The 56,720-nt window shown below is 65.6% G+C and carries 50 protein-coding genes, 1 tRNA gene, 2 pseudogenes and 1 CRISPR repeat array (2 of these 54 only partly in view); of the genes and pseudogenes, 14 read left to right on the forward strand and 39 right to left on the reverse strand.

The genetic code is table 11. The annotated features are described in order from the left end of the window. Both ACTPOE_RS07690 and ACTPOE_RS07695 read left to right on the forward strand, forming a co-directional pair. On the forward strand, nt 1–880 hold the 3' end of the coding sequence (locus ACTPOE_RS07690) for a TonB-dependent receptor (RefSeq protein WP_458871630.1). The gene continues 1,403 nt to the left of window position 1, outside the view; 880 of the gene's 2,283 nt are visible here — the last part of the coding sequence; the start codon falls outside the window, past its left edge; its stop codon occupies nt 878–880. Nucleotides 881–910: 30 nt separating this feature from the next. Continuing rightward, nucleotides 911–1,591, forward strand: coding sequence for a Fe2+-dependent dioxygenase (locus ACTPOE_RS07695; protein WP_458871631.1), 681 nt, complete (start codon nt 911–913; stop codon nt 1,589–1,591). Here the strand turns inward: ACTPOE_RS07695 and serB are convergent. Next, nucleotides 1,558–2,436: a phosphoserine phosphatase SerB gene (serB, locus tag ACTPOE_RS07700; RefSeq protein ID WP_458871632.1), complete on the reverse strand. Its 879-nt coding sequence runs from the start codon at nt 2,434–2,436 to the stop codon at nt 1,558–1,560. The genes ACTPOE_RS07695 and serB overlap by 34 nt on opposite strands. Before the next feature lie 190 nt (nt 2,437–2,626). Here serB and ACTPOE_RS07705 point away from each other — a divergent pair, with 190 nt between their 5' ends. Further along, nucleotides 2,627–3,802, forward strand: coding sequence for an alpha-hydroxy acid oxidase (locus ACTPOE_RS07705; protein ID WP_458871633.1), 1,176 nt, complete (start codon nt 2,627–2,629; stop codon nt 3,800–3,802). A gap of 163 nt (nt 3,803–3,965) precedes the next feature. Here the strand turns inward: ACTPOE_RS07705 and ACTPOE_RS07710 are convergent, their stop codons facing one another. From ACTPOE_RS07710 to ACTPOE_RS07785, 16 genes are all read right to left on the reverse strand, one after another. Beyond that, nucleotides 3,966–4,520 (reverse strand): DUF2818 family protein, encoded by a 555-nt coding sequence (locus ACTPOE_RS07710; RefSeq protein ID WP_458871634.1) that lies wholly within the window; start codon nt 4,518–4,520, stop codon nt 3,966–3,968. A 16-nt stretch (nt 4,521–4,536) separates the two neighbouring features. Next, nucleotides 4,537–6,021 (reverse strand): NADH-quinone oxidoreductase subunit NuoN, encoded by a 1,485-nt coding sequence (gene nuoN, locus ACTPOE_RS07715; RefSeq protein WP_458871635.1) that lies wholly within the window; start codon nt 6,019–6,021, stop codon nt 4,537–4,539. Between the two features lie 12 nt (nt 6,022–6,033). After that, nucleotides 6,034–7,521 (reverse strand): NADH-quinone oxidoreductase subunit M, encoded by a 1,488-nt coding sequence (locus ACTPOE_RS07720; RefSeq protein ID WP_458871636.1) that lies wholly within the window; start codon nt 7,519–7,521, stop codon nt 6,034–6,036. 11 nt (nt 7,522–7,532) lie between these two features. Further along, nucleotides 7,533–9,602: an NADH-quinone oxidoreductase subunit L gene (gene nuoL, locus ACTPOE_RS07725; RefSeq protein WP_458871637.1), complete on the reverse strand. Its 2,070-nt coding sequence runs from the start codon at nt 9,600–9,602 to the stop codon at nt 7,533–7,535. A 7-nt stretch (nt 9,603–9,609) separates the two neighbouring features. Beyond that, complete coding sequence (gene nuoK, locus ACTPOE_RS07730; protein ID WP_043680720.1) at nt 9,610–9,918, reverse strand: NADH-quinone oxidoreductase subunit NuoK; 309 nt, start codon at nt 9,916–9,918, stop codon at nt 9,610–9,612. Beyond that, nucleotides 9,915–10,541, reverse strand: coding sequence for an NADH-quinone oxidoreductase subunit J (locus ACTPOE_RS07735; RefSeq protein WP_458871638.1), 627 nt, complete (start codon nt 10,539–10,541; stop codon nt 9,915–9,917). The genes nuoK and ACTPOE_RS07735 overlap by 4 nt, the downstream gene beginning before the upstream one ends. 17 nt (nt 10,542–10,558) lie before the next feature. Then, nucleotides 10,559–11,047: an NADH-quinone oxidoreductase subunit NuoI gene (gene nuoI, locus ACTPOE_RS07740; protein ID WP_458871639.1), complete on the reverse strand. Its 489-nt coding sequence runs from the start codon at nt 11,045–11,047 to the stop codon at nt 10,559–10,561. A 10-nt stretch (nt 11,048–11,057) separates the two neighbouring features. Continuing rightward, nucleotides 11,058–12,131 (reverse strand): NADH-quinone oxidoreductase subunit NuoH, encoded by a 1,074-nt coding sequence (nuoH, locus tag ACTPOE_RS07745; protein ID WP_458871640.1) that lies wholly within the window; start codon nt 12,129–12,131, stop codon nt 11,058–11,060. Next, nucleotides 12,131–14,461, reverse strand: coding sequence for an NADH-quinone oxidoreductase subunit NuoG (gene nuoG, locus ACTPOE_RS07750; protein ID WP_458871641.1), 2,331 nt, complete (start codon nt 14,459–14,461; stop codon nt 12,131–12,133). The genes nuoH and nuoG overlap by 1 nt, the downstream gene beginning before the upstream one ends. 14 nt (nt 14,462–14,475) lie before the next feature. Then, complete coding sequence (gene nuoF / locus ACTPOE_RS07755) at nt 14,476–15,765, reverse strand: NADH-quinone oxidoreductase subunit NuoF (RefSeq protein WP_458872782.1); 1,290 nt, start codon at nt 15,763–15,765, stop codon at nt 14,476–14,478. 74 nt (nt 15,766–15,839) lie between these two features. Further along, nucleotides 15,840–16,322, reverse strand: a complete 483-nt coding sequence (gene nuoE, locus ACTPOE_RS07760) for an NADH-quinone oxidoreductase subunit NuoE (RefSeq protein WP_458872783.1) — start codon at nt 16,320–16,322, stop codon at nt 15,840–15,842. 31 nt (nt 16,323–16,353) lie between these two features. Further along, nucleotides 16,354–17,607 (reverse strand): NADH-quinone oxidoreductase subunit D, encoded by a 1,254-nt coding sequence (locus tag ACTPOE_RS07765; RefSeq protein ID WP_458871642.1) that lies wholly within the window; start codon nt 17,605–17,607, stop codon nt 16,354–16,356. 1 nt (nt 17,608) lies between these two features. Then, nucleotides 17,609–18,223 carry an NADH-quinone oxidoreductase subunit C gene (locus ACTPOE_RS07770; protein WP_458871643.1) on the reverse strand — a complete coding sequence of 205 codons (615 nt, stop codon included), beginning with the start codon at nt 18,221–18,223 and terminating at the stop codon, nt 17,609–17,611. 40 nt (nt 18,224–18,263) lie between these two features. Then, nucleotides 18,264–18,740, reverse strand: coding sequence for a NuoB/complex I 20 kDa subunit family protein (locus tag ACTPOE_RS07775; RefSeq protein WP_043680684.1), 477 nt, complete (start codon nt 18,738–18,740; stop codon nt 18,264–18,266). Between the two features lie 13 nt (nt 18,741–18,753). Next, nucleotides 18,754–19,113: an NADH-quinone oxidoreductase subunit A gene (locus tag ACTPOE_RS07780; RefSeq protein WP_458871644.1), complete on the reverse strand. Its 360-nt coding sequence runs from the start codon at nt 19,111–19,113 to the stop codon at nt 18,754–18,756. Between the two features lie 432 nt (nt 19,114–19,545). Further along, the gene (locus ACTPOE_RS07785) at nt 19,546–20,694 is read right to left on the reverse strand and encodes a porin (protein ID WP_458871645.1); all 1,149 of its coding nucleotides are present in this window, start codon (nt 20,692–20,694) and stop codon (nt 19,546–19,548) included. 506 nt (nt 20,695–21,200) lie between these two features. On the opposite strand from ACTPOE_RS07785, the gene ACTPOE_RS07790 reads away from it, so the two are divergent. Further along, nucleotides 21,201–22,361 carry an alpha-hydroxy acid oxidase gene (locus ACTPOE_RS07790; RefSeq protein ID WP_458872784.1) on the forward strand — a complete coding sequence of 387 codons (1,161 nt, stop codon included), beginning with the start codon at nt 21,201–21,203 and terminating at the stop codon, nt 22,359–22,361. Next, nucleotides 22,355–23,584, forward strand: a complete 1,230-nt coding sequence (locus ACTPOE_RS07795; protein WP_458871646.1) for a nucleoside recognition domain-containing protein — start codon at nt 22,355–22,357, stop codon at nt 23,582–23,584. Before ACTPOE_RS07790 ends, ACTPOE_RS07795 begins: the two co-directional genes overlap by 7 nt. 13 nt (nt 23,585–23,597) lie before the next feature. On the opposite strand, the gene ACTPOE_RS07800 is transcribed toward ACTPOE_RS07795, so the two are convergent. Further along, nucleotides 23,598–24,518 carry an ATP adenylyltransferase family protein gene (locus ACTPOE_RS07800; protein WP_458871647.1) on the reverse strand — a complete coding sequence of 307 codons (921 nt, stop codon included), beginning with the start codon at nt 24,516–24,518 and terminating at the stop codon, nt 23,598–23,600. Nucleotides 24,519–24,660: 142 nt separating this feature from the next. Here ACTPOE_RS07800 and ACTPOE_RS07805 point away from each other — a divergent pair, with 142 nt between their 5' ends. Then, on the forward strand, nt 24,661–25,191 hold the full coding sequence (locus tag ACTPOE_RS07805) for a hypothetical protein (protein WP_458871649.1): 531 nt from the start codon (nt 24,661–24,663) through the stop codon (nt 25,189–25,191). Nucleotides 25,192–25,820: 629 nt separating this feature from the next. Here the strand turns inward: ACTPOE_RS07805 and ACTPOE_RS07810 are convergent. From ACTPOE_RS07810 to cysS, 7 genes are all read right to left on the reverse strand, one after another. Next, nucleotides 25,821–26,930, reverse strand: a complete 1,110-nt coding sequence (locus ACTPOE_RS07810; protein WP_458871650.1) for an IS110 family RNA-guided transposase — start codon at nt 26,928–26,930, stop codon at nt 25,821–25,823. 193 nt (nt 26,931–27,123) lie between these two features. Then, nucleotides 27,124–27,216, reverse strand: a tRNA-Ser gene (locus ACTPOE_RS07815). A gap of 70 nt (nt 27,217–27,286) precedes the next feature. Further along, on the reverse strand, nt 27,287–28,555 hold the full coding sequence (locus ACTPOE_RS07820; RefSeq protein ID WP_458872785.1) for an aspartate kinase: 1,269 nt from the start codon (nt 28,553–28,555) through the stop codon (nt 27,287–27,289). Nucleotides 28,556–28,596: 41 nt separating this feature from the next. Further along, nucleotides 28,597–29,733: a tRNA lysidine(34) synthetase TilS gene (tilS, locus tag ACTPOE_RS07825; protein WP_458871651.1), complete on the reverse strand. Its 1,137-nt coding sequence runs from the start codon at nt 29,731–29,733 to the stop codon at nt 28,597–28,599. After that, a complete protein-coding gene (locus ACTPOE_RS07830) occupies nt 29,708–30,670 on the reverse strand; it encodes an acetyl-CoA carboxylase carboxyltransferase subunit alpha (RefSeq protein WP_458871652.1) in 963 nt (320 codons plus the stop codon). The genes tilS and ACTPOE_RS07830 overlap by 26 nt, the downstream gene beginning before the upstream one ends. A gap of 37 nt (nt 30,671–30,707) precedes the next feature. Then, on the reverse strand, nt 30,708–31,355 hold the full coding sequence (locus tag ACTPOE_RS07835; RefSeq protein WP_458872786.1) for a DNA-3-methyladenine glycosylase family protein: 648 nt from the start codon (nt 31,353–31,355) through the stop codon (nt 30,708–30,710). A gap of 8 nt (nt 31,356–31,363) precedes the next feature. Further along, nucleotides 31,364–32,806: a cysteine--tRNA ligase gene (gene cysS / locus ACTPOE_RS07840; protein WP_458871653.1), complete on the reverse strand. Its 1,443-nt coding sequence runs from the start codon at nt 32,804–32,806 to the stop codon at nt 31,364–31,366. Between the two features lie 241 nt (nt 32,807–33,047). Between cysS and ACTPOE_RS07845 the strand changes: the two genes are divergently transcribed. The 3 genes from ACTPOE_RS07845 (at nt 33,048) to ACTPOE_RS07855 (ending at nt 35,267) form a co-directional block, all read left to right on the forward strand. Further along, nucleotides 33,048–33,752, forward strand: a complete 705-nt coding sequence (locus tag ACTPOE_RS07845) for a tetratricopeptide repeat protein (RefSeq protein ID WP_458871654.1) — start codon at nt 33,048–33,050, stop codon at nt 33,750–33,752. Nucleotides 33,753–33,905: 153 nt separating this feature from the next. Continuing rightward, complete coding sequence (locus ACTPOE_RS07850; RefSeq protein WP_458872787.1) at nt 33,906–34,418, forward strand: peptidylprolyl isomerase; 513 nt, start codon at nt 33,906–33,908, stop codon at nt 34,416–34,418. A gap of 84 nt (nt 34,419–34,502) precedes the next feature. After that, entirely contained in the window at nt 34,503–35,267 is a 765-nt protein-coding gene (locus ACTPOE_RS07855; RefSeq protein ID WP_458871655.1) for a UDP-2,3-diacylglucosamine diphosphatase, read from the forward strand. A gap of 70 nt (nt 35,268–35,337) precedes the next feature. Here the strand turns inward: ACTPOE_RS07855 and ACTPOE_RS07860 are convergent, their stop codons facing one another. Beyond that, entirely contained in the window at nt 35,338–36,915 is a 1,578-nt protein-coding gene (locus tag ACTPOE_RS07860; RefSeq protein WP_458871656.1) for a TerC family protein, read from the reverse strand. A gap of 12 nt (nt 36,916–36,927) precedes the next feature. After that, nucleotides 36,928–37,710 carry an inositol monophosphatase family protein gene (locus ACTPOE_RS07865; RefSeq protein ID WP_458871657.1) on the reverse strand — a complete coding sequence of 261 codons (783 nt, stop codon included), beginning with the start codon at nt 37,708–37,710 and terminating at the stop codon, nt 36,928–36,930. Nucleotides 37,711–37,749: 39 nt separating this feature from the next. Here ACTPOE_RS07865 and ACTPOE_RS07870 point away from each other — a divergent pair, with 39 nt between their 5' ends. Continuing rightward, nucleotides 37,750–38,631 carry an RNA methyltransferase gene (locus ACTPOE_RS07870; RefSeq protein ID WP_458871658.1) on the forward strand — a complete coding sequence of 294 codons (882 nt, stop codon included), beginning with the start codon at nt 37,750–37,752 and terminating at the stop codon, nt 38,629–38,631. Further along, nucleotides 38,624–39,583 carry a serine O-acetyltransferase gene (gene cysE, locus ACTPOE_RS07875; RefSeq protein ID WP_458871660.1) on the forward strand — a complete coding sequence of 320 codons (960 nt, stop codon included), beginning with the start codon at nt 38,624–38,626 and terminating at the stop codon, nt 39,581–39,583. Before ACTPOE_RS07870 ends, cysE begins: the two co-directional genes overlap by 8 nt. Nucleotides 39,584–39,746: 163 nt before the next feature. Here the strand turns inward: cysE and ACTPOE_RS07880 are convergent, their stop codons facing one another. Next, nucleotides 39,747–40,595 (reverse strand): mechanosensitive ion channel family protein, encoded by an 849-nt coding sequence (locus ACTPOE_RS07880; RefSeq protein WP_458871661.1) that lies wholly within the window; start codon nt 40,593–40,595, stop codon nt 39,747–39,749. A 422-nt stretch (nt 40,596–41,017) separates the two neighbouring features. Here ACTPOE_RS07880 and ACTPOE_RS07885 point away from each other — a divergent pair, with 422 nt between their 5' ends. Next, the gene (locus ACTPOE_RS07885; protein ID WP_458872841.1) at nt 41,018–41,158 is read left to right on the forward strand and encodes a hypothetical protein; all 141 of its coding nucleotides are present in this window, start codon (nt 41,018–41,020) and stop codon (nt 41,156–41,158) included. A 152-nt stretch (nt 41,159–41,310) separates the two neighbouring features. On the opposite strand, the gene gnd is transcribed toward ACTPOE_RS07885, so the two are convergent. The 5 genes from gnd to csy1 all read right to left on the reverse strand — a co-directional run bounded on the left by gnd (nt 41,311) and on the right by csy1 (nt 49,256). Next, nucleotides 41,311–42,342 (reverse strand): phosphogluconate dehydrogenase (NAD(+)-dependent, decarboxylating), encoded by a 1,032-nt coding sequence (gene gnd / locus ACTPOE_RS07890; protein WP_458871663.1) that lies wholly within the window; start codon nt 42,340–42,342, stop codon nt 41,311–41,313. Nucleotides 42,343–42,469: 127 nt separating this feature from the next. Continuing rightward, nucleotides 42,470–45,077: a CRISPR direct-repeat array (repeat unit 28 nt; unit sequence TTTCTCAGCTGCCTGTGCGGCAGCGAAC). Nucleotides 45,078–45,207: 130 nt separating this feature from the next. Continuing rightward, nucleotides 45,208–45,774: a type I-F CRISPR-associated endoribonuclease Cas6/Csy4 gene (gene cas6f, locus ACTPOE_RS07895; protein ID WP_458871664.1), complete on the reverse strand. Its 567-nt coding sequence runs from the start codon at nt 45,772–45,774 to the stop codon at nt 45,208–45,210. A 5-nt stretch (nt 45,775–45,779) separates the two neighbouring features. Further along, nucleotides 45,780–46,805, reverse strand: coding sequence for a type I-F CRISPR-associated protein Csy3 (csy3, locus tag ACTPOE_RS07900; protein WP_458871665.1), 1,026 nt, complete (start codon nt 46,803–46,805; stop codon nt 45,780–45,782). Between the two features lie 34 nt (nt 46,806–46,839). Next, nucleotides 46,840–47,883 carry a type I-F CRISPR-associated protein Csy2 gene (csy2, locus tag ACTPOE_RS07905; protein WP_458871666.1) on the reverse strand — a complete coding sequence of 348 codons (1,044 nt, stop codon included), beginning with the start codon at nt 47,881–47,883 and terminating at the stop codon, nt 46,840–46,842. After that, nucleotides 47,880–49,256 carry a type I-F CRISPR-associated protein Csy1 gene (gene csy1 / locus ACTPOE_RS07910; RefSeq protein WP_458871667.1) on the reverse strand — a complete coding sequence of 459 codons (1,377 nt, stop codon included), beginning with the start codon at nt 49,254–49,256 and terminating at the stop codon, nt 47,880–47,882. The genes csy2 and csy1 overlap by 4 nt, the downstream gene beginning before the upstream one ends. A 173-nt stretch (nt 49,257–49,429) precedes the next feature. Between csy1 and ACTPOE_RS07915 the strand changes: the two genes are divergently transcribed. Together ACTPOE_RS07915 and ACTPOE_RS07920 are read left to right on the forward strand one after the other, a co-directional pair. Beyond that, entirely contained in the window at nt 49,430–49,711 is a 282-nt protein-coding gene (locus ACTPOE_RS07915) for a type II toxin-antitoxin system RelE/ParE family toxin (RefSeq protein ID WP_458871668.1), read from the forward strand. Between the two features lie 44 nt (nt 49,712–49,755). Next, complete coding sequence (locus ACTPOE_RS07920) at nt 49,756–50,067, forward strand: HigA family addiction module antitoxin (protein ID WP_458871669.1); 312 nt, start codon at nt 49,756–49,758, stop codon at nt 50,065–50,067. 33 nt (nt 50,068–50,100) lie between these two features. On the opposite strand, the gene cas3f is transcribed toward ACTPOE_RS07920, so the two are convergent. The 6 genes and pseudogenes from cas3f to ACTPOE_RS07950 form a co-directional block, all read right to left on the reverse strand. After that, nucleotides 50,101–53,493 carry a type I-F CRISPR-associated helicase Cas3f gene (gene cas3f, locus ACTPOE_RS07925; protein ID WP_458871670.1) on the reverse strand — a complete coding sequence of 1,131 codons (3,393 nt, stop codon included), beginning with the start codon at nt 53,491–53,493 and terminating at the stop codon, nt 50,101–50,103. After that, entirely contained in the window at nt 53,490–54,140 is a 651-nt protein-coding gene (cas1f, locus tag ACTPOE_RS07930) for a type I-F CRISPR-associated endonuclease Cas1f (protein WP_458871671.1), read from the reverse strand. Before cas1f (ACTPOE_RS07930) ends, cas3f begins: the two co-directional genes overlap by 4 nt. Nucleotides 54,141–54,199: 59 nt before the next feature. Then, a complete protein-coding gene (locus ACTPOE_RS07935; protein WP_458871423.1) occupies nt 54,200–54,370 on the reverse strand; it encodes a hypothetical protein in 171 nt (56 codons plus the stop codon). Next, nucleotides 54,363–55,574 carry an IS4 family transposase gene (locus ACTPOE_RS07940; protein WP_458870980.1) on the reverse strand — a complete coding sequence of 404 codons (1,212 nt, stop codon included), beginning with the start codon at nt 55,572–55,574 and terminating at the stop codon, nt 54,363–54,365. Before ACTPOE_RS07940 ends, ACTPOE_RS07935 begins: the two co-directional genes overlap by 8 nt. A 63-nt stretch (nt 55,575–55,637) precedes the next feature. After that, nucleotides 55,638–55,967, reverse strand: a pseudogene (gene cas1f, locus ACTPOE_RS07945) (type I-F CRISPR-associated endonuclease Cas1f); the annotation flags it as partial. 133 nt (nt 55,968–56,100) lie between these two features. Further along, nucleotides 56,101–56,720 (reverse strand): annotated as a pseudogene (locus ACTPOE_RS07950) (OPT family oligopeptide transporter); it runs 1,417 nt beyond the window's last position.

Raw genomic sequence — 56,720 nt, forward strand, 5'->3', positions numbered from 1 at the left:
CATCGACTTGAACGAACAGTTCTCGGTCAATGCCGGAGTGCGTTTCGACCGTTATCGGATTTCGGGCGAATCGATCCCGCGCGGCGCCACGGCACCGGTGCATGACGAAGGCTCCTGGAACATGTTCAACTACCAGTTGGGTCTGGTCTACAAGCCGGCGCCCAACGGCAGCATCTACGTCAGCTATGCCACGGCATCCACCCCCCCTAGCATGTCGGGTGGCGACCAGGACAGCCTGGGCGCGACCGGCGCCAATAGCCTGAGCGACCTGAAGCCCGAAAAGAGCCGCACCGTCGAACTGGGCACCAAATGGAATTTCCTGAACGACCGTCTGGGTCTGACCGCCGCCATTTTCGAGAATGAACGGCGCGATGCGCAGATCGAGGTCGATCCGGGCGTCTACGCCCAGGCCGGAAAGACCCGCGTGCGCGGCCTGGAACTGGGCATCAACGGCAAGATCACCCCGGAATGGGCGGTCTACGGAGGCTATGCCTACCTGGACAGCAAGCTGGTGGAAGGCGCCTACAGCAACGTCAACGAGGGCGATCCCCTGACCAACACGCCCAAGCACAGCTTCAGCCTGTGGACCACCTACAAGGTCCTGCCACCGCTGACCGTGGGCGCGGGCGCCTACTACGTCGGCAAGACCTTCGGCGGCTCGGGTCAGGGCACGGCCGGCGGTGGCGCCAATGGCACCTACATGCCCGCCTACTGGCGCTTCGACGCCATGGCGTCCTACCAGGTCAACAAAAACCTCGGCTTCCAGCTGAACGCCCTGAACCTGACCGACAAGGTGTACTACGCCCACAACAACGGCAACCACCACGCCGACTTCGGTCCCGGCCGCCAGATCATCCTGACCGCCAACCTGAAGTATTGATCATCGCTCAGGCGATCCCACGCTTCCGACATGCTCATCACCCTTCCTGACCTGCTGCCGCCCGACGTGGTCCGGCAATGCCGCGCCGACCTCGAAACCGCTCGCTGGACGGACGGCGGCCTGACCGCCGGCCACGTCGCCGCCCACGTCAAGGCCAACCGCCAGCTGGCGTTGGACGACCCGGCGGGCGCGCGGATCGGCGCCCTGATCCTCGAAGCCCTGAGCCGCGATCCCCTGTTCATGTCCGCCGCCCTGCCCGCGCGCATCCTGCCGCCAAGATTCAACCGCTACGAAGGCGGCGAGCACTACGGTTTCCACATCGACAACGCCATCTTCCAGGTGCCCGGGGAATCCGGGCGCATCCGCACCGATGTGTCCACCACGGTGTTCTTCAGCGATCCGGACGAATACGAAGGCGGGGAACTGGTCATCCAGGACACCTATGGCGAACAGCGCGTCAAACTGCCCGCCGGCCACGCCGTGGTCTACCCCGGCACCAGCCTGCACCGCGTCATCCCCGTCACCCGGGGCGTGCGCTACGGCTCGTTCTTCTGGACCCAGAGCCTGGTGCGCGACGATGGCCGCCGCGCCCTGCTGCTGGACCAGGATGTCGCCATCCAGCGCCTGATCCAGGCCGGCGCCGACCCCGAAACCATCGCCCGGCTCACCGGGGTCTATCACAACCTGCTGCGGATGTGGTCGGAGTTGTAGGTCAACCTGAACCAGTTCAGCACCGCATCCAGCGGGCTGTGGTCCAGAGCGAAACGCGCCTGGGCGCGCACCACGGGCTTGGCCCGATAGGCCACTGAATAGAACGCCTGCGCCATCATCGGCAGGTCGTTGGACCCATCCCCCAGCACGATGATCTGTTCCGGCGCCGCGCCCGTGGATTCCGCCAAGGCGCGCACGTGGCGCGCCTTGGCCGCGCCGTCGACGATATCGCCCAGAACCCGACCCGTCAGCACGCCGCCCGCGACCTCCAGGGTGTTCGCATGGGCTTCGTCCAGCGCCAACCCCCGGCGCAGTCGCTCGGTGAAGAAGGTGAAGCCCCCGGACACCAGGATCGTCTTCAGGCCATGGGCGCGCGCGACCTCGATCAGGCGCTCGGCTCCCGGGTTCAGCCGCAGGCGTCCGGTGAAGACCTGCTCCAGCGCGGTTTCCGGCACGCCGCGCAGCAGGGCCACGCGACGGCGCAGGCTTTCGGCGAAATCCTTGATCTCGCCGCGCATGGCCGCCTCGGTGATGGCTGCGACCTCGGCCTTGCGGCCCACCGCATCGGCGATCTCGTCGATGCACTCAATGTTGACCAGGGTGGAATCCATGTCCATGGCCAGCACCCGGCAGTCCGCCAGGCGATGCACCGTGTCCAGCCAGGCCGCATCCATGCGGGCGGCCTCGGCCTGCGCCAGGGCCTCGCCCCTGCAGTCCGGATCCACGTCCAGCAGGCGCACGGCGGTGGGGCCCAGTTCCTGAACGCCGCCCGCGCAGGCCACGGCCGCGAGCCGCTCGATATCCGCCGCCATCAGGCGCGGAGCCTGCAGGATGATGTGTGCCATGTGGAAAGTCCTCGGGATTCAGCGCGGCCATTTTACCGTCTGTCCGTACCCCGCCACCGCACCCGGGCCGCCTCGATCGCGGGTGGCCACAATGCACGGGACGCATCCCGGGACGGATCCCCTCCGCAGCCCATTCGCGGCGACTCTGTGGCATCCTTCATTCTTCACCCCACGAGCCCGATACACCGCCATGACCGCCCCCCTCTGCGCCCAGGATTACGCCGAACTGGCCAGCGCCCGCCTGGACCCCGCCACCTGGGCCTGGCTGGAATCCGGTGGCGCGGACGAACACACGGCTCGGGCCAATCTCGACGCCTGGCCGGCCCTGCGGCTGCGCGGCCGCGTGCTGCGACCGCTGGCCGGCGCCCATACCCGTCTGGAACTGGGCGGCCAGGCCCTGGCGCACCCGATCCTGATCGCTCCCACCGCCTGGCACGGCCTGGTCCACCCTGACGGCGAGACCGCCACCGCGCTGGCCGCCGCCGCCACCGGCACGCCCTACGTGCTGAGCGCCCAGTCGGGCACGGCCATCGAAGCCCTGGCCGCCCTGCACGAGCCGCCCTCGCTGTGGTTCCAGCTCTATGCCCAGACCCGCCGCGAGGACACGCTGGCCCTGGCCAACCGTGCCCTGCGGGCTGGCGCCCGCGCCCTGGTGCTGACCGTGGACGCGCCCGTGAACGGCGTGCGCAATGTCGAACAGCGCGGCGGGTTCCACCTGCCGGACACGATCCGCTCCGTCCACCTGGACGGCTTGTCGCCGCCCGCCGCACGGCCGGCGCCCCCCGGCGGCAACCCTCTGTTCGGCGGCGGCCTGCTGGACGCCGCCCCGACATGGGATGACGTGGCCTGGCTGCGGGCCAGGTTGCCCGCCGGCACGCTCCTGTGGCTCAAGGGCATCCTGGACCCGGAGGACGCGCGCCTGGCCCTGGCGCACGGCATCGACGGCCTGATCGTCTCCAATCATGGGGGCCGCTGCCTGGACACCCTGCCCTCCACCTGCGAGGCCCTGCCGAACGTGGCGCGGGCCGTGGCGGGCCGCATCCCCATCCTGGTGGACGGCGGCATCCGGCGCGGCACCGACATCCTCAAGGCGCTGGCGCTGGGCGCCCGGGGCGTGCTGATCGGACGGCCCGCCCTGCACGCCCTGGCGGCGGGTGGCGCGCCCGCCCTGGCGCACCTGATCCAGGTACTGCGCGGGGAACTGGAAGTGGCGATGGCCCTGACGGGCTGCCGCACGCTGGCGGACGTGGACCAGGACGTGCTGTGGGCACTCGCACCGCCGTGTGCCGCCATTGATTCGCGGCCCGACTGCCAGCTTGCACAGGACAAGTCTTTTCAAAAGCATGGACACGGGAACCATATATAGCGCTTTAGATGAGTAAAAGCGCGTATAAGACCTTTCTGACCATGTTCTGCGGGCGACCCACATCAAGCTGCCAGGAAGCCTTGCATCCGGAAGGCGGCAATACCCGTCCGGGCCGCTCGAGTCGAAATCGGACCGCGAACGGCCTGGGACGGTCAAATCCGCGTCAGCGCGGATGGCGGCGCAGCATGTAGCGCCAGACGAACCCCGGATAACCCAGCACCAGGAACAGGGCCAGGGTCACGGCATAGAATTCCCAGCGCTGGGGAAAGGCGTTGCCCAGGTTCAACTCCAGGGCGAAACCCAGCGTGCCGACCAGCACGTAGCCCACCAGCACTTCAAGCAGCCGGTCGAAGAAGGACTTGACGCGCGCGCCGCGGGCGGTCCGGTCCGCCCGCGCCCCGGCCCGCGGCCGGTCCCAGCCCGGCAGGGCCAGCAGCAGCCATGCCGCCAGCAGGCTCAGCAGCAGCTTCGACAGGAACAGCACGGTCGTCGCGCCCCCGCCGGCGAAGGCTCCACCCACCAGCTTCAGCGTGCCCCAGGACCACAGGGCCAGCCCCGCCAGAAAGGCCAGTCCAAGGCCCCAGCGCGCCAGACCGGACAGCGCGCCGCCCGCTGCGCCCCAGGGCCAGGGCGCCAGCCGCCGTTCCAGCAGGAACGGCAGGTTGGCCATGACCAGGGCGCAGAGTATGACGATCCAGACCGCCGCCGTCAGGGACATGAAACGCTCGACCCGATCAGAAGTTGAGCGACTGGCGGATGACGTCCACGCACAGGGACATCAGGCCGCCCGGCAGAATCCCCAGACCGATCACCAGCAGGCCGTTCAGGGACATCACGCCGCGCGTGGCCAGCGTGCCAGCGCCCAGCGTGACATTGTCCTCGGGCTCGTCGAAATAGGCCGTCTTCACCACACGCAGGTAGTAGAAGGCGCCGATCAGCGAACACATCACCGCGAACACCGCCAGCCAGACGTGACCGGCGCCGACCACGGCCTGCAGCACGACCAGCTTGGCGTAGAAGCCCGACAGCGGCGGAATGCCCGCCAGCGAGAACATGGACAGCAGCAGCACGCCGGCCAGCAACGGGTTGCGGCGATTCAGGCCCTTGAGATCCGAGATTTCCTCGCACTCGAAGCCCTGGCGCGACAGCAGCAGGATCAGGCCAAAAGTGGACAGTGTGGTCAGCACGTAGATGACCACGTAGAACAGCGAGGCGCCGTAGGCGGCGGCGCTGGCGCCGGCCTGGCCTTCGTACACGCCCGACAACAGGCCCAGGAACACGAAGCCCATCTGGCCGATGGTCGAGTAGGCCAGCATGCGCTTGAAATTGGTCTGGGCGATGGCGACGATGTTGCCGACGGCCAGAGAAAGCACGGCCAGGATCAGCAGCATCGGCTGCCAGTCCACCGCGATGTCGTGCAGGGCCTCGATCAGCAGGCGCAGCGTGATGACGAAAGCGGCGAACTTCGGAGCCGTACCCACCAGCAGCGTGACCGTGGTCGGCGCACCCTGGTAGACGTCGGGCGTCCACATGTGAAAGGGCGCGGCCGTCATCTTGAAGGCCAGACCCGAGACGATGAACACCACGCCGAACACCAGCGGCATACGGTCGGCGCCGCCATCGCGGATCACCTGGGCGATCTCGGCCAGGCCCAACTGGCCGGTGGCGCCGTAGATCATGGACATGCCGTACAGCAGGATGCCGGACGCCAGGCAGCCCAGCACGTAGTACTTCATCGCGGCCTCGGTGGAGGCCAGGTGATCGCGGCGCAGGGCCACCAGGCCATACAGGGCGAAGGACATCAGTTCCACGCCCAGGTACACCGTCAGCATGCTGCCGGCCGAGATCATGACGAATTCGCCCAGCAGGGTCAGCAGCGCCAGAGAATACATTTCCCCGCCGCGCGCCACCATGTCGCGCTTTTCAGCATAGGCACGACCGTAGATCAGCGTCACGCCGACGGCGATGGCCGACAGGATCTTCAGGAAGTGGCCCAGCGAATCGGCCACGTACAGGCTGCTGAAGGTGCGGCCCCGCGTATCCTCGCCCCACTGCCCCCAGGACACCAGGACGACGACCAGCAGCGTGCCCATGGTCAGCATGAACGTCATGCGCCGCGTGGGCTCGTTGCCGAAGGCGTCGATCAGCAGCACGGCCCCGGTCAGCACCAGCAGAACGATCTCGGGAGTCGCCAGCGCGAAGTCGAAAAGATTTTGCATAGTGTTTCCGGCCTACAGTTTCGAGATGGACACGTGCTGCAGCAAGGCTTGCACCGAGGGATGCATCAAGTCCGTGAAGGGCTTGGGATAGATGCCCATGAACAGCGTCAGGATGGCCAGCAGGCCCAGGATCAGGAACTCGCGGCTGCACAGGTCGGACATGCCGTCCACCTGTTCGTTGGCCACCGGGCCGAAGGCCACGCGCTTGACCATCCACAGCGAATAGCCCGCGCCCCAGATCAGCGCCGAGGCGGCCAGCAGGCCGATCCAGAAGTTGTACTGCACCGCGCCCAGGATCACCGTGAATTCGCCGATGAAGCCGCTGGTGCCCGGCAGGCCCGCGTTGGCCATGGAAAACAGCACGAAATACGTGACGAAGCGCGGCATGCGGTGCACCACCCCGCCGTAGGCGTCGATGCGGCGCGTGTGCAGGCGATCGTACATGACGCCGATGCACATGAACATGGCGCCCGACACGAAGCCGTGCGAGATCATCTGGATGATGGCGCCTTCCAGGCCGGTGACGTTGAACAGGAAGAAGCCCAGGGTCACGAAGCCCATATGCGCCACGGACGAATACGCCACGAGCTTCTTCATGTCGTCCTGGACGATGGCGACCAGGCCGATGTAGATCACCGCGATCAGCGACAGCGCGATCATCAGGCCGGCCAGGCTGTGCGAGGCGTCGGGCGCGATCGGCAGCGAGAAGCGCAGGAAGCCGTAGGCGCCGAGCTTCAGCATGATCGCCGCCAGCACGATGGAGCCGCCCGTGGGGGCTTCGACGTGGGCGTCGGGCAGCCAGGTGTGCACCGGCCACATCGGCACCTTGACCGCGAAGGCCGCCAGCAGCGCCACGAAGATGAAGACCTGCTCGGTGTAGCTCAGGGGCAGCTTGTGCCAGGTCGCCACGTCGAAGGACCCGCCCGAGGCGTGCCACAGGTAGATGAAGGCGATCAGGGTCAGCAGCGAGCCCATCAGCGTGTAGAGGAAGAACTTGAAGGCCGCATACACGCGGTTCGGGCCGCCCCAGGCGCCGATGATGATGTACATCGGGATCAGGGTGGCTTCGAAGAACACATAGAACAGCATGCCGTCCAGGGCGCAGAACACCCCGATCATCAGGCCCGACAGGATCAGGAAGGCGGCCATGTACTGGGCCACGCGCGACTTGATGACTTCCCAGCCGGCCAGCACCACGATGATGGTGATGAAGGCCGTCAGCAGCACGAACCACACCGAGATGCCGTCGATCCCCAGGTGGTAGTTGAGGTTGAAGGCCTCGATCCACGGCGTCTTTTCGACGAACTGCATGTCGGCCGTGTCCGGGTTGAAGCCGGTGTACAAGGGGATGGTCACCAGCAGCCCGGCGATGGAGCCGACCAGCGACAGCGCGCGGGCCGGTCCCGGATTGTCGTCCCGGCCGACCAGCAGCACCAGCAGCCCGAAGAAGATCGGGACGAAGATCGAGAGGGTCAGCCAGGGGAGTGTAGAGGACGCCATTTCGCTAGCCATCAGTGAACCATCAAGACGAAGAAAGTGAGAAACACCATGATGCCGATGATCATGGCGAAGGCGTAGTGATAGATGTAGCCGGACTGCAGCAGACGGGCCGTGGCGGCCGCGGCCCCCACCAGCCGCGCGCTGCCGTTGATGATCAGGCCGTCGATCAGGCCGCGGTCGCCGCCCTGCCACAGCCCGCGCCCCAGGGCACGGGTGAAGCGGGCGATGACGTTCTCATTGAACCAGTCGAAGTAGTACTTGTTGTCCAGCAGGCGGTAGATCGGGGCCAGGCCGCGCGCGAACGCCGCGGGCACCGACGGGTTCACCAGCCAGCAGTACCAGGCGACCACGAAGCCGGCCAGCAGCAGCAGGAACGGCACCGAGGTGAAGCCGTGCAGCGCGAAGGCCACCCAGCCGTGCCATTCGTGGGCCAGTTCGGCCATGGCCGGATGGTGGGAAGCGACCGTGATGGCCTTGCCGAAGTAGCCGTCGAACAGCAACGGGTCGATGAACCAGACCCCGGCCACCACCGACATCACCGCCAGCAGCACCAGCGGCAGCGTCACCACCCAGGGCGATTCCTTGGGCAGGCCGCCGCCGTGGTGGTCGTCGTGGCCGTGATCGCCATGACCGTGCGCATGCGCGTCGTGGCCATGGGCCGCCAGGGTACGGCCTTCGTCATGATGGACGTGGGCCGGACCGTGCTTCAGGTCGAAGCGTTCCTTGCCGTGGAAGACCAGGAAGTACAGGCGGAAGGAATACAGCGAGGTCACGAACACGCCGCACAGCGTCGCGTAGTAGGCGAAGCTCGCCCCCCAGACATTGGCCGCGCCGGCGGCCTCGATGATGTGTTCCTTGGAATAGAAGCCCGAGAAGAACGGCGTGCCCACCAGGGCCAGCGTGCCGATCAGCATGGTGATCCAGGTGATCGGCATGTACTTGCGCAGGCCGCCCATGTGGCGCATGTCCTGGTCGTGGTGCATGCCCAGGATGACCGAGCCCGCGCCCAGGAACAGCAGCGCCTTGAAGAAGGCGTGCGTCATCAGGTGGAAGATCGCCACCGGGTAGGCCGAGGCGCCCAGCGCCACCGTCATGTAGCCCAGCTGCGACAACGTGGAATAGGCCACCACGCGCTTGATGTCGTTCTGCACCACCCCGAGGATGCCCAGGAACAGCGCGCCGAAGGCGCCGATCACGATGATGACCGACAGCGCCGTGGGCGACATCTCGAACACGGGCGAGAAGCGGGCCACCATGAAGATCCCGGCCGTCACCATGGTGGCGGCGTGGATCAGCGCGGAGATCGGCGTCGGGCCTTCCATGGAGTCGGGCAGCCAGACGTGCAGCGGCGCCTGGGCGGACTTGCCCATGGCGCCCACGAACAGCGCCAGGCAGGCCACGGTCAGCAGGTGCCATTCGGTGCCCGGGAACAGCAGGCCGGAAAGCCGGTCCACCTGGGCGAAGACTTCCGCGTAGTTCAGGCTGCCGGTGTAGGCGTACAGCAGGCCGATGCCCAGCACGAAGCCGAAGTCGCCCACGCGGTTCACCATGAAGGCCTTCAGGTTGGCGAACACCGCCGACGGCCGGCCGTAGTAGAAGCCGATCAGCAGGTACGACACCAGGCCCACGGCTTCCCAGCCGAAGAACAGCTGCAGCATGTTGTTCGCCATCACCAGCATCAGCATGGAGAAGGTGAACAGCGAGATGTACGAGAAGAAGCGCTGGTAGCCCGGATCGTCGGACATGTAGCCGATGGTGTAGATGTGCACCATCAGCGACACCGAGGTCACCACCACCATCATCAGCGCCGTCAGCGGGTCGATCAGGAAACCGATCTCGAACTTGACCGGGCCGATCATGGACCAGGTGTAGACCGTGCCTTCGAAGGTCTGGCCGTCCAGCACCTGCTGCAGCACCAGCAGCGAGCCGGCGAAGGACACCGCCACCCCCAGGATGGTCAGGACGTGCGAGCCGCGGCGACCCAGCCACGACCCGAGGAAGCCCGTGCCGAAGAGACCGGCAACCACGGCGGTGGCCAGCGGCGCCAGGGCGATCAGGAGATACAGATTCTGTGCGGACATGGCTGGACTACCCCTTCAGCGAGTCGAGCTTGTCGACGTTGATGGTGCTGAGATTGCGGAACAGGAGCACCAGGATCGCCAGCCCGATGGCGGCCTCGGCGGCAGCCACGGTCAGCACGAAGAACACGAAGATCTGCCCGGCGGGATCGCCCGATCCGATGGAAAAGGCGACGAAGTTCATGTTGGCCGCCAGCAGGATCAGTTCGATCGACATCAGCAGCACGATCAGGTTGCGGCGGTTCAGGAAGAAGCCGAACACGCCCATGGCGAACAGGATCGCCCCGACGATCAGGTAATGGCTCAGGCCTATGGTCATTTTTGGGCTCCTTCGGATTGCGCGTCGGCCGTCTCGACCTGCGCGGGAATGCTCACCAGGCGCACCCGGTCGGCGGCGCGCACGCGCACCTGCTTGCCGGGATCGGTGCGCTTGTAGTCGGCGCGCTTGCGCATGGTCAGGGCGATGGCGCAGATCATGCCCACCAGCAGCACCACCCCGCCGATCTCGACGGCGTAGGCGTACTGCGTGTACATCGCCGTGCCCAGGGCCAGGGTATTGTCGAAATCGTCGGCCGGGGTCGGCAGCGCCGGGGCGTCACCCCAGGAGCGCAGCAGCACGAAGGCCATTTCCAGCACCATGATCCCGCCAATGGTCAGGCCCAGCGGCAGATAGACCTTCAGGCCCTGTTTCAGGCCCTCGGTGCGCATGTCGAGCATCATGACGACGAACAGGAACAGCACCATCACGGCGCCGACGTAGACGATCACCAGCACCAGCGCCAGGAATTCCGCCTGGATCAGCATCCACATCATGGACGCGGTGAAGAAAGTCAGGATCAGGTGCAGCACCCCGGTTACGGGGCTGGAGGCCGTGATGACGCGGAACGCCGCCACGACCAGCACGATGGCCAGCAGGTAGAACAGAACGGTATCGAAACTCATGGTCGGTGTTCCCGGCATCAACGATAAGGCGCGTCGGCGGCGCGGCGAGCCGCGATTTCCGACTCGTAGCGGTCGCCCACGGCCAGCAGCATGTCCTTGGTGTAGTACAGGTCGCCGCGCTTTTCACCGTGGTATTCGTGCAGGTGCGTCTCCACGATGGCGTCCGTGGGACAGGCTTCCTCGCAAAAGCCGCAGAAGATGCACTTGGCCAGATCGATGTCATAGCGCGTGGTGCGGCGCGTGCCGTCCTCTCGCTGGTACGATTCGATCGTGATGGCCAGGGCCGGGCAGACGGCTTCGCACAGCTTGCAGGCGATGCAGCGTTCCTCGCCGTTGGCGTAGCGGCGCTGCGCGTGCAGGCCGCGGAACCGCGGCGAAGCCGGCGTCCTCTCCATCGGGTAGCGCAGCGTGATCTTGCGCTTGAAGAAGTATTTGCCCGTCAGGCGCATGCCTTCGAGCATTTCCTTCAGCATCAGGCTGCCGAAGAAATCCTTGATCGCTTCCATCTCGTACCCCTTACTGCCAGATGTTCCAGGGCGTCTGCATCCAGATCGCCACCACCACCAGCCAGATCCCCGTCAGGGGAATGAAGACCTTCCAGCCCAGGCGCATGATCTGGTCGTAGCGGTAGCGCGGAAACGTCGCGCGGAACCAGATGAACATGGACACCACCACGAAAGTCTTCAGGCCCAGCCACAGCCAGCCCGGCACCCAGGTGAAAGGCGCGAAGTCCAGCGGCGCGGCCCAGCCGCCCAGGAACATGATCGAGGCCATCGCCGACAGCAGGATCATGTTGGCGTATTCGCCCAGGAAGAACAGCGCGAAGCCCATGCCGGAATATTCCACCATGTGGCCGGCCACGATTTCCGATTCGCCTTCGACCACGTCGAAGGGGTGGCGGTTGGTTTCCGCCACCGAGGACACGACGTAGATCACGAACAGCGGCAGCAGCGGCAGCCAGTTCCAGGACAGGAAACTGAGGCCCATGCCGGCGAAGTAGCCGACGGTCTGGCCCTCGACGATGCCCGACAGGTTCAGCGTGCCCGACACCAGCAGCACCGTGACCATGACGAAGCCGATGCCCAGTTCGTAGGACACCATCTGCGCCGAGGCGCGCAGCGCGCCCAGCAGAGCGTATTTCGAGTTCGACGCCCAGCCGGCCATGATGACGCCGTAGACCTCGACCGAAGTGATGGCCAGGATGAACAGCAGGCCGGCGTTGACATCGGCCAGGACGACTTCGGGCTGGAAGGGAATCACGGCCCAGGCCGCCAGCGCCGGCATCAGCGTGACCACGGGGGCCAGGATGTACAACACGCGGTTGGCCTTGGAAGGGACGATCAGTTCCTTGGTCAGCAGCTTGAACACGTCGGCGAAGGGCTGCAGCAGGCCGCGGTAGCCCACCCGCGTGGGCCCCAGGCGCACGTGCATGGCGCCGATCATCTTGCGCTCCCAGTACGTCAGGTAGGCCACGCACAGGATGATGGGCACGGCGATGACGACGATCTTCACCAGCGTCCAGACCACCAGCCAGGGGGTCTCGCCGATCAGGCCGGCGCCGAAGGCGTTGAGGGTGTTCAACCAGTCCATTAGCGACGCTCCACCTGGATTGCGCCCGAGCCCATGCCCAAGGCGGCGGTCTGTTCAAAGGCTCCGGCGATGCGCACGGCCCCGTCGGCCACCGTGTCGTCCAGGGCGGCTTCCAGTTCGGCCGAACCGTGGACCGTGGACACGCGCACGGCGTCCCCGGCCGACAGGCCCTGCGCCCGCAGCGTGGCGGCATTCATCGCCGCGCGCGGCGGCGCGGAATTGATGTGCTCCTGCAGCGGCTGCGAACGGCGCACCAGCGCGTCGGTGCGGTAGATGGGCAGCTCGGCCACGCGCTCCAGGCCGGCGGCCGGCGCCGGCGCGGCCGGCGCCAGGCGGATCTCGTTGGACAGGCGGCCGTCCAGGCCCCCCACCATCACGGTATCGCGCACCGATTCGGAGGTTTCGTCATCGAAGCCCTGCAGATCCATCAGGTTGCCCAGCACGCGCAGGACCTTCCAGGCCGGGCGGGTATCGCCCACCGGGGCGGCCACGCCCTTGAAGCTCTGCACGCGGCCTTCGGCGTTGACGAAAGTGCCGGACGTTTCGGTGAAGGGCGCGACCGGCAGCATCACGTCGGCCCAGTCCTCGGCCGCCGAACGGAAGGCCGTGAAGGCCACCGCCATGGCCGAGCCCTGCAGCGCGCGCACGGCGCGCTCGCCCAGTTCGCTGTCCAGGCGCGGCTCGGCGTGCAGCACCAGATAGGCCTTGAGGGGTTCGCCGCCCAGCATGCGCCGGGCGTCCAGGCCGCCGTCGGCCGGCACGGCGCCCGCCAGGTAGCCGCCCACGGTGTTGCCGCCGGGGGTCAGGAAGCCGAAGCGCCCGCCCGCCAGCGTGGCGATGGCCTGGGCGTTGGCCGCCAGTTGCGCGGCCTGGTCGTCGGCCAGCGCCAGGTTGCCCATCAGCACCGCCACCCGCTCGCCGGAGGCGAGGCTGGCGGCGATGGCGCGCGCGGGCTCGCCCGGCCGCACGCCGGACAGGCTCTCGGGCGCGGGCCGGGATTTCAGTTCAGCCAGAGCGACGGCGATCTCGGCCAGCGCCGGGACCAGCGCCGAGGGCTTGACCGTCAGGCGGCCGGCGACCGGCACCAGGGGATCGGCGGCGACGCTGTCCACCAGGGACAGCTGCATGCCGCGCTTGGCCGCCTGGCGCAGGCGCTGCGCCAGCAGCGGATGATCCTTGCGCAGGAAGGAGCCCACCACCAGGGTGCGGTCCAGGGTGTTCAGGTCGGCGATCGGCATGCCCAGCCAGGGCGCGCCCGAACGCACGGCGTCGAAGGCCGCGCCGTCGCCGCGCAGGCGGAAGTCGATATTGTCCGAGCCCAGGGCGCGCGTCAGGCGCGCCAGCAGGGCGAGTTCTTCCAGCGTGGCGGTCTCGGTGGCCAGCGCGCCGATCCGGGCGCCGCCGCCGTCCTCGCGCACCTGCTTCAGGCCGGTGACCACCGACTGCAGGGCGTCGGACCAGGAGGCCTCGTGCCACTGGCCGTCGCAGCCGCGCACCATCGGGTGCCGCAGGCGGTCGTCCGAATACAGGCCGGCGTAGGAGAAGCGGTCGCGGTCGCTGATCCAGCATTCGTTGACCGGCTCGTTTTCGAAGGGCACCACGCGCAGCACGCGGTCCATCTTGGTCTGCACCACCAGGTTGGCGCCCACGCTGTCGTGCGGGCTGACCGAGCGGCGGCGGGCCAGTTCCCAGGTGCGGGCGCTCATGCTGAAGGGCTTGGACAGCAGTGCGCCCACCGGGCAGACGTCGATCATGTTGCCCGACAGCTCGGATTCCACGGCCTCGCCCACGAAGGTGGTGATTTCGGAGAATTCGCCCCGGTTCAGCATGCCGATTTCCATGTAGCCGCCGATTTCCTGGCCCACACGGATGCAGCGGGTGCAGTGGATGCAGCGCTGCATCTGCTCGGCCGAGATCAGCGGACCCATGGGCTTGTGGAAGACCACGCGCTTGGGTTCCTTGTAGCGCGACGCCGATTCGCCATAGCCCACGGCCAGGTCCTGCAGCTGGCATTCGCCGCCCTGGTCGCAGACCGGGCAATCCAGCGGATGGTTGATCAGCAGGAATTCCATGACCGCGCGCTGGGCATCGATGGCCTTGGGCGAACGGGTGTGCACCACCATGCCGTTGGTGACCGGCGTGGCACAGGCCGGCAGGGCCTTGGGCGCCTTTTCGACTTCGACCAGGCACATGCGGCAGTTGGCCGCGATGCTGAGTTTCTTGTGATAGCAGAAATGGGGGATATACAGGCCCGCCGCGTGGGCTGCCTGGATGACCATGCTGCCTTCTGCGGCTTCGACCTTAAGCCCGTCGATGGTGAGTTCTACCATGGCGTGTCCTGACCCTACAGATACTTGGCGACCACGCAGTCCTTGTGGTCCACGTGGTGCACGAATTCGTCGCGGAAATGCTTGATGAAGCTGCGCACGGGCATGGCGGCCGCGTCGGCCAGGGCGCAAATCGTGCGCCCCATCATGTTGTGCGCCACGGAATCCAGGGTCTCGATGTCCTCCATCGTGCCCTGGCCGTGTTCCATGCGGTTCATCATGCGGTACAGCCAGCCGGTGCCCTCGCGGCAGGGCGTGCACTGGCCGCAGGACTCCTCGAAGTAGAAGTACGACAGGCGCATGAGCGACTTCACCATGCAGCGGGTCTCGTCCATGACGATGACCGCGCCCGAGCCCAGCATGGAGCCGGCCTTGGCGATGGAGTCGTAGTCCATGTTGGTCTGCATCATGATGTCGGCCGGCAGCACCGGGGCCGAGGATCCCCCCGGGATCACGGCCTTGAGCTTGCGCCCGCCGCGCATCCCGCCCGCCAGTTCCAGCAGCTTGGAAAACGGCGTGCCCAGCGGGATTTCGTAGTTGCCGGGGCGCTCGACGTCGCCCGAAATGGAGAAGATCTTGGTGCCGCCCGCCTTTTCGACGCCGACTTCGGCGTAGGCCTGGGCGCCCATGCTGATCACCCAGGGCACGGCCGCGAAGGTTTCCGTGTTGTTGATCGTGGTGGGCTTGCCGTACAGGCCGAAGCTGGCCGGGAACGGCGGCTTGAAGCGCGGCTGGCCCTTTTTGCCTTCCAGGGATTCCAGCAGCGCGGTTTCCTCGCCGCAGATGTAGGCGCCGAAGCCGTGGTGCGAGTGCAGCTGGAAGCTGAAGCCCGAACCCAGGATGTTTTCGCCCAGGAAACCGGCTTCGCGGGCTTCTTCCAGGGCCTGCTCGAAGCGCTGGTGGATCTGGAAGATCTCGCCGTGGATGTAGTTGTAGCCCACCGACGCGCCCATCGCGAAGCCGCCGATGATCATGCCTTCGATCACGGCGTGCGGGTTGTAGCGCAGGATGTCGCGGTCCTTGAAGGTGCCGGGCTCGCCTTCGTCCGAGTTGCAGACGACGTATTTCTGGCCGGGGATGTTGCGCGGCATGAAGGACCACTTCAGGCCCGTCGGGAAGCCCGCGCCGCCGCGGCCACGCAGGTTCGAGGCCTTCAGTTCGGCGATCACGTCGTCGGCCGTCATGCCCGACAGGACCTTCTTCAGGGCCTCGTAGCCGCCGCGCGCCATGTAGTCGCGGATGCCCCAGTTGTTCCCGTCCAGGCCGGCCAGGATCTGCGGCTGGATGTGGCGGCCGTGGAAGATCATGCTGCGGGCGGGATCCCCGCCCAGGTCGGGCGCGAACGCGTCCGTGGAGAATTTCTGCAGTACGTCCAGAGCGCTCATGCGGATTCCTTCAGTTCACCGATCAGGGCGTCGATCTTTTCCGGCTGCATCCGGCAGCACATGTGCGTGCCGTTGGCCAGCATCACCGGCGCGTCGCCGCACGCGCCCATGCATTCGCCCTCGACCAGGGTGAAGAGGCCGTCCGGCGTGGTTTCGTGGAAATCGATGCCCAGTGTGCGCTTGAGGTGTTCGGCCGCCTGCGTGCCGCCCTGGAGCGCACAGGGCAGATTGGTGCAGATGGTCAGCGTATAGCGGCCCACCGGCTTGGTGTTGTACATGTTGTAGAAGGTCGCGACTTCCTGGACGGCGACCGGCGGCATGCCCAGGTAGGCGGCCACGTCGCGGATCACGTCCGGAGACACCCAGCCCTTCTCGCCCTGGGCGATCGTCAGCGCCGCCATGACGGCGGACTGCTTCTGGTCCGCCGGATACTTGGCGATTTCCCGGTCGATGTCCCGGTAGGCTTGTTCGGAAAGCAGCATAATCAGATTCCCTGTGATGTCCGCGCGGCTAGCGATCGATCTCGCCGAACACGATGTCCTGGGTCCCGATGATGGTGACCACGTCGGCGATCATGTGGCCCTTGGACATTTCCTCCAGCGAGTGCAGATGGGCGAAGCCCGGCGCGCGGATCTTCAAGCGGTAGGGCTTGTTGGCCCCGTCGGACACCAGGTAGATGCCGAACTCGCCCTTGGGGTGTTCCACGGCGGCGTAAGCCTCGCCCTCGGGGACGTGCATGCCCTCGGTGAAGAGCTTGAAATGGTGGATCATGTCTTCCATGCCCGACTTCATGCGCTCGCGCTTGGGCGGGGCGACCTTGTGGTTGCCGGTGATGACAGGCCCAGGATTGTTGCGCAGCCATTCCACGCACTGACGGATGATGCGATTGGATTCGCGCATTTCCGCGATGCGGCACAGGTAGCGGTCGTAGCAGTCGCCGTTCTTGCCCACGGGAATGTCGAATTCCAGGCGATCGTAGACTTCGTAGGGCTGGTGTTTGCGCAGGTCCCATTCGATGCCCGAGCCGCGCAGCATGGGGCCGGTGAAACCCAGCGCCAGCGCGCGTTCCGGCGAGACCACGCCGATGTCCACCAGGCGCTGCTTCCAGATGCGGTTGTCCGTCAGCAGGACCTCGTATTCGTCCACACAGGCCGGGAAGCGGTTGGTGAAGTCCTCGATGAAATCCAGCAACGAGCCCGAACGAGACTCGTTCATGGCGCGCAGTTCCTTGTCGGAGCGGTACTTCGAGCCCTTGTACTGCGGCATGGCGTCGGGCAGGTCGCGGTATACCCCGCCCGGGCGGTAGTAGGCCGCGTGCATGCGCGCGCCCGAGACCGCCTCATAGCAGTCCATCAGGTCCTCGCGTTCGCGGAAGGCGTACAGGAACACGGCCATGGCGCCCACGTCCAGCGCGTGCGATCCCAGCGACATCAGGTGGTTCAGGATGCGCGTGATCTCGTCGAACATGACGCGGATGTACTGCGCGCGCAGCGGGATTTCGATACCCAGCAGCCGCTCCACGGCCATGCAGTAGGCATGCTCGTTGCACATCATGGACACGTAGTCCAGCCGGTCCATGTAGGGCAGCGTCTGCAGGAAAGTGCGGGTTTCCGCCAGCTTTTCGGTGGCCCGGTGCAGCAGGCCGATGTGCGGGTCGGCGCGCTGGACGACTTCGCCGTCCAGTTCGAGCACCAGGCGCAACACCCCGTGCGCGGCCGGGTGCTGCGGGCCGAAGTTCAGGTTGTAGTTCTGGATTTCTGCCATGTCAGTACCGCTCTATTCCGTAGTGATCCTCGCGCACCACGCGCGGGGTGATCTCGCGCGGCTCGATCGTGACCGGTTGATAAACGACGCGTTTCTGCTCCGGGTCGTAGCGCATTTCCACGTGGCCGGAAATCGGGAAGTCCTTGCGGAACGGGTGGCCGATGAAGCCGTAGTCCGTCAGAATGCGGCGCAGGTCGGGGTGGCCTTCGAAGACGATGCCGTACAGGTCGAAGGCTTCGCGCTCGTACCAGTTGACCGAGGGCCAGATGTCCACCAGCGAGGCGATCACCGGGAAGATGTCGTCCGGCGTATACGCCCGCACCCGCAAACGCCAGTTGTGCGTCACCGACAGCAGGTGGATCACCACGGCGAAGCGCTGGGGATGCGGAGCGTGGGAGGCGTTGTAGGTGGGCGCCTTCCAGGCGGAATAATCGACCCCGCAGAGGTCGACGCAGGTCTCGAAGCGCAGGCTGGCGTGGTCGCGCAGCACGCGACAGGTTTCCACCCAGGCGTCGGCGGGCACCCGCAGCGTCAGTTCGCCCCGGTCCTCGGTCAGATCGGCCGAGGCCCCCAGGACCGCGCGCAGATTCGTGTCTAAAGTCTGTAGCCGTGTCATAGCGGTTGTATCAGCGGTGTTGGACGGCGCCGGGCGGGGCCTAGCGGGCGATGGTGTTGGTCAGGCGGATCTTGTTCTGCATCTGCAGCAAGCCGTAGACCAGGGCCTCGGCAGTGGGCGGACAGCCCGGCACATAGACGTCCACCGGCACGATGCGGTCGCAGCCGCGCACCACGGAATAGGAGTAGTGGTAGTAGCCGCCGCCGTTGGCACAGGAACCCATGGACACAACCCAGCGGGGTTCCGGCATCTGGTCGTAGACCTTGCGCAGGGCCGGGGCCATCTTGTTGCACAGCGTGCCGGCCACGATCATCAGGTCGGACTGGCGCGGGCTGGGGCGGAAGATGATGCCGAACTGGTCCAGGTCGTAGCGCGCCGCGCCGGCGTGCATCATCTCGACCGCGCAACAGGCCAGGCCGAACGTCATGGGCCACAGCGAGCCCGTCTTTGCCCAGTTCAGGAACTTGTCCGCGCTGGTGGTGATGAAGCCTTTGTCCATGACACCTTCGATAGCCATGATGAACCCCCGTTTATTCCCAATCCAGCGCGCCGCGCCGCCATTCGTAGATGAAGCCGACCGTCAGCACGCCGAGGAAGATGGCGACCGTCCAGAAACCCACCATGCCCACCACGCCATTGGCCATGGCCCAGGGGAAGAGGAAGGCGATTTCCAGGTCGAACATGATGAACAGGATGGCCACCAGGTAGTAGCGCACGTCGAACTTCATGCGCGAATCGCCGAAGGTCTCGAAGCCGCACTCGTAGGCCGACAGCTTTTCGGGATCCGGCACGTTCCGGCCCAGCAGGCGGCCCGCGCCCAGCAGGGCCGCGCCGATCAGCGTGGCGACGATGATGAAAAGCAGCACGGGAAAGTACTGTGCCAGATTCATGAGCAGCCCCTGTTCAAGAAGATCAAACTACGGGATTGTAGCATTTCGACAAGCCCGATCGCCGGGAAAACCCGGAGTGGAAACATATTCGAGATCAAAAATTTCAGAAGATCATGGGATGCCTTTCAAGCGCCTGAAAACGCGCATCCCGCCTGGATGGCGGGATGGAGAAGCGCGGCGGGCAGGCACATGTTCAGCGAGACGGATTTGGGTTCGAGCTCGAAACGCATGAGCTCGAACCGCCCCGGCCCGCGTCCTCCCAATCGCCCGCTGGCGCGGCTCATCGGGCCAGGGATCCGGCATGCAGGCAGGCCTCAAATGCAAAAACCACCCCGAAGGGTGGTTTTTGCATCGGGAGCCGAGGCCCCCGTCGTTCGTGACGGCCCGGCGAACCGGGCCGCATCGCAAGCGTGGACGAGCCACGCGAGGCGATTAGAACTTGTGGTTCAGGCCAACACCGGCTTCGGTACCCTTCAGGTCCTTGACGTAGCCCAGGTTCTTGCCGTAGGAAGCGTAGGTGTAGACACCGGTACGCTTGGACAGCGGGTAGAAGTAGTTGATCTGGTAGGTGCTGATGCTGCCGGCAGTGCCGTCGGCCCAGTGGTCGTCCAGATTGGACGTGGAGTAGTTCCAGCCAGCGTACAGGGTGCCGCCACCGATCGGGGCGCTCAGGCCGACGTGGTAGTTGTTGGACTTGAGGTCAGCGTAAGCAACATCCAGCGCATCATTCAGCCCGTCAACACCCGAACCCCAGCCCAGCTTGCCATGACGGTCCTGGCCATAAGCCAAGGACAGTTTAACGACTTCGAAGTCGTAAGCAGCGTTGACGTTCCAGCTGGTGATGGCGTTTTCGTTCTCCGTCTGGCCGCTACGATCATAGCTGGCGCCAGCGCTGATCGGACCATTGGCGTAGGTCAAGCCCACGGACACGCGCGACGTACGCTCACGGGAACCCGGCTCAGCATCCGTCAGCTTGGTACCATCCCAGATGGACTTGACAGCTGCAAAACCTTTGCCGTCCACACGATCAATCGCATCATTGCCTTCGGAACCGTACAGAGCGATCAGCTTGAAGCCAGCGAAATCAGGCGTCACGTACTTGAAGGAGTTGTCGATACGGTTGGCGTAGCCCACGCCACCGAAAACCTTGTCCATATCACCCAGGTTCCAGCCGTTGGCGGCCAGGTCGCCCACCATCACGCCAGCGGAGTACTGACGGCCCATGGTGAAGGTACCCCAGTTGTCGCTGGACAGGCCCACGAAGGCTTGGCGGTGGAATTGCCGGCTGCTGGAACCGTTACCGGTGCCCAGATCAAAGCCTTGTTCCAGTTGGAAGATGGCGCGCAGACCGTCGCCCAGATCTTCGGAGCCCTTCAGGCCGAAGCGGTTGCCGTTGACGGTACCGCTGCGCAGACCCGAGGTCTTCGAGGTGACGTCAGCGCCAGCGTGGTCGTACTTGTAGCTTTGGTAGCCGTAGCCGGTATCCACGATACCGTACAGCGTCACGGACGTTTCCGCTTGAGCAACGCCAGCGGTGGCAAAGCCGGCCAGCAGAGCAGCAGCGAGCAGAGTCTTTTTCATGTAAGAAATCTCCGTAGATTTGTGTGAATCAGAGCAGGCCAACAACATCCCTTGCTGCTGCTCTTCCAACTCCGCGATGGGAAGTTGTAGGTATTGCATCAAAAATCCGGGACGAACGCCACGTTGGGCGGGACAAAACGGCCAGTTTCCCGGGAAGTCGTTGCATGTTCACAACACCAGTCCGAACGATCCGGACTTGAGTCAGGGATTACCCTGAATTGGTATCCAGACGTGAAAGTTTGGATCAGCCTCTCCCGGACGCGCGTCCGATCCGTCCGGAGATCGATTTTCCGTTTGTTCACGATGGAACCTCTGTCCGGCCTTCGAGGCGCGCCGCAATGAAATCGCTCTCAATAGACAGCCGGTCATTCGTCATGGCCCCCCCTCCTGGCGGCCTTGCCCCTCGCGGACTATTCGCGCTTCATGCATACGGTGGAGATGTCCACCCGGAGGACTTGTCGCGTCGTATCATCACGGCCATCGCCACAGCCTTCCGGAGCCCCTCCTTGCCCGCCCTGAACAAGATCACCTGCGTCGAGGACTTCCGCCGCGTCGCGCGACGCCGCGTGCCGCGCATGTTCTACGACTACATGGATTCCGGATCCTGGACCGAGTCCACCTATCGCGCCAATGAATCCGACCTGCAGGCGCTGAAGTTCCGCCAGCGAGTGGCGGTGGACATCGCCCGGCGCAGCCTGCGGGCATGTCTGCTGGGCGAGGACGTCGCCATGCCGCTGGCCCTGGCGCCGACGGGCCTGACGGGCATGCAGCGCGCCGACGGCGAGATCCTGGCCGCCCGGGCGGCGGAGCGCTTCGGCGTGCCGTTCACGCTGTCGACCATGAGCATCTGCTCGATCGAGGACGTGGCGGCCCGCACCAGCCGGCCGTTCTGGTTCCAGCTCTATGTGCTGCGCGACCGGGAGTTCATCGGCCGGCTGATCGACCGCGCCCGCGCGGCGCGCTGCTCGGCCCTGATGGTGACGCTGGACCTGCAGGTGATGGGCCAGCGGCACAAGGACATCAAGAATGGCCTGTCCACGCCGCCGCGCCCGACGCTGGCCAACCTGGCGAACCTGGCGCTCAAGCCGCGGTGGTGCCTGGAGATGCTGCGCACGCCCCGGCGCGCGTTCGGCAACATCGTGGGGCATGCCAGGGGCGTGGCGGACATGCGTTCCCTGGCATCCTGGACGGAGGAACAGTTCGACGCCACGTTGAACTGGGGCGATCTGGCCTGGATCAAGGAACGCTGGGGCGGCAAACTGATCGTGAAGGGCGTCATGGATGAACAGGACGCCCGCCATGCGGTGGACGCCGGGGCGGACGCACTGGTGGTCTCGAACCACGGCGGGCGCCAGTTGGACGGGGCGCCCTCGTCGATCGCCGCCCTGCCCGCGATCGCCCAGGCCGTGGGCGATCGCATCGAGGTGCTGATGGACGGCGGCGTGCGCAGCGGCCAGGACACGCTGCGGGCCCTGGCGCTGGGGGCGCGCGGCGTGCTGGTCGGCCGGGCGTTCCTGTACGCGCTGGCCGCCTACGGCGAAGCCGGGGTGCTGCGCTGCCTGGAACTGATGGCCAACGAGCTGGACGTGACCATGGCCTTCTGCGGCCGCACACGGATCCAGGACGTGGACCGGCGGGTGCTGGTGAATCCGGAAGCCGCATGCTGAACATCCTCTGGCTCGGATTCTTTCTCGTCTCGGCGGCGGCCGCGCTGTTCCAATGGCTCGTCCTGGGCGATCCGGACGTGTTCGCCCGCCTGATCGCCAGCCTGTTCGACATGGCGGACCTGTCGGTCAAGCTGATGCTGCTGCTGTTCGGCACGCTGACGCTGTGGATGGGCTTCCTGAAGATCGCCGAGTCGGCCGGACTGGTGGCCGGACTGGCCCGGCTGCTGGGGCCGCTGTTCCGGCGCCTGATGCCGGACGTGCCGGCCGGGCATCCGGCCCTGGGCCTGATCACGCTGAACTTCGCCGCCAACGCGCTGGGGCTGGACAACGCCGCCACGCCGATCGGCCTGCGGGCCATGCATGCGCTGCAGACGCTGAACCCGGAACCCAAGTCCGCCAGCAACGCGCAGATCCTGTTCCTGGTGCTGAACTCCTCGTCACTGACGCTGCTGCCCGTGACCATCTTCATGTACCGGGCGCAGCAGGGCGCCGCCGATCCGACGCTGGTGTTCCTGCCGATCCTGCTGGCAACCTCGGCCTCGACGCTGGCGGGCCTGCTGTCGGTGGCCTTCATGCAGCGGCTACGGCTGCATGATCCCGTGGTCCTGGCCTGGCTGGGCGGCGGCGCGCTGCTGCTGGGCGGCTTCATGGCGCTGCTGGCGTCCATGAGCGCGACCGCCGTGGCCGCCCTGTCCTCACTGCTGGGCAACCTGGTCCTGTTCGGAATCCTCGTCGTCTTCCTGGCCGCCGGCGCCTGGAAGCGCATTCCGGTCTACGAGCGCTTCATCGAGGGCGCCAAGGACGGCTTCGATGTGTGCAAGGGGCTGCTGCCCTATCTGGTGGCGATGCTGTGCGCGGTGGGCGTGCTGCGTGCCTCCGGAGCGCTGGACGTGCTGCTGGACGGCATCCGCTGGCTGGTGCATGCGGGCGGCCTGGACGCGCGGTTCGTCGACGCCCTGCCCACCGCCCTGGTCAAGCCGTTTTCCGGCAGCGCGGCGCGCGCGCTGATGATCGAGACCATGCAGCACAGCGGGCCGGACAGCTTCCCCGCCCTGCTGGCCGCCACCGTCCAGGGGAGCACCGAGACGACCTTCTACGTCCTGGCGGTATATTTCGGCGCGGTCGGCATCCAGCGCGCGCGCCACGCCGTGGGCTGCGCCCTGCTGGCGGACCTGGCGGGCGTGCTGGCCTCGATCGGAGTGTGCTACTGGTTTTTCGGGTAAAGGCGGCGCGAGGCTAAACCGGCACCCCGACGCTGGCCAGGGCCCGCAGCGGGCCGGCGGTGCGGATGGCGTCGATCTGGGCCGGATCGCGCACGTAAAAGGTGCCGCCGAAGGACAGAGCGTTCAGGGACACACCCTGGAAGTGTTCCCGGCTGCGCGGCAGCACCAGCATCCAGCCATCGCCCACCAGCATGTTGCAGGGCGGCAGCAGGCCGTCCGCGCCGGGACGCAGATCGAGCGCGGCGCAAGCCTGGCCGAACGCGATCAGCATGGCCCGGGCGCTGGCCTCGGCATCGGCGCCCAGTCCGGCATCCACACGCACGAAGCAATGGGCCAGGTCCAACGCGGGATGGCGGACGATGGCGCCCTGCGTCCGGTCCGCCGACAAGCCGGCCCCCAGGGCGCGCAGCGAAGCGTTGCCGGGCTCATCGGGAATCCACTGCACGTGCTTGTGCCGCTGGCTGGCGCCCGCGGCGGCGCCGCCATTGTAGAAGCCCAGCCCGCCTTCCTTCGACAGGATGAAGGCCAGGGCCTGGAAGTCGATTGCCTCCAGAGGCGAAAGCTGCTCGGCGAACATCCGCCGGGCCAGCACCAGATGATGGAGGCACACGGGAAACTTGTTGAGGATGGCGGCGTGGTGCTCCCCCACCGGACCGACGAGCAGAGCCGGATCGGGTTTCAGGAAGGGATTGAAATCGGGATCGCGCGGCCCGCCCGGCAGGGTGACGGCCTGACTTGCCGCGGATTGCGGTCGCCCGGGCGCGCCATCCCGGGCCGCCGCGTCCTTGGCTGCCAGCGCGGCCACCCAACGGACGATGAACGGCAGGCCATGGTCCTCGATCACGACCTGCTCGGCCACGATCGGCTGCAGATCGCCCGAGGCGACGGCCTGGTCACTGCGCGCGCGCACGACATCCATGAAGTTAGAATGCATATTCCTCCCCCTGCATGGGCGGTTCTCGTCCCGCCGGCCGCGCCGGCGGATTCCCGGGCCCGCCGGCGGATTTCCCCGATTGTAGGAGATCGCCGCAAAAGATGCCCGATCGGGGGATGAAAACCGCACATGGAGGTGTTTCATGTTTTCCTGTCCACGCATGCGGACATTCGTCCGAAGCGCCCTGGCGATGGGTGCGGGCCTCTGGCTGGCCGGTTGCGCCAATATCGCCGCCACTCCGCCGGGCACGCCGCTGGCCCAGGTGACGGAGAAATTCGGCGCGCCCACACTGCAATGCGTCGACCGCCAGGGCCATGACCGCGTCGTCTGGTCGCGCCAGCCCATGGGGCAATACGCCTGGGGCGCCACAGTGGACGCGCAGGGCCGCGTCCAGGGCGTCGAACCCATCCTGACCGACGAGCACTTCCAGATCCTGAAGCAAGGCGAGTGGACGGCGGCCCAGGTGCGCTGCGAGTTCGGACCGCCCGCCATCATCGACACGGCCGGCCTGCCCAACGCGCGCCAGATCGTCTGGAGCTACCGCTACAAGCAGGACCATGCCTGGAATTCGCTGATGTATGTCTTCATGGGACCCGATGGCGATCGGGTGACGAAATTCCACCCGGGGCCCGACCCAATGTACGACCAGGAAAATTCGTTCCCCAGACTCTGAAACCGCGTCCAAGCGACATGGCCGCAGCCTGACCGCCATGATGACGGACTACGCGACGCGGAGTGCGGGGTAGAGCCTTCATTCGCTGCGATCGACTCATGGCGGGACTCGCACCCGCCAGTGTCCTGTCTGGTGAGTTTGGTCACTTGAATTCGGATGCATGGGCTTGTCAGGCAAGGCGCAAACCGCGGCGATAGCCGGTGCTATCGCGAGGATGAGTCTGGACACGGAGCAGTCCCTTGTATCTGCGGACTGCTCCGTGCCTGACGAATCCGAACCGCTTACAAGCGGTGAGGTGGACAAGCAACGCAGCATGGCGAGCCCAGGCGCCGCAGGTAAGGATCGGAATCAGCCGGACAGGACACTGATATGGTCGCTTTCTGTCAATAGAAATAAAAATGATTTTATCTGTTGATGCTCAGTGGTACGGGGCGATGCGGCACCAGTCTGCTGCTGCGACGATGGATCAGACTGATATCCGTGGGTTGGTTACCACCGTGCATCGATCCGTCGTGGAAGCTGCCTCGCTCTAGTGACGCAGGTTGCCCCGTGGGGTTCTGTTGATTGTGTTCTCGAGGATTCTTCCTATCGTGATTCGTACCGCATCGCCTCGTACCACTGCTCTCCGGTTACTGCTGACGGATTGCGCCCTGGCGGGCGATCGCCCAAATAAAACCAGCCAATTCACGGGCCACGGCCACGCAAACCTTGTTCGGCTGCATGCCTCGGTGCGCGAGCTGGGAGAAGCGCGCACACAGGCGCAACTGCGCCTTCCAGGCATGGTTGCGAATCTCGGGGGCAAGATCCCGACTGCGCATGCGCAAGACATTGCTCATGCGCGCCGGGAAACGGTAATTCCACGCCGCCTCGGTGAGCAGCCGCCGGGCGTGGGCGTTGCCCGTCTTGGTAATCGAGCCACGCCTGACCGTGCCGCCGCTGGAATGCTCCGAGGGCACCAGCCCCAGGTAGCCCATAAGTTGACGCGCCGTGGCAAAGCGGTTGATGTCACCGATCTCGCACACCAGCCCGATGGCGCTGACCGTATCGATGCCGCGTAGCGCCCGCAAGGCTGCCACGGTAGGCGCAAACTGCCAGTCGGCGGCACTTTGCTCCAGCGCGTTGGTCAGCCGCCGCACCCGCTCATCGGCCGCCTGCACAGCCAGCTGATACTCAGTCAGCGCAATCTGGTCGGCGGGTTCATCAAATCGTTGGTCCGCAATCCAGCGTTCGTGCATCTTTGTCCAGGCCGTCTTGCCCTCGTACAGACGCCCGGCACGCAGCAGGAACGCCTTCAGTTGCTGGCGCGCCTTCACACGGGCATCGACCGCATCTTCTCGAGCCCGCCACAGGTTGCGGATTGCTTCATGAGCCGCATCGGGTACCCAGATGGCTTTGAGTTCACCGGCGCGAGACAGTTCGGCCAAACGGGCACAATCGCGCCGGTCGGTCTTGACGCGTTCACCCGCCCGCCGGGGAATGAGCGATGGCGCGATGATCTCGCATCGGTAGCCACGCGCTGCGAGCGCCCGCTGCAGTCCGTAGCCCGTCGGGCCCGCTTCGTAGACCACGCTTACCTGCGCCGCGTTGCCATACCGATGCAGCACCTTGAGCACCTGCTGCAGATCAGGCCCGACGGAACCCACGAAGCGGCTCGCCTCACGCCCTGGCTCGCACACAGCAACCGCCGTACTGTCCTTATGCACGTCCAGGCCGACATAGAATCTGATATCGTTGTCCATGGCTCGTCTCCATACGGTTTGCGGCTGGTCCGCCACGCCGCATGTGGCTCGGCACCCTCGTGAGAGCGCGCAATCCACGATACAGGAGACGGGCCGCTTCCGCTTAACGAGCGACCATTATGTCTAGTGGGTGCGCCCTGCCGGGCGCACCAAAGAAAAGGCCCTGTAAAACAGGGCCTTGACTCTTGCAGATTGGCGGAGACGGAGGGATTCGAACCCTCGATGCGGGTATAAGCCGCATGCTCCCTTAGCAGGGGAGTACCTTCAACCACTCGGCCACGTCTCCAGCAAGACCGGCATTCTAGCACAGGACGCGGCGGGCGCCGGCAAGGCGCCGCCATGCCCCGGACACCCGGTCAGACCTCGGCCTGGACGGCTTCCTGGTCCAGTTCGAAGGCCTTGTGCAGGGCGCGCACGGCCAGTTCCATGTACTTGTCGTTGATCAGCACGGAGGTCTTGATCTCGGACGTGCTGATCATCTGAATGTTGATGCCCTCTTCCGCCAGGGTGCGGAACATCAGGCTGGCGACGCCGACGTGGCTGCGCATGCCGATGCCGACGATGGAGACCTTGGCGACCTTGTCGTCGGAGACGATGTCGCCGGCACCCACGGCCGGACCGACCTGGTTCTTCAGCAGCTCCAGGGTGCGCGCGAAGTCGTTGCGGTTGACCGTGAAGGAGAAATCGGTCATGCCCTGCTGGGAGATGTTCTGCAGGATCATGTCCACGTCGATGTTGGCCGCGGCCACGGGCCCCAGAATCGAATAGGCCACGCCCGGGGTGTCGGGAACGTTGCGCAGGGTGACTTTGGCTTCGTCGCGGCTGAAGGCGATGCCGGAGACAACGGCGGTTTCCATTTTCTGGTCTTCCTCGAAAGTGATGAGCGTGCCCGAGTGCATTTCCTCTTCGACCGGAATCATGGGATCGGTCAGCGAGGACAGGACCCGCAGCGGCACTTGGTATTTGCCGGCGAATTCGACGGAACGGATCTGCAGGACCTTGGAGCCGAGCGAGGCCATTTCCAGCATTTCCTCGAAGGAAATGACGTTCATGCGACGGGCTTCGGGGACGACGCGCGGGTCGGTTGTGTAGACACCGTCCACGTCGGTGAAGATGAGGCACTCGTCGGCGCCCATGGCGGCGGCGACCGCCACGGCCGAAGTGTCCGAACCGCCCCGCCCCAGGGTGGTGATGTGGCCGTCGTCGTCGATACCCTGGAAGCCGGTGACGATCACCACGCGGCCCGCTTCGAGGTCGGCGCGGATGCGGGTGTCATCGATGGAGCGGATGCGCGCCTTGGTGTAGGCGCTATCGGTGCGCACCGGAACCTGCCAGCCGGCGTAGCTGCGGGCGGCCACGCCCTGGCGCATCAGGGCGATGGCCAGCAGTGCGCTGCTGGCCTGTTCGCCGGTGGCGGCCAGCATGTCGAGCTCGCGCGGGTCGGGCTGGGGGGAGATTTCCTTGGCCAGGCCCAGCAGACGGTTGGTTTCACCCGCCATGGCGGAAGGCACGACGACGACCTGGTGGCCGGCGGCGTGCCATTTGGCGACCCGCCGCGCGACGTTCTGAATGCGTTCGACGGAGCCCATCGAGGTGCCGCCGTATTTCTGGACGATTAGCATGATGCCTTGATGAAGGTTGAAGCCCGGCGAGCCGGCAAAACGGATTATTCTACCTGGGTTTTCGGCAGGCACAGCACACGGCCGCGCCGCACCACGATCCAGGCGCCTTCATGGCGCAGCCGCACGTCACGGTCGTACCCCAGGGCGTGGACCTCGCGCAGTTGGCGCAGCCAGGCCCGCAAGCGGGCCTCGGTAGGCATGCGCAAGCCCAAAGCGCGCAGCCAGTGGCGCAGCGCCTGAACCTGGCGCGGAGCCGGCAGCGCGCGCCAGGCGGCGAGCGAAAACTCCCGCCCGTCGGGCGAGGGGTCCAGCCCCGGCCAGTCGGCCCGGGCGGCCTCGTCCACCCAGTCAGACAGTTCCTGCGCCTGGACGGCGTGGCGGGCCAGGGTCCTGCGCCAGGCGGGCCAGCGTGCGTCCAGCGCCGGGGCCAGTCCGGCGCGCAGGGCGGCCCGGGCGTAGCGGTCGTCGGCATTGCTGGGATCGCCGACCGGCCGCCAGCCGCTCAGCGCCTCGAAACGCCGGGCGCAATCCAGGATCATGGACCGGGGCTGGTCCAGCCAGGGCCGGCTCCAGACCAGGCCATCGCGCTCCATTACGGGACGCATGGCCGCGAGGCCCAGCGGCCCGGTCCCGCGCAACAGGCGCAGCAGCACGGTTTCGGCCTGGTCGTCCTGGTGATGGGCCAGCAACAGATGCCCGATGCCGGCCTGGGCGGCCAGATCGGCCAGAGCGGCGTACCGGGCATCCCGGGCTGCGGCTTCCATGCCCCGCCCGTCGACGTCGACGGCCACCCGCCGGCTATGGCAGTCCGCCTTCAGCAACCCCGCCAGCCGATGCGCATGGACCAGCCAGTCATCGGCCCCGGCCTGCAGGCCGTGATGAATATGGAAGCAATGCAAGCGCAGACCGCGCCGCCGGGCGACGCGGGCCGCATGCAGGGCCAGCATGGCGGAATCGGCCCCGGCGCTCAGCGCCACGCCGATGGCCGGATCGGCCGGCCGCGCCGCCAGGGCGGCGTCGACCGCCCGCAGCAGCGCCGGATCGAGCGCCGGCAGCCAGGGATCGGGATCATTGTCGGGCGCGGCGCAAGGCCGCTTCGGGGAGCGCGGCGTGGCCTCGTCCGGCCGCCGCACCCCGCCGGCGCGCGTCGTGCGACTAACGGGCTTCCTGGAAGCGCCCATACGCGGAGACGCGTTCGAGGCGACGGCGCAGCAGTTCATCCACGTCCATGCCGGAAAGTTCGCGCAGGGCGTCGGCCAGGGCGCGCTGAAGCTGGCGGGCCATGGTGACCGGATCGCGGTGGGCGCCACCCACGGGCTCGTTGACCACGCGGTCGATCAGGCCCAGGTCTTTCAGGCGCGGCGCGGTGATGGCCAGGGCCTCGGCCGCGATGGAGGCCTTGTCGGCGCTGCGCCACAGGATGGAGGCGCAGCCTTCGGGCGAGATGACGGCATAGGTGGCGTACTGCAGCATCATGACCGTGTCGCCCACGGCGATCGCCAGCGCGCCGCCCGAGCCGCCCTCGCCGATGATGGTGACGATGATGGGTACCTTGAGACCAGCCATGGCGTACAGGTTGTGGCCGATGGCCTCGGACTGGCCGCGCTCCTCGGCCCCGACGCCCGGATAGGCGCCCGGAGTGTCGACGAAGGTAAACACCGGCAGACGGAATTTTTCGGCCAGTTTCATCAGGCGCAGGGCCTTGCGGTAGCCTTCCGGCAGCGGCATGCCGAAATTGCGCAAGGCGCGTTCCTTGGTGTCGCGACCTTTCTGGTGACCGATGACCATGCAGGGCGTCCCGTTGAAACGCGCCAGCCCGCCCACGATGGACTGATCGTCGGCGTACATGCGGTCGCCGTGCAGTTCATGGAAATCCGTGAACAGCGCCTGGACATAGTCCATGGTGTAGGGCCGCTGGGGATGGCGGGCCACCAGCGCGGTCTGCCAGGGCGTGAGCTTGGCGTAGATGCTCTTGGCCAGGGACTGGCTCTTCTGCTGCAGGCGGTTGACCTCTTCGGAGATGTCGACGGCGGAATCGGTCTGCACGTAGCGCAGTTCCTCGATTTTCTGGTCGAGTTCGGCCAGAGGCTGTTCGAATTCAAGAAATGTATTTCGCATGAGAGCAGGGGTCCTAGGACGGAATTTCGGAACTCGATCAGTACTCGACGGCGGCGGCATCCATGCTGCGCCACAGGTACCAACTGGCGACCGTGCGCCACGGCGCCCAGGCCTGGGAGACTTCACGAGCCTCGAAGCGCGAGACCGGCTCGCCGCTGAAGTAGTGATGGGAAATGGCCTTGAGCAGCGCCGTGTCGTCCAGCGGCAGGACATCGGGGCGCCCGAGAAAGAAGATCAGGAACATTTCCGCCGTCCACCGGCCCACGCCGCGGATGTCGCACAGCAGCGCCATCACGGCCGCGTCGTCGCGGGATTCCCACCAGGCCGGATCCAGGCGTTCGGGCAAGGAAAAGAACTCGGCCGCATCGCGCAGGTATTGGGCCTTGCGCAGGGACAGGCCGAACTCGCGCAGTTCGGCCTCGGAGAACCGGGCGATGCGGCCGGGCTGGACGTCGTTGCCACAGGCCTGGACCAGCCGGACCCAGAGCTTGCGCCCCAGAACCAGGGAAATCTGCTGGCCGACGATGATGCGGATCAAGGTCTGGAACGGGCTCTGGCGCGCCTGGATGGATTCGTGGCCGTAGACCGGGATCAGCTTGCGCAGGATGCGGTCGCGCTGCATCAGGTGTTCGCAGGCCTGCGTCCAGTAGGCGGGCCGCGGCGCGACGGGGCTGTGATGCTGCATGTCCATGGTCACACCCGCCGCCATTGGGTGGCGCCACCGGCCGCATCGGCCAGTTCGACGCCCTGCTCGCGCAATTGCGCGCGAATGGCATCGGCCCGGGCGAAATCGCGCGCGGCCTTGGCCTGGGCGCGTTCGGCGACCAGGGCCTCGATGGCCTCGGAGGGCAGCGTATCGGCCCGCACGCCGCCCGCCAGGAAGCGGGTGGAGGATTTCAGGTAGTCCTCGGGATCGGCCTGCAGCAAGCCCAGGATGCCGCCCAGTGTGCGCATCAGGCCGCTGGCCCGGACGCTGGATTCGCGGTTGGCCCGGCCCGCCAGGTCGAACAGCACGGCCACGGCCCCGGCCGTGTTGAAGTCATCGTCCATGGCGGCACGGAAGGCCTGCGCGGCCGGATCGTCCCAGTCGACGGCAACGTCGGCGGGCGGCACGCTGGCGAGCGTCTGGTAGAGCCGATCCAGGGCGTTCTGGGCGTCCATCAGGTTATCGGGCGTGTAGTTCTGGGCGCTGCGATAGTGGCTGCGCACCAGGAAGAAGCGCAGCATCTCGGCTTCGCGCGGGTTGACGGCGTAGTCCGCGCGGTCGTCGGCCGCATCCAGCGCCACCGTGTCGCGGATGCGCCGGAAATTGCCCAGGGACTTGGACATTTTTTCGGCGTCCACCATCATCGGGCCGCAGTGCATCCAGGTCGTGGCCAGGGTGCCGCCGAAGGCGCCCTCGCTCTGTGCGATCTCGTTTTCGTGATGGGGGAATTTCAGGTCCGGGCCGCCGCCATGGATATCCAGCGGCATGCCCAGCAGCGCATGGCTCATGGCCGAGCATTCGATGTGCCAGCCCGGGCGCCCCGGCCCGTAGGGGGAATCCCAGCGGGTGTCGGCGGGTTCTTCGGGCTTGGCGGACTTCCACAGCACGAAGTCCAGCGGATCCTGCTTGCCGGCCGATACGGCGACACGTTCGCCCGCGCGCAGGTCGTCGAGCGACTTGCCCGACAGCTTCCCGTAGCCGGGGAACTTGCGTACCGGGAAATTGACGTCGCCGTCCGCGCCCTGGTAGGCCAGGCCCCTGGATTCGAGCGTGCGGATGATGTCGAGCATGCCGGCCACGTGTTCCGTGGCGCGCGGCTCGTCGTCGGGGGGCTGGACCCCCAGGGCGCGCTCGTCGGCGCGCATGGCGTCGATGAAGAATTCCGTGAGCGCGCGGATCGTCACGCCGCGCTCGACTGCGCGGCGGATGATCTTGTCGTCGATGTCGGTGATGTTGCGCACATAGCGCACCTGGTAGCCCGAGGCCCGCAGCCAGCGCTGCACCACGTCGAAGCCCACCAGCATCCGCGCGTGGCCCAGATGGCAGAAGTCGTAGACCGTCATGCCGCAGACGTACATGCGCACCACCCCCGGCTCCACCGTCCGCAACGGAATTTTCTGGCGAGTCAGGGTGTCGTGGATATGAAGCATGTCGGACCGGATGAGGCGAGCAAACCCGCCGCTCCGGACCATGCGGGCAGCGCGCGGGGATGTAAAATGGATTGACAAGTATACCGTCCCTAGGGAACCTCTGAACAAGTCGAGCGGCAAGCAGGCGCTGCGGCTTCGGGTTGGATGCAAGCTACGCCGCGGATGCACGCGACGCGAGGACTTGTTCAGAGGTTCCTTGGTCCGGCAATCCCAGAACCCCATCCATAAGGCGCCCCGAGACGTGACCCGCCCCTTCCTTCCTGTTTTGGCCCTGTGCGCCTGCCTGACGGCGGGGCCGGCCCTCGCGGCATCCTCGGGCGCCGGCGCCGACGCGGGCCCTTCAAGCCTGAACTACGACCCCGAGACCGGAGCGTTCACCGAAGCCCCGCCGCCGGAACGCGGCTGGCAGGCCTTCGCCGACCTGCTGAAAAAGGCCGCGCCGTCGGTGGACACGGCCATTCCGCTGACCCCCGCCCAGATCGCCGACCACGTGGCGGCGCTGATCGACGCGGGCCGCGCCGAAGCAGCCCTGGATATCATCGCCAAGCACCAGGCCGCGCGCAACGAGGCCGTCACGCCGGGCACCGACGTCCAGCTGCGCTACCAGCAGGGCCGCGCCCTGGCGGCGCTGGGCCGGCACGACGAAGCCATGGCCGTCTGGCGCCAGATGACCACCGACTACCCCGAACTGCCCGAACCCTGGAACGCCCTGGCGATCGAATATGCCCGCCGTGGACAACTCCAGCTGGCCCGCGACGCGCTGGACATGGCGCTGGTGTCGGACCCGTCCTTCGCCCCGGCACTGGAAAACCTGGGGCACGTGCAGATGCGCCTGGCCCGGGAATCCTTCGACCGCGCCCGGGCGGCGGGCGCGTCCCCCACCCCGGCCGCCGCCCCCGCCGTCCAGCCCGCGCACGACAAAACCTCCGCCCCTAAGGCACAATAACCTTTTGCCCTGGACGCTTCCATGTCCCATTCGTCGTTCCTTTCCCGCGTCCTGCCCTGGACACGGGCCTGCAGCCTGGGCTGCGCCCTGGTCCTGGCGGGCGGCGCCGCCGCCGCGCAGGCCGATTCCAACCCTTCCTCCCAAAGCACAGCCATGAGCACTCATCCGCACGTCAGAATGCACACCAACAAGGGCGATCTGCTGATCGAACTGGACGCCGAAAAAGCCCCCAAGACCGTCGAGAACTTCCTCACCTACGTAAAGGAAGGCTTCTACGACGGCACCATCTTCCATCGCGTCATCAACAACTTCATGATCCAGGGCGGCGGCTTCGAGCCCGGCATGAAGCAGAAGCAGACTCACGGCCCCGTCGAGAACGAAGCCAACAACGGCCTGAAGAACGACCGCTACACGCTCGCCATGGCGCGCACCGCCGATCCTCATTCGGCCACGGCCCAGTTCTTCATCAATGTGGCCGACAACGATTTTCTGAACTTCACCGCGCCCACCTCCAACGGCTGGGGCTACGCCGTGTTCGGCCGCGTCATCGAGGGCACCGAGGTCGTCGATGAAATCAAGAAGGTGAAGACCGGCAGCAAGGGCTTCCACCAGGACGTGCCCACCGAGGACGTCGTCATCGAAAGCGCCACGCTAGTAGACCTCTGAACAAGTCCTCACGTCGCGTACATCCGCGGACTCGGGCGGTCTGCGGCGTCCGCTTTCCGCTCGACTTATCCAGAGGTCCACTGGTTGAATAAACTGGCGCTGCGGGGCGCCGTCTGGGTCGCCTCGGACATCCACCTGGGCGAGGCCGTCCCGGAGACGGCCCGCGCCTTCTACGACTTCCTGGATCGGGCCCGGCGCCAGGCAGACGCCCTGATCCTGTGCGGCGATATCTTCGACGCCTGGATCGGCGACGATCACGCCCTGCGCGAACCGCCCGCCTGGCTCGCCGCCGCCCTGGGCGAACTGGGCACCACCGCCCGGGCCATCCCTCTGTGGCTGGCGCGCGGCAACCGCGACTTCCTGATGGGTCCCGCCCTGGCCGATGCGCTGGGGGCCCGCCTGCTGGACGCGCCCGCCGTTCTGGATACGGATGCCGGTCCGATCCTGCTGGCCCACGGCGACGAATTCTGCACCGACGACCTCGCCTATCAGCGCTTCCGCCGCATCGTCCGCACCCCCTGGATCCAGCACGTCTTCCTGGCTCTGCCGCTGGGCGCGCGGCGCGCGATCGCCGCGCGCGCGCGCGCGCGCAGCCGGCAGGCCCGCCAGGCCAAGCCGATGGTGATCATGGACGTGAATCCGGCGGCCGTCGTCCGTGCCCTGCGCGCCGCCGGATGCAGCACCCTGATCCACGGACACACGCATCGGCCCGCCGTCCATGCGCTGGACCTGGACGGCCGCGCGGCGTGGCGCTACGTGCTGCCCGACTGGGAATTCGACCATGGCGCCCCTCCCCGGGGCGGCTGGATCGAAATCGACGCGGCCGGAATCCGGCTGGAGCGGCTGTAGGAGATCGCCGCCCGCGAGCGGCCCCGGGCCTGGCGGACGCGGCACCTGGCCCGGGAGGGACCGCGCCCCGTCAGTCTTCCCGAGTCTCGGCCTCGGGATCGAACGGGTCGAGGCTGTCGATCTGGACGGCGGCGATGCGGCGGCCCTCCAGGGCGGCGACGGTGAAGCGGAAGCCGCCGTAGCCGCGCACGAGCTCGCAGTGGTCGCCGACGTCGGGCAGGCGCCCGAACCGGCTCAGCAGGTAGCCCGCGATGGTGGAGTATTCCTCATGCTCATCCACCAGGCCGTCGGTGTGCAGGATCTGCTCCAGATGGTGCAGGTCGGCAGCGCCGTCCACACGCCAGCGGCCATTGCCCTGATCGATGATGTCGGGCGCCTCGTCCTCGTCGGGGAATTCCCCGGCGATGGCCTCGAAGATGTCGATCGGCGTCACCACGCCGACGATCGAGCCGAACTCGTCGGCCACCAGGACCAGCAGCCCGTGCGAACGTTTGAGCGTTTCCATGAGCTGCAGGATGGGAATGGTCTCGTGCACGATGATGGGCTCGCGCAGCCGGGTCTCGCGGATGCCGCCATGTTCCAGCAGATCCAGCAGCAGGTCCTTGGCACGGCCCACGCCCACGACCTCGTCCAGAGTGCCCCGGCACACCGGGAAGAAGCTGTGGGGCTCCCGAATCAGCTGGGCGCGCAGATCCTCCACCGGAGCGTTCAGGTTGATCCAGGACACGTCGGTGCGCGGCGTCATCACGGAATGGACGTTGCGGTCGCTGAGCGTCAGCACGCCGCTGACCATGTTGCGTTCCTCGTCGCCGAAGGCTTCCACAGGCACCGGGGCATCCTGATCGTCATCGGGTTCAGGGCCGTCCATGGGCTTGCGGCCCAGCATCAGCAGCACGGCCTCGGCAGTGCGCTCGCGCAGCGGCCGGCGCATCTCGGCACGGCGCACATTGCGTCGCGCCCATTGGTTCAGGGTCTCGATCAGCACCGAAAACACGATGGCGGCGTACAGATAGCCCTTGGGGACGTGGAAGCCGAAGCCGTCGGCCACCAGCGAGAAACCGATCGTCAGCAAAAAGCCCAGGCACAGGATCACCACCGTCTGGTGGGCGTTGACGAAGGCGGTCAGCGGCTTGGACGCCACCAGCATGACCCCCATGGCGATCACCACCGCCGCCATCATGATCGCCAGGTGATCGACCATGCCCACGGCCGTGATCACCGAATCGACGGAGAATACCGCGTCCAGAATGACGATCTGCGTGACGATCACCCAGAAGCCGGCGTGCAGGCGGGAGCCGGAGGCGTGCTGGGTGCGTCCCTCGATGCGATCGTGCAGTTCGAAGGTGCCCTTGAACAGCAGGAAAAACCCGCCTACGATCAGGATCAGGTCGCGGCCCGAAAACGACAGGCCGCCCAGATGCACCAGCGGCTCGGTGAGCTTCACCAGCCAGGACATCAGCGTCAGCAGGAACAGGCGCATGATGAGCGCCAGGCTCAGGCCCAGGACGCGGGCGCGGTCGCGCTGCTTGGACGGCAGCTTGTCGACCAGGATGGCGATGAAGACCAGGTTGTCGATGCCCAGGACGATTTCCAGGACGATCAGGGTGAACAGGCCCACCCAGGCTGCCGGATCCAGCAACCACTCCATAATCGTGTCCCTTCAGTCGCGCAGATGGGCCATCATCTGGGTGAATATCTTGGGCGGCGCGGCCAGCACGTTGCCCGATTCCATCCAGCCTTGCTCGCCCTGGAAATCGGCCATCAGACCGCCGGCCTCCAGCACCAGCAGGCTGCCGGCCGCCATGTCCCAGGGCTTGAGCCCGACACCGCAGAAGCCGTCCAGCCGGCCGCTGGACACCCAGGCCAGGTCCAGGACCGTGGAGCCCGTGCGCCGGGCCGCCACGCTTTCGGCCAGCAGGGGCACGAAGGGCGAGGTCGCCGGCAGCGCCGTGGACTGGGGAATGTGCGAGGCCAGCAGGGCGTCGTGATAGCGTATGCAGGCGGACACCCGCACCCGACGGTCGTTCAGGAAAGCGCCGCTGCCCCGACTGGCGGTGAACATCTCGTTGCGCGTGGGATCGTAGACTACGGCGTGCGCGGCCTGGCCGCGATGCATCAGCGCGATGGACACGGCATAGTGGGCGAAACCATGGATGAAGTTCGTGGTGCCGTCCAGTGGGTCGATCACCCACTGGAACTCGGTGCCGGACTGGCCGTCCGCCGCCTGGTGGCGGCCCGACTCCTCGGCCAATATGCCGTGGTCGGGATAGGCTGTGCGTAAAATGTCGATGATGGATTCCTCGGCGGCCCGGTCGATTTCCGTGACGTAGTCCTTCGGCCCCTTGCGCGCCACGTTCAGGCGTTCCAGGTCGAGGCTGGCGCGGTTGATGATGGCGCCGGCACGGCGTGCCGCCTTGATGGCGGTGTTGAGCATCGGGTGCATAGGTTTCCAAAGATCACGGGTAACAAGCTTCTATTTTAAATGACTCCGCCAGTTTCCTCCGACACGCCCGCCGACGCCCCGGATCTCTTCGCCCGGGTGCGCTTCGTCATGGTCAGCCCCACCCACCCCGGCAACGTCGGTTCGGCGGCCCGCGCGATCAAGACCATGGGCTTCCACGACCTGCGCCTGGTGGCCCCCGCCGACCCGGACATCCAGCGCCGACCCGACGCCCTCGCCCTGGCGAGCGGGGCCGGCGACATCCTGGAACGCGCCCGCATGCACGCCACCCTGTCCGAGGCGCTGGGGTCCGCGACCCTGGCCTTCGCCCTGACAGCGCGGGCGCGGGCCATCGGCCCCCCGCCCTGCGACATCCGCGAGGCCGCCCTGCAGTCGGCCACCGAACTGGCCCGACCGGACGCGCGCGTCGCCATCGTCCTGGGCACGGAGCGCACCGGCCTGTCCAACGAGGACATCACCCTGTGCCAGCGAGTCTGCCACATCCCCGCCAATCCGGCGTACAGTTCGCTGAATGTGTCCCAGGCGCTGCAGCTGGCCGCCTGGGAAATGCGCTATGCCCTGCTGCTCCAGGCCGGCGCGGCGCGCCTGCCCGACACCCACGCCCGGCACGATCCGGGATCGGACCCGGCCAGCGGCGAACGCGTCCAGGCCATGCTGGATCATTTCGAGCAGGCCCTGGTGGCCGTGGGGTTCCTCGACCCCCGGCATCCGAAGAAACTCGTGCCGCGCATGCGGCAGATGTGGACTCGCAACCGGCTGAGCGCCGACGAAGTGGATATGGTGCGCGGCCTGTGCACCGCCATGATCCGCAGCGCAGGACCAGCGGCATCCGGCGGCGCGCGGGCCCGGCACGATCTCCCCGATGAATACGAACAGGCCCTGAGCCCCGACCGACATGTTTGACCAGCTTCGAGAAGATATCGCCTGCATCCACGAACGCGATCCGGCCGCCCGCAGCCGCATCGAGATCCTGACCTGTTATCCCGGGCTGCACGCCATCCTGGTCCACCGTCTGGCGCACGGCCTGTGGCGGCGCGGCTGGTACTGGGCGGGCCGCTTCGTGTCCCACCTGGGACGCCTGCTGACCGGCATCGAGATCCACCCCGGCGCGCGCATCGGCCGGCGCGTGTTCATCGACCACGGCTTCGGCGTAGTGATCGGCGAGACCGCCGAGATCGGCGACGACTGCACCATCTACCAGGGCGTCACCCTGGGCGGCACCCGGCTGTACAAGGGCGAGAAGCGCCACCCCACCCTGGAGGAAGGCGTGGTCGTGGGCGCGGGCGCCCAGATCCTGGGCGGCTTCACCGTGGGCGCCCACGCCCGGATCGGGTCGAACGCGGTGGTGATCAAGCCCGTGCCCGCCGGGGCGACCGCCGTGGGCAACCCGGCGCGAGTGATCCTGCCGGAGGACCATGCGGCTTTCGCCTCGGCTGCCGGCGATGCGCCGGGCTCGGCCCCGGCTTCGGCGGCGTCCGGCCGGCCGGGGCCCGCGCAGCCGGACGCCGGCCCCACCCCGGCCGCCGCACGCACCGCCACGTCGCCCTGCCAGGAAGAAACCCCGCCCCCGCAATCCGAATGGGCCGCCCGGCCCCTGCAGGAGCTGCTGCAGCGCGGCCGGGCCGAAACCGCCCCCGCCGACGGCGCAGTCCCGCAAGAGGACTTCGCCCCCTATGGCGTCAGCCGCGCGGACGATGACCCGCTGGTCAAGGTACTGCACGAGCTGATCAACCACACGGCCCAGCAGGACGCACGCATCCAGCGCCTGTGTTCGGCCCTGGAAGACCTGGGTCAGCGCATCGAGAACGGCCAGCATCCGCTGGACGCGGAGCGGCTGAACCGGATGGTGGAGTAGCGGGGCCTGCGCGCCGCGCCTTGCGGGCTTGCTGTCCCCCTCGCGGCCTGCATGCAGCCCGGATTCGCCAGGCGCGGGCCGGTCCGCAGGGACCGCCCCGCGTCCGGGCGTCATCCCCAAGGAGGCGCCTTTTCATCCTGGGGCGTCCCGGCGATGAAAAAGGTCACTCATTCGCAGCCTTGTCTTTTTTCATCGGGGCCGGAATGGACTGGACCTCGCGCAGGGGGATGGGCGAACGCAGGCCCGCCTGGCGCAGCGCCTGCGGCGCACGGAGATGCAGGTCGAAATACACGTCCCAGTATTTTTCCGCCAGCGCCCACACGCGGATGTTCACCATGATGGTGCTGTCCCTGTATTCCATCACCATCACCCGAGGCGCCGGATCGGCCAGAATGTCGTCATGACGGTCCACCAGCGCCTGCAGCGTGCTCAGCGCCGCGTCCAGGTCGTCGTCGTAACGCACCCCCAGCATCATGTCCAGGCGGCGGGTCTTGTTGCGGCTGTAGTTGGTGATCGGACTGCCCCAGACCAGCGTGTTGGGCAGCAGGATCTGAATGCCGTCCACCTGCACGAAACGCGTCATGAACAGGCCGATCTCGTCCACCGTGCCGGAGCCCTGGCCGCCGATGGCGACGAATTCCCCCGCGCGCACCGGCCGCAGCACCAGCAGCATGATGCCAGCGGCGAAATTCTGCAGCGTGCCCTGCAGGGCCAGGCCGATGGCCAGGGCGGAAGCACCCAGCATGGCGACCAGGCTGGCGGTCTGCACGCCCAGGCGGGCCAGCACGGCCAGCAGCACCACGATGCGCACGGTCCAGACGGTGACGCTGCGGACCATGGGGACGATGGTCGGGTCGATCCGGGAGGACCGGTCCGCCACGTGGCGCACCCAGCGGCCCAACAGGTTGGACACGGTCCAGCCGATCACCAGGATTGCCAGGGTCACGCTGAGATTGATCGCGATACCGCTCAGATCGGGCAGGCTGGACCAGAAAGCCTGAAGCTGTTCCATGGCTGAAATCTCCAAGAATGAAGCACGAGGAACGCTGATTTTACGTCGGCCCGGGTCCGCTCCGATTGGCCGCCCAGGCCACCGACGGACCCGGCGGACACCACGATCGTTTTTATCCACCCGGGTTGTGGACAATTCCATGGACAAGTCCATGGAGACCTGGTTTTATCCCTACAGATCAAAGAGATAACCTCACGGGCGAAAAAATGACTGTTCCATGAATGCGGCCAGTCACGCAGATTTATCCACTCGCCCTGTGGACAAACCCATGGACAAGCGCCAGGCATTTCCGGGTTTTCCCTAAACCTCAATCACTTAGGCGCGACGGTCGGAAATCGCCCGGGATCGGCCCGGCCCGCATGCGGCAGGCGGGGCACACCACGCGGGAAATCGTCGCGTCGGTCCGGAAAGTGTCCGGCATCATGGGCGAAATCACCGCCGCCAGCCTGCGGGAGCGCCTGGACGATGAAGTGAAGGACTCCCTTGCCGTGTTCAGGCTGGGGATGACGGTCTTATCCACGTCGATTGTGGACAATGCCATGGACAAGTCCTTGGAGACTTGATTTCAAGCCTTTAAATCAATGAGATAGTATCTCGGGCAGAAAAATGACCGGCCCATTACAAGAACCGGCCACGCAAAATTATCCACCTCGTCTGTGGACAAGCCCATGGACAAGCTTCGGGCTTTCCCTGATTTCAACGACGGAACAAAGGGTTAGGCTGAGTGGTTGATTTCCGCTCCAGGTTCTTCGTGCCCGCCAAAGCCCTTGCGCATCGCCGACAGGACCTTGTTGGCGAATTCCGCATTGCCACGCGACTGGAACCGCTCGAACAGCGCAGCGCTGAGCACCGGCACCGGTACACCCTCATCGATGGCCGCGTGCAGCGTCCAGCGTCCCTCGCCGGAATCGGACACCCGGCCGGCAAAGCCGTCCAGCCCCGGATCGGCCTGGAACGCCCGCGCCGTCAGGTCCAGCAGCCACGAACCGATCACGCTGCCCCGGCGCCAGAGCTCCGCGATTTCCGGCAGGTCCATGTCGTACTGATAGTGCCGCGGATCGCGCATCGGCGCCGTCTCCGCGTCGGTCGCATGAGCGCCCTTGCCCACGTTCGCATGGCGCAGCAGATTGAAGCCCTCGGCGTAGGCCTGCATGATCCCGTACTCGATGCCGTTGTGCACCATCTTCACGAAATGCCCCGCCCCGGCCGGCCCGCAATGCAGATAGCCCTGCTCCGCCGTGCCCGCGCCCTCGCCGCGCCCCGGCGTGCGCGAAGCGGCGTCCAGGCCCGGCGACAGCGCCGCGAACACCGGATCCAGCCGCCCGACCGCGGCGGCGTCGCCGCCGATCATCAAGCAATAGCCCCGGGTCTGGCCGTGCACGCCGCCGCTGGTGCCAACGTCCAGGTAATGGATGCCCCGATCCGCCAGCGCCTTCGCCCGCCGGATGTCGTCGTGATAGCAGGAATTGCCTCCGTCGATGACGATGTCGTCCGCGTCGAGCAGCGGTTCCAGTTGGTTCAATACACCATCCGTCAGGCCTGCCGGCACCATCAGCCAGACAGCCCGGGGGCGCGGGAGTTTTTCGACCAGAGCGGTCAGCGAGGCCGCGCCGACGGCGCCATCCGCCACCAGGCGAGCGACCACGTCGTGTTGGGGGTCGTAGACGACGCAGCCGATATTCTTGTCCATGAGCCGGCGCGCCATGCCGGCGCCCATGCGTCCCAAACCTACCATGCCGATTTGCATGTGAATCTCCGTGATTTCCGGGCTGCCTGCGCGGCAGCGCGCTTCAGCGAGATAGTACCGTCATCCCCCATGCCGTCATCAACGGCGCGCATGCGAAGCAAACGACAATGCACGGCATCATGCTCTGTTTCTCAGTTGCCTGCGCGGCAGCGAACAGCCTATTCTTCAAAGGCGTACCCATCATCTGTTTCTCAGCTGCCTGTGCGGCAGCGAACCGGCGCTGCCCGGCGAGGGCGCGTCATTTCGATTTCTCAGCTGCCTGTGCGGCAGCGAACGATTGGATTGTTGCCCGCGTGGAGCCACCCATTTTCTCAGCTGCCTGTGCGGCAGCGAACGATCAGATGGTGCGCCGCGTGTGATTTCCTTGTTTCTCAGCTGCCTGTGCGGCAGCGAACGTGGACGGCGGTTCTTGGATGACGCAAGAACATTTCTCAGCTGCCTGTGCGGCAGCGAACCCCGTGGTCCACCACGCAGGTCTCGGCGTAGATTTCTCAGCTGCCTGTGCGGCAGCGAACTCCGTCAGGGTAGATCAGAGCCCAATTTTTCAGTTTCTCAGCTGCCTGTGCGGCAGCGAACTTCGACGCTTTCAGTTTGCAGAGCCCGCACTATTTCTCAGCTGCCTGTGCGGCAGCGAACGACATGATCGAGGGGAATTTCACGCAGATCATTTTCTCAGCTGCCTGTGCGGCAGCGAACGACCTTATCGGCAAATTCATCCAGGCGCTTGCTTTCTCAGCTGCCTGTGCGGCAGCGAACAAGCCAGGCCGGGATTATCCGGGGCCGTGGAATTTCTCAGCTGCCTGTGCGGCAGCGAACGGCTGCGGCCCAAGAAGCTGCCTGGGGCATTTTCTCAGCTGCCTGTGCGGCAGCGAACCGCTTTGTGAACGCTGGGTGAGCGCACTGATATTTCTCAGCTGCCTGTGCGGCAGCGAACTCCTTGATCGACCTCTTGCATTTGGCCGCTCATTTCTCAGCTGCCTGTGCGGCAGCGAACGCCAGCTGCGCGACAAGAACGGCCAGGGCGATTTTCTCAGCTGCCTGTGCGGCAGCGAACACTCGTCGCCGCGGCGCTTTGGTGCACAGTCCTTTCTCAGCTGCCTGTGCGGCAGCGAACTCGAATGCACCCTGTCGCCCGAACAGACCGAATTTCTCAGCTGCCTGTGCGGCAGCGAACTCAAATTCAGGCCGATCCCACAGCAGCATGTATTTCTCAGCTGCCTGTGCGGCAGCGAACGTAGCGTTCGATGGGACCTTTGCCCGCGAACTTTTCTCAGCTGCCTGTGCGGCAGCGAACCGTCAGAGGCTTCAGGGTGGTTGAACCCGGAATTTCTCAGCTGCCTGTGCGGCAGCGAACATCTGCGGATTGAGCGTCAGCGTCACGAGTTGTTTCTCAGCTGCCTGTGCGGCAGCGAACACCAAGCGGACGTTCAGCGCAGGCCTGCGCTTTTTCTCAGCTGCCTGTGCGGCAGCGAACGATGCCTTGCTTGACCACCCGAAGCTTTACAATTTCTCAGCTGCCTGTGCGGCAGCGAACGTCCTGTGTGCGCGGTTCTGCTCGTTCGCATATTTCTCAGCTGCCTGTGCGGCAGCGAACATCACCTCGTCGCTGCCGTCGTGGATGACGTTTTTCTCAGCTGCCTGTGCGGCAGCGAACTTTTGGGCACAACGTGAAGCTCCTGCTCGCGAATTTCTCAGCTGCCTGTGCGGCAGCGAACGTGCCTGCCCGAACTCGCACACGAAGAACTGATTTCTCAGCTGCCTGTGCGGCAGCGAACCTGCGGTGAGATGGAGACTAGATCCTGATCCATTTCTCAGCTGCCTGTGCGGCAGCGAACGCAGACCGTTGGATGACGGACATATTGCGCGATTTCTCAGCTGCCTGTGCGGCAGCGAACACCTGACAGGCGCTGCTCGACCCAGTGGATGATTTCTCAGCTGCCTGTGCGGCAGCGAACGACATCGCCCTCCTGATCGTCGTCCGACGCTATTTCTCAGCTGCCTGTGCGGCAGCGAACGCGTTGGGCGGGATGCGGACCGATACCCAAGCTTTCTCAGCTGCCTGTGCGGCAGCGAACCGGTCGCGAGCCCGGGCGAAGGCGCGGGTCATTTTCTCAGCTGCCTGTGCGGCAGCGAACTGGATCGATCTGGTCCTGTGGGTCTACGACCTTTTCTCAGCTGCCTGTGCGGCAGCGAACGCCAGCATCAAGGCGGCGGCGGCCATGTCCATTTTCTCAGCTGCCTGTGCGGCAGCGAACACCTTCACGTATTCCATGGATCCGCCGCTCTTTTTCTCAGCTGCCTGTGCGGCAGCGAACCGACAACCGGATAACGAACTTGCGACTGACGGTTTCTCAGCTGCCTGTGCGGCAGCGAACGTGATACCTCTTCCCCCATACCGGTGCCACGATTTCTCAGCTGCCTGTGCGGCAGCGAACCTGTCTCGGACGCGCAGGAGCTGGGCGACTGTTTTCTCAGCTGCCTGTGCGGCAGCGAACACCGGGGAAGGCCCATCCTGGGCCGCCGCAGGTTTCTCAGCTGCCTGTGCGGCAGCGAACAGGCGACAGCTTCTCCGGCCGGGCCTCGTTCATTTCTCAGCTGCCTGTGCGGCAGCGAACGCAGCGACACGCTGTTCACGGCTTTCGTGGATTTTCTCAGCTGCCTGTGCGGCAGCGAACTGGATTCATCACCACGCCTGACCGGCTGTTCGTTTCTCAGCTGCCTGTGCGGCAGCGAACTAGAAATAAAAACCCCTAACTCATTGATTTGTTAAAAATCTCCAGCAGGAAAGCACGAAACACCCAAATTCCTGGGTGTTTCGTAACCTACTGATTCATAAAGGACTCACAGGAGCCTTCCAGAAAAGGGTCAAAACCAGGGCAGTGTGGCCGTACTACTCAAGCCATAGGTGTTGAATTCCCCAGCCACGGCCTGCGGTTCGGGATCCCCCAACGCCAGGAACAGGCAAAACCGCTGTCCCGTACTGGCGCTGCGCAGTTGCACATAGGGCAGATCCGGCTGCTGTTCCACGCTATCGGGGATGGCTTGCGCGGCTTGCTCGTAGGTTTCCCCCTTTCGTCGCATCCGGCGATGGCGCAGCCGATCCGCACTGGTCTTGAACTGGCGGCGCAGCAGCCGGCGATGCTGGACTTCCTTTGGAACGGCAGACAAAGCCCCCAGTTCCACATGATCACGCATCCCTCGCAGCCAGTCGGTGAACAACAAGGCATTCAAGGCGTCGCCTCCGCCATGCACCCGCATGATCCGCCCCAAGGTACGCGGCTGCATGCTGTATTGAGGGAAACTGACCCCGATTTCATGAGTGCCCAGCCCCACCAAAGCGCGGTGGAACTTGGCGTACAAGGCCCCCAACAAATGCGCCTGGCTGAACTCGGGATCAGGCAGCAGCCTGATATCGATAGAGTGAGTGCTCATGAGCATCACTTCCCGGCATCGCCGAACACACCGCCCCGCACCAGCACCGCGACGACGAAATGCTGCTGCCCGATGTCGGGGATCTTGTCCTTGAGCACCCAGTCATCGAACAAATTATAGAAATCGAGGCTCGGCTTGTCCTTGGGCTGGCGATAGGCCTTACCTTGCGTCGTGACGGAGCCATACGGCTCCACCGCGATAGGTCCCAGACCGTCCGCCCCGAAATACCAATCATCGATGGTCCGGATGGCATTGCCCAGTTTCTGGGAATGGATCGCGGCCACGCCGCCCACATGATAAAGCGTCTTGCTCTTGTCACCCCGGCCCCGCTCCAGCACCAGCTCCTGGGAAGGGAAGACTTCCTGCCCCGCCCCGATCCGGGCGAAGGCCGTGACCTGCAGCAGGACATGGCGCTTGCCCGCCAAGCCGTCCGCGATCAATGCCGCCACGGCATCCCGGTCCGCCTGAGCATCGCCCGTCTCGAAATTCCTCAAGCTCAGGGACAAGGCATCGAAAGTCCAGCTTTGCGTGACCCGCCCTCGCTCCAACAGAGAGATGATCACGCACACTTCTTCCGCGCCTACCCGGTTGCGCCACAGGAAACGGCCATTGGCGAGGTTATGGGCGTAGCGGCGCGCCAGTTCGGTAAAACCATTGGCCTCGACATAGCCGCCGACCGCCCGCAGCAGCCTGGCCTCGTAATCCGCGTCATTGCAGGCGGAAGGTTTCCCTGTCCCGGGCAGCACGCGCAGCGTGAAACTCACCTTCAGCGTATCCGCATCGGCAGGCAATGCGGCTACATCCACCGTCTGGAGGTTCGGATTCTCAATCGCGGCATCCAGCTTGGCGGGATCCTGCTCGGAAGCCTTCAAACGATTGGAAATCGTGCCGCGCACGGACTTTTCCTTGATGCCGACAGCTGGCCACTGATCGGCTTCAGGCTGATCATCCCACTGCCCCGCGGCGAACAAAGCGTCGGACGGGTCCAGCTTGCGCTCAAAAGCAAGGACGGAAGCGGTTTTCAAGGACATGGCAGTTCCTTTTTTGATGAATATCGGTTTGCAATCAAAGGGGTTCCGCGCTCATCGGCGGATAGGGTGGGAGTTCGGCGCCATCTTCCATTGGCAAAGGCTCATAGCCATTGCGGCAGCGGTAGAAGCCGTCTTCATGTGATTCGCCCCACCAGAGAAGATCCCGCACGCTGTGCAAACGGTGCGGACCGATCCACTGGCCAATGGAATACACCCCTTCCACGAACCGGAACGGCGTGCTGGTGTCACGCGCATTGGCGACCTGCCCGCCGGCATACAGTTCCGACAGCGCGGCATAACCGATCGGGATGGGCACGATCCAGCCCGTCCCTTCGGGCCGATCATGGGTCCAGACGACACGGTTTTTTTCATTCCTGCCGCTGTGATAATTGAAGCGCGACAGATCCAGCCAGGCATCCAGCGCGGTGGCCCCAGAATCCTGTCGGCGCAGTTGCTCCAGACGCTGCTGCAACAGGTCGTCCCGGCTCACCAGGGCAAATCCAGGCAGCCACTGGCGGCGCAGGCGCCGGAAAAGCGCGTGCCGATCCGCTTCCTGATCCGGCCAGCCGATCAGCGCCGGCGTGATGCGGATGCCCGGGCCGGGTTTCGGCGGCAGCACCGTACCGCCGGCAACCCGCATCGAACCCAGCAGCTCTCGGATCATCCAGGCGATTTCCCGTCGGCGCGTCTCATCGCCCCCGAACAGGGGATGGACCTCGTCAACCTGTTGGACCGCCCCCACCTGGAACACCAGGGTCAGGTCCAGATGGATGCGGCCTTCCTCGACAATGGCGGCGGTGGCGCCATCCTTGTCCACCGGATTACGCGTCAGGTGAAAGGTCCGGACGTAGCCCTCCCTGGCCTGCTCCTGGTGCCAGTGGCAGATCACCCCGACTTTTTCCAGTTTCAGGGGGACGTCCGCCGCCGCCAGCTTTCGCCCCAAGGCCCACATGAGGCCCAGAAACGCCGTCATGGACGGAAAACCATGCGTCAGAGGACTGGAAATCGTGTTGGCGTTCTGAACCCGCACGTGCGGCAGGATCAGCACGCCGTCGATCGCGTGGTCTTGCGGATTCATACCTCGCCCCTCCGGGTCGGAATGTAGTGAGGCGCGTCCAGATCGGTACGCAGCTCATGCAGCGCACGCACCCAGCCCGCCTCGTCCTCATCCAGCAGCAGTTCTTTTTTCCAGTGGCGGTGCTCGACATCCCCGACATACGGAAAGTGGGTCTTCAACCGCGCATTCAGCCAATTGCCGAAGCGGTGGCCGATCCGTGCCGGCCAGTCCATGGACATCCAGTCGCTGCGGAATTGGCCGCCGTCTTCGGCACGCCAGGGATCGAGCCAAAGTCGTTCCTCATAGACCAGGATGCAGCGAGGATCAGCCGTCCAGCCTTTGGGCAGGCTGCGGCGGATTTCGCTGGCCATGGCCACCAGCTCATCGATCAGATTGCCCACATAGGCCTCCACCCGATCCCGGGTTTCCGCATTGGATGGCGGATCCTTCTGCAAAAAGCGCAACAAAGCCCGAAGAATCGTTCGGACGTCCCCATGCCGCATCAAAGTAGGGCCGAAGACGGAAGTCACGCCCCAGAGCTGACGAGGCACGCTCAGGTCCCACTGCGGCGGCAACGAGCCCAGCAGATAGCTCACCCCGCCGCGCTCTGAGTTCAGTTGTGAGATGTTCTGTGGTTTCGTACCACCCAGCTTGCGCACGGCCAGCGCGGGATAGTCCCGAAAAGCACCTTCGTGCTCCTTGCCCTCCCGGCGCGCGGCGCGCGCCGCCTTGTTGGCGTCGCCGAACCGGTCTTCCTGCAGGATTTCATGGACGGCTTGCGCCAGGGACGTGGCATACAGGGGCGCGAGCAGATGGTAGTGCGCATCATCGGCGACGTCCTCTCCCGCCAGCCAATACACCTGCTTGGCCAGCGCATGGCTGGCCGCGGCTTCCTCGCGAGCCCGCGTCAGACCGATGAATGCCGACCGCCATTCCCGCGCCTTGGGCTCGTCATCACTCAAGGCTCGCACGGTGGCTGGATCATCGGCCGACAGCCAATCCAGCAGGGTACGGCCATCGATTTCCAGCTTCAGAAACTTGTAGACGTCCAGCGCGGCCGCATTGCCGACCACGTCGCTGGCGAAATCGGCGCCCAGCACATGGCTGCCCACCACGACATGCGGCGCCATGCCGGATGGCTCTACATACAGATTGGTACCGCGCGCATCGGGATGAACGCCCTTGAGGGCATGCGTCACCGCCTGGATCTGGCGAACGCGCCGGGCGGCGTCTTCGAGCCAGGCGGCAGGCTGGTATTGGACCGTCAGATCTCCGCGTTTGGAATCGTCCGCCGGCAGTTTCGAGAGCTTGGCGTCCAGGCGTTCCTGCAAGAAAGCCGCAATCACATCACGGGCGCGACGGATACGTCCTGTCTGGTCTTGTTCTTCCCGCATGAATCCTCCAGGATGGGATCTTTCTCTTGATAGCCTACCATTTTTGTAAACATATTTAACTTATTGAGATTAACAATTTAGGAGCGTCCCCTAAGAATTTTTCGTAATAGATGCTCTAGTTGTCATTCCAACATCATCCTGAATCCCGGTAAACGGTATAAAATGGGGATCATATGGCAATCCAGTCCTTTCTCTGCGGGGAGACTCGGCGCCTGTTCACGACCGGCCGCACACGCCGTTTCACAAGCATCCAGCACACGGCTGAACGCAAACTGGCACAACTGGACGCTGCAGTCACACTGGACTTCCTGCGCAAGACGCCCGGCAATCGGCTTGAAAAACTGACGGGCAACCGACTGGGACGCCACAGCATCCGGATCAACGCCCAGTGGCGTATCTGCTTCATCTGGGCGGACGAAGGCCCGGCGGAGGTCGAGATTGTCGACTACCACTGAGAGCCGATTTTCCGGAAACGGCACGTCATGGAAGGACCCTGAACATGATCAAAAACGGCATGCGTCCCGTGCACCCGGGCGAGATTCTGCGCGAGGACTACCTGATCCCCCTGGGGATGAGCGCCAACGCCCTGGCCCGCCATCTGCGCGTCCCGGCCTCCCGCGTCAACGACATCCTGCTCGAACGGCGCGGCATCACGGCCGACACCGCGCTGCGCCTGAGCCGTTATTTCGGCGGTGACGCGCAATCCTGGCTGAATCTCCAGACCGCCTTCGATCTGCGCACCGCCGAGCTCAACCCGGAACTGCAAACAGCGCTGGACTCGCTGCAACCCATGGAATCCGTCCCCGCATAGCGGCAAGCTCATCCATACGCTCATTGCCCACCTTCACCCCTTCTCCGAGAACCCCAGCGCCGGATGCCAGCGCCAGCCTTCCTCACTGGCGGGCAGCGTGGCCCGCGTGTACCTCAGGGCGAATGCCTCCAGGGACAGGCCCAGCGCCTCGGCCTGGCTTTCCATGCCGCTTTTCCAATCCTCACCCACGCTCCAGCGGCTGATCCCTTCACCCTGGACCTCGGCCTCCGGCACCGGCCAACACTGGCTGGCACCGATCGGGATGTAGAGTTCCTGGAACTTGCGCTCTCCCTCCTCCACCCGGCACAGGCAAGGCACCTCGTCCTCGTCCGGCTTCCAGACCACTTCCACATCGGGGCGCGGCTGATCCCGGAACGGCTGCGCCTGTTGCAGAAAGGCGGCCAGCCGCGCGTGGTCGCGCAGCCAGAAGCTCGCGGCATTCAGCCGATGCGCCGGCACAGGCGGCAGCATCTGGGACACCATCCGGACCTGCTCCAGGTCGGCCAGATTACCGGCGGGCTGGCGATCCGATTCGGCACGGGCGACGATGCGCGGCTGCGCATCGATGGGCATGCATTGCTCACCATCCAGCCAGGGCGCCAGCAACGCCGTCAGGCTGTGCGGCCGTAAAGGGCACTCCAGGCTCTCGAACCCTGGCTGGCAAAAGGCCGGCTGACCCGGCTGCTCGAAATGCCGCAGATTGCTGTCGCACACCAGCACATTGGGCTGTGACGCGACCTTGTCACGGCGATGGCGCCACACCCGCCCCGCAAGCTGGATCAATGAGCGCATCGAGGACGGCTCGACCACCGCCCAGTCATAATCATGATCCCGCCCGACCTCGGTCACGGGGGAGCCCAGCACCACGAATAACTGATCCCCGGCCCCCACGGCATCGATACGCCGGCGGACATCCGGCAGATCGAACACGGCGTCCTTCCGGCGCCGGTCCAACGCCGTATCCAACTGGTTCTCGATCTTGGACCGCAGGCACAGCGGGAACTGGGAATGGTAGACGCACAGGTGAATATGCACGCCCGGCGACACCCCCAGGCGGAACAAAGCCAAGGCCACATCGAACAAGGGATTGATATTCGCCATGCGGATCAGACCAAAGCTGACGCGCTTGCCACTGTGTGGATCCTCGGTGCCGTGCCAGGCATGCAAGCGCACAGCCGCATCCCGGAGAATGCCCGCGAAGGCGGCTCTGCGATCCGCCTTCTCCAGTGTCCGCAAGGTTCCAGACAACGGCAGCAGACGAGCCAACCGCCGTACCGCCTGCGCGCCCAATCGCTGCGCACGTGTCGCTGAAAACGCCTGGTGCGTCTGATCGAACCGCCCGGCATCCGGGCAGTCCGCATGCGTCTGCGCGAACTCGTCGATCCAGAGACAGCAGACAGCGGGCGCTTCCGACGGCCGAACACCGCGGTTGCGCTGGAACCAGCGGCGCCCCTCCAGGTAAGCTGCGAACAACCCCTGGACCAGCGCGGGCGGCAAGGTCGCCGAAGACACCAGGACGCGCGCGCCCAACAAGCCGGCCCAGTGCACCAGACGCGCCAGCGCCGGCAAATCGGACAGGTCGAAATCATCCGGCTCGTCCAGCACCAGATCCCCCGTCATCAGACGCAACATGGGCGCGATCTGGCGACCGCCGCGCAGGCCCTCCGTCGCCGGCGCCAGATGATCGACCGTGCAGACCAGCAAAGGCGCCGCCAGAAAGCGCCGAACCCCGGCATCGCGCCCCAGATGGTCCAGCACCGGATGATGGTCATTACCTTCGTAGACAACATGCGTCGTCTCATCCAGCAGGGATTGCCGGGACGCGGAGCCGCTGTCTTCGGCCAATTGCGCGTAGTACTGGAACAATTCGCGGTTCGCCGCGCCCCCGACCCGAATGGCCAATTCGTCATCCGGCAGGCCCAGATCCTTTTGAAAGCTGCGGCCCGTTTGCAGGGTCAGCGCACGCAAACCAATCGCAAACGCGCAGCGCAGACCCAGCGCGGGGTCGGCCAGCGCATTCATGAACCGGGCGTTCCCCAGCGTCTTGCCGCATCCGGTCGATGCCATATTGACGATGAAGGCGCCTTGCTCCGCCGCCCGCAGGCGCACGCCGGCGGCCAGATCGGCCGCCTTGTCCTGCCAGCGGAACGCGGGGTTCGCACTGCGCTTTTTCAGGCCGCGATGGCCGATCAGATGGCGCAGATCCCGCGTCAGGATCGGCAGCGCATGCACGATCCGGCCCGCATGCAGCTCGACGCCCAGCAAATGCTCGTCCAAAGGCTGCAACAGCGCGCCGGTCGCGCGCCGGGTGTTGGCATACAGCGGAAAATCCTTCTCCCCCCGCGTCCGATCTTCTTCAGCCTCCAGGCTGGAGTAATGATGATCCCCCAGCATCAGCGCCAAACGCGACACGTGCATGATGAAAGGGTCTTCCAGGCAATCCCCGACCGTCGGCAGATCCTGCAACAGTCCCCGGGCGATACGCGCCGCCCGCTTGCGCCATTGCACGGTCCGCACCGGCAGCCCCTCGGGGAATTTCCAGTATGGATCCAGCTTGCTCCTGGAGAGCTTCAGTTCCCCCCACGGCTCGTTCCAATCCGCGTCGATCTGACTCAATACGGCATCCAGGCTCTGGCCTTTCACCCCCCGGGGCGACCGACCATGCCACAGCGAGATCGATTCAAGCGATTCCGTCGGGCTATACGGCAAGGCGGGCAGGCGGTGATGCGTCAGCACCAGCCAGGCCACCGCCTGAGCCAAGGGAGGCAAACCCTTGCCCGATAAAGCGAACGGCCTGTTGTCACGCGCCGCCGGATCCACGCCATCCCGCAACAGACGGCCTGTCTTGTGATCCAGCCACGGAGCCTGGAAACGGAGTCCGTCCACACCCTCCCCACCGCCCTCGATCAGACGCCGCAACCAGCCCGCATCATCATCCTGGCCCACGAAGGCCTGGAACAGGCGCACGGAAACCCACTCATGGCGATAGCGGTTCTTTTCCCGAGGAGAGCCGGGCCGCAATCGGTCCTGGAAGGACTGGGTCGCCTTGCCCAGATCATGCAACAGCGCGGCCAGGGCGGCGATCCGGCGGATCGTCCGCAGGCTGTGCCAATCGTTCTCGTCATCACGCCGCAGCACATCGCCGGCGGTGGTGTTCGTCGGCACGGCGCCCTCGGCATTGAACTGCCGGGCGTCACCGACAATCCACAGCAGTTCGCTATGATCACGGCCCCGGATCCAGTGACAGGCCACGGCCGTGTTCTTGCGCGCAGTCTGGCGCAGCAGTCTTCTCAATGTGTCCAGACCCGCCCGGGTGATCGCCGTCTGCCAGGTCCGGTCACCCCGTCGTTCGGCGAACTGATCCAGGATCCGGCGCGTTTCCGTCAAAGCCCGCTTGCTGCATTGAGACACCAGCAGGACATTCATGCGCCACCTTTCAGGCCCGAAGCGGCGGGAGCGCCCCGACGAGCGGTCGTCAGGGCGATTTCCTTGATTGTGTCGATCATGAAATCCAGGGACTCGCCGCGCGTCAGCGCCTCGATGCAGTTGCGGCGGAACTGCTGCTCGTCGTCGCCCCGCATGGCGGACAGGAAAGCCTGCGGCAGGATACAGGCATCCTTCACCAGATCCGCTACGTCGAATACCAGGCCGCCGCGCCGCGTTTTCCCATGCAGAACCGCCAGGCCATGCGGCAGGCCCAGCACCCAGCACGCCGTGGCGCCCAGTCCATAGGCCAGATAATTGCCATGATCCAGAAAACGGTTGGCCGGGTCGGTACCGGTCCCCCGTTTGGCGCGGGTGAAATCATCGCCATAACCGACCGCGTCGACGGCCATCTTGAACAACGCCTTGGTGAGCCTGGCTTCCTCGGTCAGCAAATCGACTGTTTCCCCGGCTTGATCCACGCGCCGCACGCTCTGGGCCAGCAAGCCATCCAGCCGCTCCACATTCACATTGAAACCGGCCTCCTTCAGGCCCGCCTGGTGCCATTCCTCGCCCAGGCGCCGGATGCGGGCCTGCTGCAAGGCTTTCGCCGCAGCCAGCCGTCGAGCGTCATCGAACCAGAATTCCACCCACGCCTGCAGGTACTCCGTCGGCCGATATTCACTTTGCGGACTAAGCCCAATACTGTTCAGATAATGACGGGAACAGGTTGATGGATCAGGTTCAGTGGAGTGCGTCGTCGGCGGATGTGGTAGTTACTCATCTTGCGCTTGACGCCGCGCGGATTGGATCGCCCGCGACTGCTGACGCAGCGGCCCTGGGCAATCTCAGCGAGCAGGTTGCGCAGCCAGTCAGCCAAGCGCTGAGGGGGGAATGGCCGCAGCTTGCGGCAACTTGCGCTTGATCACGCGCACGGCATGTATGAAGCTGAGCCGATCGGTGTCCAACCCGCGTGGCCAGGCGGCCTGGGTCATCAATTGGCGGATGGCAAAGTGCGCCAGCAGTAGCCCCCAGAACTCCTGCTGCACCAGGTCCGGAGTCTTGCTGCGCAGCACGGTGCTGTTGGCCTTCAGATGAGTCTTGAGCTCATCGAAGACGCCTTCGATCTCCCAGCGCTCATGGTAGAGAGCCGCCAGTTCCAGGGCAGGCGCCTGCTCGGGATCGAGCAGGTTGGTGACCAGCCGGTAGCTGTGCTCGGTCGGTGTGGCGGCTGCCTGCAAGGTGTAGTCGATGACACGCACGCGCTGGCCGTTGCGGCGTTGCCGGTCCCCGCTCTCGAAGATCGTGCTCAGGTAGGAGCCATCATCGAGCCTCTGCTCGACGGGCAGAGGCCGTCCGGTCTTGGCACGCCACAATAACTTGGCTTGACTGGCGCACGCGCTGCGCCACAGCGGGAAGCCGAAGAAATTGCGGTCGGCCAGCACCAGCATGTCCGGCTTGAGTGCCTGGGGCAGCATCTGTGCCGCCATGGCCTGCTCGCTGCTCGCGCAGGGCGCCAGTTCGGCCGCCACCACCGCATGCGTGCCACACTCCACCAGCCCAAGCACTCGCGTCTGCGGGAACGCGCTTTGCCCGCGTCCGCTGGCCGGATAGCCGAAATGCAGAGCGTTGGCCTGCTCGTCGGCAACATCCAGGCAACTGCCGTCCAAGGCCATTACCCGTAGTCCTCGGTACCAGCATCCAGGCGCATCGTTCCCCGCCAAGGGTCGTAAGACCCGTCTGGCCAGTTCGCGCATCACCTGCGGGCCCAGGCGGCTGCGCGCCTGCGAAATGGCTGACTTGCTCGCCTGCACCGCCTGGGCTCGCCCGTCCCCAAGCCACTGCAGGCCCTCGCACACCACCCGCAGCACTTCCTCCAGCGGCGCTTCACGCCATAAGGCCAGCGCCATCACGTAGTACACCACCGCCGGGGCCGGCAACTGCCGTTCGCGCTGGCTCGCTCGCCCCGTCGCGCTCAACACTTCCTCGATCAACGACCTCGGACACACGCTGGCCAGCACTCCCGCGCTGATCAGATGCGCCACGTCTACCTTGGCCGCAAGGACCTTGCGCGTTCGGGACATCCGCTCTACCTCACCTTGGGGTGATAAAGATAGAGATTATCCCTCAAAAAATACTATCTGAACAGTATTGGGACTAAGCCAGGCGACCTCGACATCGACATCGACTTCGTTGGCGGAAAACAAGGGCGTCCCGCCGCCTCCGCAGAAACCCACCAGCACACCGGCCTTGGCCAGTTCCCGCATCGCGGCCTGGGTGATGGAAGTGCCTGTCCCCAGCAGGATGCCGGTGGTGTTGGCGATCGGGATGTTCCAGTACAGGGAGCGCTTGCCTGCGTCGGTCACATACTCGACACGGCCGCCATTGACCAATACCCGGCAATGCTCCAGGTAGTAAATATTGGCCCGTTTGGAATGCAGGATCGTTTTGAGATCAGAGGCTGCGATATCGTCCATGAAGCTTCTTGTAACATGGAGAATGAGGGCTGTGCGAAAAATTCAAATCCCGCCCTCAGTGTCCGGACGCTATCCAGCCCCGCCTCCGCAAAGGCCATCGGCCGACGCGGAATACCCCCAATACCCCGACACCTCAATCGTCCCCGACCAAACCCCCCGCCCCCAGCACGCGCCGCACGAACACAACACACATCAGCACAAAAGCCAGCAGCCCGATTCCCGTAGCCACCGACGCGAACCCAGGACCCGCCACGGCCAGCGGCGCATCGCCGCCGCCGGACGCCATGGAGCCCACGATCACGATGGCCAGCACGACGCCCACCAGGCTCTCGCCCACGATCAGGCCCGATGCGAACAGCGTGCCCGTGCGCTCGCTGGCCTGCTCAGCCTGCTCACGGTCCGCGCCGTCCGGCAGCGTCCGGGCACGGACCCGGATCCGCACGAACCACGAGATCAAGGCGCCGACGAACAGCGCCGTCGCCACCGTGGGCGGCAGATAGACGCCCATGGCCACCGCCAGCGGCGGGACGCGAAACCGGCTGCATCGGCCCAGGCCCCAGTCGAAGGCGATCAGCGCGGCGCCCACCAACACACCGATGCGGATGTACGTCCAGTCGAGTGTGTGGCTGAACAGGCCCTGCGCAATGGTGATCATGAGCGATGCCTGCGGCGCGGCCAGGGCCTGGGCGGGGTCCATGCCCTCGCGCGGCAGGCTGCCGATAAAGCCATAAGCCTCGTAGAGCAGTTCCAGCA

It is taken from the genome of Castellaniella sp. WN, from assembly GCF_054457555.1.

What these genes read in the sequence shown, in the direction of transcription:
- ACTPOE_RS07695 (WP_458871631.1), top strand. Translation starts at nt 911, where the DNA reads ATGCTCATCACCCTTCCTGACCTGCTGCCGCCCGACGTGGTCCGGCAA.
- serB (WP_458871632.1), bottom strand. Translation starts at nt 2,436, where the DNA reads ATGGCACACATCATCCTGCAGGCTCCGCGCCTGATGGCGGCGGATATC.
- ACTPOE_RS07705 (WP_458871633.1), top strand. Translation starts at nt 2,627, where the DNA reads ATGACCGCCCCCCTCTGCGCCCAGGATTACGCCGAACTGGCCAGCGCC.
- ACTPOE_RS07710 (WP_458871634.1), bottom strand. Translation starts at nt 4,520, where the DNA reads ATGTCCCTGACGGCGGCGGTCTGGATCGTCATACTCTGCGCCCTGGTC.
- nuoN (WP_458871635.1), bottom strand. Translation starts at nt 6,021, where the DNA reads ATGCAAAATCTTTTCGACTTCGCGCTGGCGACTCCCGAGATCGTTCTG.
- ACTPOE_RS07720 (WP_458871636.1), bottom strand. Translation starts at nt 7,521, where the DNA reads ATGGCGTCCTCTACACTCCCCTGGCTGACCCTCTCGATCTTCGTCCCG.
- nuoL (WP_458871637.1), bottom strand. Translation starts at nt 9,602, where the DNA reads ATGTCCGCACAGAATCTGTATCTCCTGATCGCCCTGGCGCCGCTGGCC.
- nuoK (WP_043680720.1), bottom strand. Translation starts at nt 9,918, where the DNA reads ATGACCATAGGCCTGAGCCATTACCTGATCGTCGGGGCGATCCTGTTC.
- ACTPOE_RS07735 (WP_458871638.1), bottom strand. Translation starts at nt 10,541, where the DNA reads ATGAGTTTCGATACCGTTCTGTTCTACCTGCTGGCCATCGTGCTGGTC.
- nuoI (WP_458871639.1), bottom strand. Translation starts at nt 11,047, where the DNA reads ATGGAAGCGATCAAGGATTTCTTCGGCAGCCTGATGCTGAAGGAAATG.
- nuoH (WP_458871640.1), bottom strand. Translation starts at nt 12,131, where the DNA reads ATGGACTGGTTGAACACCCTCAACGCCTTCGGCGCCGGCCTGATCGGC.
- nuoG (WP_458871641.1), bottom strand. Translation starts at nt 14,461, where the DNA reads ATGGTAGAACTCACCATCGACGGGCTTAAGGTCGAAGCCGCAGAAGGC.
- nuoF (WP_458872782.1), bottom strand. Translation starts at nt 15,765, where the DNA reads ATGATCTTCCACGGCCGCCACATCCAGCCGCAGATCCTGGCCGGCCTG.
- ACTPOE_RS07765 (WP_458871642.1), bottom strand. Translation starts at nt 17,607, where the DNA reads ATGGCAGAAATCCAGAACTACAACCTGAACTTCGGCCCGCAGCACCCG.
- ACTPOE_RS07770 (WP_458871643.1), bottom strand. Translation starts at nt 18,223, where the DNA reads ATGACACGGCTACAGACTTTAGACACGAATCTGCGCGCGGTCCTGGGG.
- ACTPOE_RS07775 (WP_043680684.1), bottom strand. Translation starts at nt 18,740, where the DNA reads ATGGCTATCGAAGGTGTCATGGACAAAGGCTTCATCACCACCAGCGCG.
- ACTPOE_RS07780 (WP_458871644.1), bottom strand. Translation starts at nt 19,113, where the DNA reads ATGAATCTGGCACAGTACTTTCCCGTGCTGCTTTTCATCATCGTCGCC.
- ACTPOE_RS07785 (WP_458871645.1), bottom strand. Translation starts at nt 20,694, where the DNA reads ATGAAAAAGACTCTGCTCGCTGCTGCTCTGCTGGCCGGCTTTGCCACC.
- ACTPOE_RS07795 (WP_458871646.1), top strand. Translation starts at nt 22,355, where the DNA reads ATGCTGAACATCCTCTGGCTCGGATTCTTTCTCGTCTCGGCGGCGGCC.
- ACTPOE_RS07800 (WP_458871647.1), bottom strand. Translation starts at nt 24,518, where the DNA reads ATGCATTCTAACTTCATGGATGTCGTGCGCGCGCGCAGTGACCAGGCC.
- ACTPOE_RS07805 (WP_458871649.1), top strand. Translation starts at nt 24,661, where the DNA reads ATGTTTTCCTGTCCACGCATGCGGACATTCGTCCGAAGCGCCCTGGCG.
- ACTPOE_RS07810 (WP_458871650.1), bottom strand. Translation starts at nt 26,930, where the DNA reads ATGGACAACGATATCAGATTCTATGTCGGCCTGGACGTGCATAAGGAC.
- tilS (WP_458871651.1), bottom strand. Translation starts at nt 29,733, where the DNA reads ATGGGCGCTTCCAGGAAGCCCGTTAGTCGCACGACGCGCGCCGGCGGG.
- ACTPOE_RS07830 (WP_458871652.1), bottom strand. Translation starts at nt 30,670, where the DNA reads ATGCGAAATACATTTCTTGAATTCGAACAGCCTCTGGCCGAACTCGAC.
- ACTPOE_RS07835 (WP_458872786.1), bottom strand. Translation starts at nt 31,355, where the DNA reads ATGCAGCATCACAGCCCCGTCGCGCCGCGGCCCGCCTACTGGACGCAG.
- cysS (WP_458871653.1), bottom strand. Translation starts at nt 32,806, where the DNA reads ATGCTTCATATCCACGACACCCTGACTCGCCAGAAAATTCCGTTGCGG.
- ACTPOE_RS07850 (WP_458872787.1), top strand. Translation starts at nt 33,906, where the DNA reads ATGAGCACTCATCCGCACGTCAGAATGCACACCAACAAGGGCGATCTG.
- ACTPOE_RS07860 (WP_458871656.1), bottom strand. Translation starts at nt 36,915, where the DNA reads ATGGAGTGGTTGCTGGATCCGGCAGCCTGGGTGGGCCTGTTCACCCTG.
- ACTPOE_RS07865 (WP_458871657.1), bottom strand. Translation starts at nt 37,710, where the DNA reads ATGCACCCGATGCTCAACACCGCCATCAAGGCGGCACGCCGTGCCGGC.
- ACTPOE_RS07870 (WP_458871658.1), top strand. Translation starts at nt 37,750, where the DNA reads ATGACTCCGCCAGTTTCCTCCGACACGCCCGCCGACGCCCCGGATCTC.
- cysE (WP_458871660.1), top strand. Translation starts at nt 38,624, where the DNA reads ATGTTTGACCAGCTTCGAGAAGATATCGCCTGCATCCACGAACGCGAT.
- ACTPOE_RS07880 (WP_458871661.1), bottom strand. Translation starts at nt 40,595, where the DNA reads ATGGAACAGCTTCAGGCTTTCTGGTCCAGCCTGCCCGATCTGAGCGGT.
- ACTPOE_RS07885 (WP_458872841.1), top strand. Translation starts at nt 41,018, where the DNA reads ATGGGCGAAATCACCGCCGCCAGCCTGCGGGAGCGCCTGGACGATGAA.
- gnd (WP_458871663.1), bottom strand. Translation starts at nt 42,342, where the DNA reads ATGCAAATCGGCATGGTAGGTTTGGGACGCATGGGCGCCGGCATGGCG.
- cas6f (WP_458871664.1), bottom strand. Translation starts at nt 45,774, where the DNA reads ATGAGCACTCACTCTATCGATATCAGGCTGCTGCCTGATCCCGAGTTC.
- csy3 (WP_458871665.1), bottom strand. Translation starts at nt 46,805, where the DNA reads ATGTCCTTGAAAACCGCTTCCGTCCTTGCTTTTGAGCGCAAGCTGGAC.
- csy2 (WP_458871666.1), bottom strand. Translation starts at nt 47,883, where the DNA reads ATGAATCCGCAAGACCACGCGATCGACGGCGTGCTGATCCTGCCGCAC.
- csy1 (WP_458871667.1), bottom strand. Translation starts at nt 49,256, where the DNA reads ATGCGGGAAGAACAAGACCAGACAGGACGTATCCGTCGCGCCCGTGAT.
- ACTPOE_RS07915 (WP_458871668.1), top strand. Translation starts at nt 49,430, where the DNA reads ATGGCAATCCAGTCCTTTCTCTGCGGGGAGACTCGGCGCCTGTTCACG.
- ACTPOE_RS07920 (WP_458871669.1), top strand. Translation starts at nt 49,756, where the DNA reads ATGATCAAAAACGGCATGCGTCCCGTGCACCCGGGCGAGATTCTGCGC.
- cas3f (WP_458871670.1), bottom strand. Translation starts at nt 53,493, where the DNA reads ATGAATGTCCTGCTGGTGTCTCAATGCAGCAAGCGGGCTTTGACGGAA.
- ACTPOE_RS07940 (WP_458870980.1), bottom strand. Translation starts at nt 55,574, where the DNA reads ATGTCCCGAACGCGCAAGGTCCTTGCGGCCAAGGTAGACGTGGCGCAT.